Source organism: Pseudomonas sp. NPDC087598, assembly GCF_044743525.1.
Classification (GTDB): Bacteria; Pseudomonadota; Gammaproteobacteria; order Pseudomonadales; family Pseudomonadaceae; genus Aquipseudomonas.
On sequence record NZ_JBIUWQ010000017.1, the window covers coordinates 29907 to 85075 of the forward strand.

The window sequence follows — 55169 nt, forward strand, 5'->3', positions numbered from 1 at the left end:
AAATGGTTTCACCTTCCGCGGTTTAGACGGTTGCACGCCCAATGAAAATGGGAACGAAACAGTCGAAATAACAAGAAAGCAGCGACTTTTTGAAGAATAAAAAACCGATGGCACGGCCCTTGCTCTGAGCATTCAGTGAAGTGAAGTCGCAGTGCCAACTAAAAAAAACCTTGGAGCACCACCTCATGTCCCAGACGTTTTACAAGAAAGGCTTTCTGGCCCTCGCAGTGGCTACTGCGCTGGGTGTTTCTGCGTTTGCTCAGGCTGACATCAAAATCGGCGTAGCGGGTCCAATGACTGGCGCCAACGCGGCATTTGGCGAGCAGTACATGAAGGGTGCACAGGCAGCGGCGGACGCAGTCAACGCGGCGGGCGGCGTCAACGGTGAAAAAATCGTTCTGGTCAAAGGCGATGACGCCTGCGAGCCGAAGCAGGCGGTGACAGTCGCCAAGGACCTGGTCAACCAGAAAGTTGCCGGCGTGGTCGGACACTTCTGTTCCTCTTCCACCATTCCAGCCTCGGAAATCTACGACGAAGCCGGTGTCATCGCGATCACCCCGGGCTCCACCAACCCGCAAGTGACCGAGCGTGGCCTCAGCGCCATGTTCCGTATGTGCGGGCGTGACGACCAGCAAGGCATCGTCGCCGGCGACTACATCGTCGACGTGCTCAAGGGCAAGAAAGTCGCGGTGCTGCACGACAAGGACACTTACGGCCAGGGTCTGGCTGACGCCACCAAGGCTCAGCTGGAAAAACGCGGCGTCAAGCCAGTGCTGTATGAAGGCCTGACCCGTGGCGAGAAAGACTTCAGCGCCGTGGTCACCAAGATCCGCGCGGCCGGTGCCGATGTCGTCTACTTCGGCGGCCTGCACCCGGAAGCCGGTCCACTGGTCAAACAGCTGCGTACCGAAGGCCTGAAAGACGTCAAGTTCATGTCTGATGACGGCATCGTCACCGACGAACTGGTGACCACCGCTGGTGGCCCGCAATACGTCGACGGCGTGCTGATGACCTTCGGCGCCGACCCGCGCCTGCTGCCAGAGAGCAAGACCGTTGTGGATGCTTTCCGCAAGGCCGGCACCGAGCCTGAAGGCTACACCCTGTACGCCTACGCCTCGGTGCAGACCCTGGCTGCCGCGTTCAACGGCGCCAAATCCAACAGTGGCGAGAAAGCTGCCGAGTGGCTGAAAGCCAACCCGGTGAAAACCGTCATGGGCGAGAAGGCGTGGGACAAGAAGGGCGACCTGAAAGTCTCCGACTACGTGGTTTACCAGTGGGACGCGACTGGCAAATACCACCAGCTGGAAAAACAGAAGTAAGGGCTGACGCGATCAGCTGATTCCCACCAATCCAATGTGGGAGCGAGCCTGCTCGCGAAGACGGACTGACAGGCAACACATTCGTTGAATGTTCAACCGCTTTCGCGAGCAGGCTCGCTCCCACAGGGACGGTGTGGGATGAGCTGATCGTGGCTGACATTGCTCCGACGTACATCTGTATTTTCCTGGAAGAGCCGCACACCCACAGGTGTGCAGGTTCTCATTGCGTGAGATTGCGTTATGGATGGTATTTTCCTGCAGCAACTGGTCAACGGCCTGACCCTCGGGTCGGTCTACGGCCTGATCGCCATCGGCTACACAATGGTCTACGGCATCATCGGCATGATTAACTTCGCCCACGGCGAGGTTTACATGATTTCTGCTTACCTGGCGGCAATCAGTCTGGCTCTGCTGGCTTACTTCGGTATTGAATCCTTCCCGCTGTTGATGCTCGGCACACTGGTCTTCACCATCGTCGTTACCGGGGTGTATGGCTGGGTCATCGAACGCATCGCTTACAAACCACTGCGCAACTCCACCCGACTGGCTCCGCTGATCAGCGCCATCGGTATCTCCCTGATCCTGCAAAACTATGCACAGATCAGCCAGGGCGCCCGTCAACAGGGTGTTCCAACGCTGCTCACCGGCGCCTGGCGCGTCGACATCGGCACTGGCTTCGTCCAGCTCACCTACACCAAGATTTTCATTTTGGTGGCTGCCTTCGTCGGCATGGGCCTGCTGACCTATGTCATCAAGTACACCAAGCTCGGCCGCATGTGCCGCGCCACTCAACAAGACCGCAAGATGGCCTCGATCCTGGGGATCAACACCGACCGGGTGATTTCCTATGTGTTCATCATCGGTGCAGCAATGGCGGCTTTGGCCGGCGTACTGATCACCATGAACTACGGCACGTTCGACTTCTACGCAGGCTTCGTCATCGGCATCAAGGCATTCACTGCCGCCGTGCTTGGCGGGATCGGCTCGCTGCCAGGCGCGATGCTGGGCGGGATCATTCTCGGGATCTCCGAGTCGCTGTTCTCCGGTCTGGTCAACGCCGACTACAAAGACGTGTTCAGCTTCTCGCTGCTCGTACTTGTTCTGGTCTTCCGGCCGCAGGGCCTGTTGGGCCGTCCTCTTGTGTCGAAGGTGTAAGCGATGTCTTCAACCACTCAAAAAAACATCGATATCAAAAAAAGCCTGGTTGAGGCGATTCTTGCCGGCCTCATTGCCCTGATCGTGTTCGGCCCGATTGTCGGCGTCGTGCTCGAGGGCTACAGCTTCAATCTTGAGCCGACCCGCGTCGCGTGGATTATCGGCATTGTCATGATTGGCCGGTTTGCCCTCAGCCTGTTCCTGCAGACGCCCAAGGGCCTGAAGATTCTCGATGGATTCGAGAGCACCGGCTCCGGTGTGCATGTGTTGCCTGCCGATCACAAATCCTCGCTGCGCTGGATCATCCCGCTGCTGATTGTGCTGGCCGTGATCGTGCCGTTTGTTTCCAACTCCTATCTGCTGGGCGTGGTCATCCTCGGGTTGATCTACGTGTTGCTGGGGCTTGGGCTGAACATCGTGGTGGGGCTGGCCGGTCTGCTTGACCTCGGTTATGTGGCGTTTTATGCCATCGGTGCCTACGGTCTGGCGCTCGGTTATCAATATCTTGGCCTGGGTTTCTGGACCGTGCTGCCACTGGCGGCGATCACTGCGGGTCTGGCCGGTTGCATCCTCGGTTTCCCGGTGCTGCGCCTGCACGGCGACTATCTGGCAATCGTGACCCTGGGTTTCGGTGAAATCATCCGTCTGATCCTCAACAACTGGCTGTCGCTGACCGGTGGTCCGAACGGCATGCCGGCGCCGCTGCCGACGTTCTTCGGTCTGGAGTTCGGCAAACGCGCTAAGGACGGCGGAGTACCGTTTCACGAGTTCTTCGGCATCGCCTACAACCCGGACGTGAAGTACTACTTCATCTACGCGGTTTTGTTCCTGGTGGTGCTGGCCGTGCTGTACATCAAGCATCGTCTGGTGAAAATGCCGGTCGGCCGCGCCTGGGAAGCCTTGCGTGAAGATGAAATCGCCTGCCGTTCGATGGGCCTCAACCACGTGTTGGTCAAACTCTCGGCGTTCACCATTGGTGCGTCGACGGCCGGTCTGGCCGGGGTGTTTTTTGCCACTTACCAAGGCTTCGTCAACCCGACCTCGTTCACCTTCTTCGAATCGGCGCTGATTCTGGCCATTGTTGTGCTTGGTGGCATGGGCTCGACCATCGGCGTGGTAATTGCCGCATTCGTGCTGACCGTCGCTCCGGAACTGCTGCGCGGCTTCGCTGAATACCGCGTGCTGCTGTTCGGCATCCTGATGGTGTTGATGATGATCTGGCGACCACGCGGGCTGATTCGTATCAGCCGTACCGGGGTCACTCCACGCAAAGGTGCCATTCACTATGAGAGGACTGCGCCATGAGTGAAGTCGTACTCTCTGTTGAAAAACTGATGATGCATTTCGGTGGCATCAAGGCCCTGAGTGACGTCAGCCTGAAGGTCAAACGCAACTCGATTTTCGCGTTGATTGGCCCCAACGGTGCTGGCAAGACTACGGTGTTCAACTGCCTGACCGGGTTCTACAAAGCCTCCGGCGGCAAGATCGAACTCAACGTACGCGGCCAGCAGACCAACGTGATCAAGCTGCTGGGCGAGTCGTTCAAACCGACCGATTTCGTCTCGCCGAAAAACTTCCTCAGCCGTCTGTATTACAAGATGTTCGGCGGCACTCACTTGGTGAACCGCGCAGGCCTGGCCCGGACTTTTCAGAACATTCGCCTGTTCAAGGAAATGTCGGTGCTGGAAAACCTGCTGGTGGCCCAGCACATGTGGGTCAACCGCAACATGCTCGCCGGGATCCTCAACACCAAGGGCTACCGCAAGGCTGAAAGCGATGCGCTGGATTGCGCGTTTTACTGGCTGGAAGTGGTCGATCTGGTGGACTGCGCCAACCGTCTGGCCGGTGAACTCTCGTACGGCCAGCAACGCCGCCTGGAGATCGCCCGGGCCATGTGCACGCGCCCGCAGATCATCTGCCTCGACGAACCGGCCGCCGGCCTCAACCCTCAGGAAACCGAAGCGCTGAGCGCGATGATCCGGCTGCTGCGAGACGAGCACGATCTGACCGTGGTGCTGATCGAACATGACATGGGCATGGTAATGAGCATTTCTGATCACATCGTGGTACTGGACCACGGCATCGTCATCGCCGAAGGCGGACCTGAAGCGATTCGCAACGACCCGAAAGTGATTGCCGCCTACCTGGGCGCCGACGAAGAGGAGTTGGTATGAGTCAACCGATCCTCGAACTCAAAGACCTGGACGTGTTCTACGGGCCGATCCAGGCGCTCAAAGGCGTATCACTGCAGATCAACGAGGGAGAAACCGTCAGCCTGATCGGCTCCAACGGCGCGGGCAAGTCGACGCTGCTGATGTCGATCTTCGGCCAGCCACGGGCGGCGGCCGGGCAGATCCTTTATCAAGGCGTCGACATTACCCACAAGTCATCGCACTACATCGCCTCCAACGGTATTGCGCAGTCGCCGGAAGGACGGCGGGTGTTCCCTGACATGACCGTCGAGGAAAACCTGCTGATGGGCACCATTCCGATTGGCGACAAGTACGCCAAGGAAGACATGCAGCGCATGTTCGAGCTGTTTCCCCGGCTCGAAGAGCGCCGCACCCAGCGGGCGATGACCATGTCCGGCGGCGAGCAGCAAATGCTCGCGATTGCCCGCGCGTTGATGAGCCGGCCAAAGCTGTTGCTGCTTGATGAGCCGAGCCTGGGCCTGGCGCCGATCGTGGTGAAGCAGATCTTCGCGACCCTGCGGGAGCTGGCGAAAACCGGCATGACGATTTTCCTCGTCGAGCAGAACGCCAACCATGCATTGAAGCTGTCTGACCGGGCGTATGTGATGGTCAACGGCGAGATTCGCCTGACCGGTACCGGCAAGGAGTTGCTGGTGAACGAGGAGGTGCGTAACGCTTATCTGGGCGGGCACTGATTCTTTTACGTTATGCACAGCCCCGGCGACGCAAGTCCCGGGGCTTTTTCATGCCTCAAATCCGGCGCAACCCCATGTGGGAGCGAGCCTGCTCGCGAATGCGGTGTATCAGTGGCCTGATTGTCTGGATGTGCCATCGCCTTCGCGAGCAGGCTCGCTCCCACAGTTGAATTGGGTAATTTCCAAAATTGTGGAAAACAAATTCCGCTACCTGCCAAAGCGCGACATATAGACGCTGCAAATGGCTGTTTTTCCACAGTTTTGACTTGTCCCCGTTTGCTGTGGAGCTGGCTGTGAATAACGTGGGAGTAGCTGGCTAAGAGCCTTGTATAACGTGGCTTGTAGCGTTGTGGTTGTTTTTTGATCAGGTGTTTTTACGATAGCGGCAGGCGTCGTTGTCAACCTTTTTATGGTCGGTGCAGAACAGGCAATTTGCTGTGTGCAGTCCTGTGGATAAGTCTGTGATTAAACTCTGGAAAGACGCCGCTAAGCGGCGTAATTGCTGGCCTCGCGCAATCACCGCTATGACCGCTCGGTCGTGCAAAATGCCATGTCCCGCACATCTGTCACTTCAGGGTCAAGCAAAAAACTTTCTATTTCCGCCGCAAAGCCTTGTGTGGCGCGGCTTTGCGCGGTTCCACTTGCCCCCGGAAACTGTGGACGGGACTGTGGATAACGTGCGCGCATATGGCTACAGGCCGCGGTCACTATGGCGTTGGTGCGATTGGTCGTTTTTTGTACAGTGCGTGGGTGTTGCCCGTGAATGCCGGGCCGGGCATGCTGGCTGCTGATTTTCTATTCCAAGGGCTGCTCCGGTGGCCGAAGCAAGGAGAACACGATGTCCAACACCCTGTTTATCACCGGCGCGACGTCCGGTTTTGGTGAAGCCTGCGCCCGTCGTTTTGCCGAGGCTGGCTGGAAACTGGTGCTGACCGGCCGTCGTGAAGAACGCCTCAACGCGCTGTGTGCCGAGTTGTCGAAGCAAACCGAAGTGCATGGCCTGGTCCTGGATGTGCGTGATCGCAAGGCAATGGAAGAGGCGATTGCCAATCTGCCGCCTTCGTTCGCCAAACTGCGTGGCCTGATCAACAACGCCGGTCTGGCGCTGGGCGTGGACCCTGCGCCGAAATGCGATCTGGACGATTGGGACACCATGGTCGACACCAACGTCAAAGGCCTGATGTACGCCACCCGCCTGCTATTGCCGCGCCTGATCGCCCATGGCCGTGGCGCCGGCATCGTCAACCTTGGCTCCATCGCCGGTAACTATCCGTATCCGGGCAGCCACGTATATGGCGCGACCAAGGCATTCGTTAAACAGTTTTCGCTGAACCTGCGTTGCGATTTGCAGGGTACGGGCGTGCGGGTCAGCAACATCGAGCCGGGGCTGTGCGAGAGCGAGTTCTCGCTGGTGCGCTTCGCGGGCGATCAGGAGCGCTACAACGCAACCTACGCTGGTGCCGAGCCGATCCAGCCGCAAGACATCGCCGAGACGATTTTCTGGGTGATGAATGCGCCTGCGCACATCAATATCAACAGCCTGGAATTGATGCCGGTGAGCCAGACCTGGGCTGGGTTTGCGATCGAGCGTAATAAGGCTTAAGACCGGGTTGAGGCCATTCGCGAGCAGGCTCGCTCCCACATTGGAATGCATTGCAAAGTGGGAGCGAGCCTGCTCGCGAAGGGGGCAAATCGGCCAAAACAGGGCAATAAGGTAAACTCCTCTCGCAACAACCCGACCGCACCCCGCGGTTTTCAAGGTTTTTCGAGGAGTTCAAGTGAGTAACCGAGGTGAGCAGTCGCTGCTCAAACAATCGACCATCCTGATGTTCGCGGTGTCGATCGCCGGGATCGTCACCGGTTTTATTTCTGGTTCGCAATCCATCCTGTTCGATGGTTTTTTCTCGCTGATCGCAACCTTCATCAAAGTCCTGATGCTGATTACGGCCAAACTGATCGCCAAGGAAAGCAATCACCGTTTCCAGTTCGGCTTCTGGCATCTGGAGCCGATGGTGCTGCTGATCGAAGGCAGCTTCCTGCTGTTGATTGCGATCTATGCGTTTCTCAACGGTGTGTTCGGCATTATCAATGGCGGTCGCGAGATCGAGTTGGGTCTGGTGATCATCTATGCCGCAGTGTTTACCGTGGTTGAGTTCGCTTACTTCTTCTACGTGCGCCGGCGTAATCGCAAGCTCAAATCCAGCCTGATCCAGTTCGACAACATCAGTTGGCTGGTGGACGCGATGTTATCGGTCGGCCTGTTGATAAGTTTTCTCGCGGCGCTGTTGCTCAAGTCCCAGGGCTATGGCGAGTGGGCGAGGTTTGTCGACCCGCTGATCCTGATCGTACTGGCCCTGACCATGCTGCCGCCGGCGTTCAAGATTCTTGGTCCGGCGCTACGCGACGTGTTGGGTATCGCCCCGGATACGCTGGATGATCAGGTGCGTCAGGTGATGGAAGTGGCGAAAGTCGAGCATGGTTTCGATGATTACGTCTCATACGTGCAGAAGCACGGGCGGGCACGGTTTATCGAGATTCATGTGGTGTTGCCAGCGGATTACGCGTTGAGCAGCGTTGGTCAGCTGGATGCGTTGCGTGAGGAGATCTCGGCGAAGCTGGGCAAACCGGATGCGGCGCGCTGGTTGACTATCAGCTTCACGGGCGACAAGAAGTGGATTGCTTGATTCAGGGCTGCTGAATCTCCTGTGGCGAGCGAGCTTGCTCGCGCTGGGCTGCGTAGCGGCCCCGGGATTTTTTGAGTGCTGCGCACTCAAGCGGGAGCAAGCTCCCTCGCCACAGAATAAGTTCAGTCAGTTAGTTCAGGTATTCAGCCAAACCGTGGTAGCAAGTTGCAAGGTGATACGGCGTAGTAGAAGGCATGTCCTTGCGGCTGACTTCGCCTTGTTCATCACGGCATTCATGCCAACCACCGGCATGCAGAAAACGCTGCTGCAGCGCCTGCAATTGGCGCAACACTGCGGCTTCGCTGTCCGGTCGCAACGTCAGGGCGCGCAGGTATTCAGCCTGGGCCCAGATCCGCTGAGTCGAATCTTTCGGGCGGCCGTCCAGCTCCAGATCAAGCATCGCCCGCACCGCGCCGGACGGCTGTTCGACGCCAAATTGCTCGGTAAAGGCGAAAGCCTTGTCCAGTGCTGCATGCAGTTTCGAGCCCCGCAGCAATGGCGACGATTCGAGCAGGAAATACCATTCGAACTGGTGTCCCGGTTCGTACCAGTTATCCACAGCCCCCAGCGGTTTTTCCATCAACACGCCCTGTTGCGGGTCGACGAAGTGCTTGTGCATGGCTGTGCATAACTCGATCAGCATCTGCTGCGTCGCGGCATCTTCGCGCACGGAAAGGGTGGCAAGAAACGCTTCGGCCAAGTGCATCAGCGGGTTTTGCAAAGGGCCGGTTTGCAGGGTGATCCAGTCGCGTTCAAGGCAGGCTTCGTACAAGCCATCACCGGTGGCAAAACGGCGGCCGATGACTTCCAGCGCAGCGTTCAGCGTCGACTCCACCAGCGGCTCACGGGATTTTGCCCAGTAATGCGCGCAGGCGAACAGGATGAACGCGTGAGTGTAGAGATCCTTGCGCTGATCAAGTGGTTTGCCCTGCGCATCGATGCTGTAGAACCAGCCACCGTGCTCGGCGTCATGGAAGTGCCGTTGCAGGGAACGGAACAGCGCTGCTGCGCGTTCCTCGGCGTTATCCACAACCCCGATCAGGCTGGAAAACAGATACAGCTGCCGTGCGCAGGCCATCGCCCGATAGCGTTGCGGTGGCAGTGGTTGGTGTGCGGCGTCCAGCGCCTCGTAAGGCAATGCCATGTCGGCATTCCAGCCCGGGCCTTGCCACAACGGCACGATCACGTTCACAAAGTGCTGTTGCACATCGCTGAACAGGGCGGTCAATTCAGGCTGGGAGGCGGAGCGGGAAGCATGGGGCATTGGCGGACGTCGTCACGGCTGGGGCGATTGCGCGACATGGTAGCAGAGAGACCGACCTGAGCGATGTGGTGTCTGTCAGACCACTTTCGCGAGCAGGCTCGCTCCCACAGGTTTTGTATCCGCCACAAATCCAGTGTGGGAGTGAGCCTGCTCGCGAAAAGGCCAGCCCAAGCGCTAAAAGATTAACCGGCTAACAACCAGACCCCGGTCGCCGCCGAAGCAGCGCCCGCCAGGCGCACCAGCGGCGCTGCGGCTTGAGGCAACACGCGCACCACGCCATAACCGGCGGCATGCAACACGGCAGTGGCGGCGACGAAACCTGCGGCATACGCCCATGGGCTGCTCATGTCCGGCAATTCAAGGCCATGTGCGACCCCATGGAACAGCGCAAACACCGCCGTCGCCGCCACCGCCATCACCAGCGGCGGACGTACCGCCAGCGCGACGGCCAGGCCCAGCGCCAGGACCGACGCGGCAATCCCGCTTTCCAGTGCCGGCAATTCCAGCCCTTCAAAACCGAGCATGCCGCCGATCAACATGGTGCCGACAAAAGTGCACGGCAGCGCCCAGCGTGCCGCGCCTTGTTGCTGCGCCGCCCACAAGCCGACAGCAACCATCGCCAGCAAATGGTCGAGGCCACCGATCGGGTGGCTGATGCCGGCGATCAAACCGCTGTCGCCATGCCCGGGGTGAGCAAAGGCCAGAGCCGGGGTCAGCAGCAGCGCGACGGCGCCGAGAATACGTTTGAGTGTCATGGATAAGCTTCCTTGTTGAAAAATGAATCAGGCTGCTGTCAGCAAACCCTGGCGTTCGATGAAGGCGATGATCTCTTCCAGGCCCTGGCCGGTTTTCTGGTTACTGAACACGAATGGCTTGCCGTTGCGCATGCGTTTGGTGTCGCTGTCCATCATTTCCAGCGAGGCGCCCACCAGCGGCGCGAGGTCGATCTTGTTGATCACCAGCAGGTCGGACTTGCAGATTCCGGGCCCGCCCTTGCGCGGCAGCTTGTCGCCGGCCGAAACATCGATCACATAGATAGTCAGGTCGGACAGTTCCGGGCTGAACGTCGCCGAGAGGTTGTCGCCGCCGGACTCCACCAGAATCAGGTCCAGCCCGGGAAAGCGTCGGTTCAGTTGATCGACCGCTTCAAGGTTGATCGAGGCGTCTTCACGGATGGCTGTGTGCGGGCAGCCGCCGGTTTCCACACCGATGATGCGCTCCGGTGCCAACGCTTCGTTGCGCACGAGGAAATCGGCGTCTTCACGGGTGTAGATATCGTTGGTGACCACGGCAAGGTTGTAACGCTCACGCAGCGCCAGGCACAGCGCCAGGGTCAACGCGGTTTTGCCGGAACCGACCGGGCCGCCGATGCCGACGCGCAGAGGTTGTGTGTTCATGCTTGTTTCTCCTAAGAGCGGAAGAGGCGGCTGTACTGGCGCTCATGGGCCATGCACGCCAATGACAGGCCGAACGCGGCGCTGCCGATGTGTTGGGGATTGATTCCGGACGCGTCCTGCTGCGCCTGTTGCAGCAGCGGCAGCAGTTCGCTGGTCAGGCGCTGCGCGGCTTGCTGGCCGAGCGGCAAGGTTTTCATCAAGACCGCGAGCTGGTTTTCCAGCCAGCTCCATAGCCAGGCGGCGAGGGCGTCTTGCGGGCTGATACCCCAGGCGCGTGCGGCCAATGCCCAGCCAAGCGCGAGGTGCGGTTCGCTGCACTGCGCGAGAAAGTCACGGGCCGGCGTATCAAGTTCAGGCAAGCCGTTGAGCAACTGCTGCAACGAATAGCCCATTTGCCGGCTCTCCAGATGCAACTCGCGAGTCTCGCGGCTGGCACGGTGGGTCTCGCAGATTTGCAGCAAATCGCTCCAGTGTTCGTCCGCTGCCGCTTGGCAATGGGCGAGCAACAACGGCGCTTCGAAGCGGGCAAGGTTGAGCAGCAACTGATCGCTGATCCAGCGGCGGGCACTGTCCGGGTTGTTCACCCGGCCGTTATCCACCGCCATTTCCAGGCCTTGCGAATAGCTGTAGCCGCCAATCGGCAATTGCGGACTGGCCAGGCGCAGCAGCGCCCAGGCTGGATTCATAAACGAACGCCGAACTGATGCAGTTTCGGCGCGTAGTTGAAGTCCTCGTCGCCGTGGCGCGAATGGTGATGGCCGCCGCCGTAGGCACCGTGTTCCGGCTGGAACGGCGCTTCAATGGCTTCGACCTGTGCGCCAAGCTGTTCGAGCATGGCCTTGAGTACGTAGTCGTCGAGCAAGCGCAGCCAGCCATCGCCGACTTGCAGGGCGACATGGCGGTTACCGAGGTGATAGGCGGCGCGGGTCAGTTCGAAGGCGTTGGCGCAGGTGACGTGCAGCAATTGTTCGGGCCGGGCGCAGACGCGGACGATTCGGCCGTCTTCGGCTTGCAGGCATTCGCCGTCAAACAGCGGCGGCTGACCGCGCTCCAAAAACAACCCGACGTCTTCGTTTTCGGCACTGAAACAGCGCAAACGGCTTTTGCTCCGGGCTTCGAAGGTCAGGTGCAACTCAGCGGCCCAGACGGGTTGAGGGTCGATTCTGCGATGAATCACCAGCATCGGAAAGCTTCCAGCAGTGGACAATACTCAGGCTAGAGCAAGGGGCTTGCCAATCGGACGAGATGTAGGAAATCCCTGTCGGAGCGTAGTGGATGTTTCAAGATGTTGCAGGAATATGGAGTGTTTTGGTGCGTGAAGATTTTTTAATGCACCAAATCAGCGCTGCGACACATGAACCAAATGTGGGAGCGAGCCTGCTCGCGAATGCAGTGTGTCAGCGACAAAATGTTGGCTGACAGGACTTCTTCGCGAGCAGGCTCGCTCCCACAGGGGGATTAGTTGAGGCTGAAAATGAGGGGGTGTTACTCGGTACTGCCCAGCCCTTGCCAATGCTTGAGCCCGATAAAGATAAAGCGCAGTTGCTGGGTAATCTTCGCCTGCGGCGTCAGATGCTCCGGCAGTGCTTCAGCAGGAGGATCGATGATGTCCGGCAGCGTGGCGAACACCGATTTGACGATCAGATCGGCCACCACGCTCAAACCGGCCGCATCCAGATGCTGAAGTTTGGGCATCAGCGTCAGATCCGCCGCGAGGTCGGAGCTGATGTTCTCGCGCAAACGGCCAATGGCCTGACGCACCGGCAACGAGCCGCCGTACTGCTCGCGGGCGAGAAACAGAAATTGCGACCGATTAGCGCTGACCACATCAAGAAAGATCCGCACCGAGGCATCGATAATGCCGCCCATGACGAATTCGTTGTGGCGCACCAGGCGGATGGTTTCGCGGAAGGTCTGACCGACTTCGCTGACCAGCACCAGACCCAGTTCATCCATATCGGCAAAATGCCGGTAGAAACCGGTGGGCACGATGCCGGCGGTCTTGGTCACTTCGCGCAGGCTCAGGCTGCCGAATCCTCGGCCGCTTTCCATCAAGTGGCGGGCAGCGTCCATCAGGGCGTTGCGGGTCTGTTGTTTCTGTTCGGCGCGGGGCAGCATCGCTGGGTGTGTTCTTAGGCAAGACAAGCGGCGCACTCTAGCAAATCGGCTTTGTTGGCGTCGAACGGCAGAGGGGAAATCGCGGGGAGAAAACCAGTTTGATTGTTTGCCGGGGCTGAAAAAGTCAAAAGCCCAATCCGTTGATTGGGCTTTTTTTCCAGGCCGCCATGGGCTTAGCTCAATTTGCTGTTGCGTTCGATCACACGGTCACCACCACCTTCGGCGATAGCTTGACCCAATGGGGTTTTGTCGAAGCCATCTTCAGCCAGAGTCTGACCTTGTGGAGTGCGATCGGAACCGTCGGACGCCAGAGTCTGACCCTGTGGGGTGCGATCGGAGCCATCAGATGCAAGGGTTTGGCCTTGTGGGGTGCGATCAGAACCGTCTTGCACCAGACCTTTCTCTTCCAGACGATCACGGCCACCTTCAGCTACGGTTTGACCTTGTGGCGTTTTGTCGTAGCCATCTTGCACCAGACCTTTTTCTTCCAGGCGGTTGCGGCCGTTTTCAGCCAGAGTCTGGCCTTGTGGAGTGCGGTCGCCGCCATCAGCAGCAACAGTCTGGCTGAACACCGAGTGGCTGGATTTCACTTGCGGGGTAGCCTGATCGGCAGCAGGCAGGGCGAAAGCGGTGCTGGCTAGCATCGACAGGGTAAGGCTGAGCAGTAATTGGCGTTTCATGATGGGTTGCTCCTTGGGAGGGCGATAAAGTGGGTACGAGGGCAATGCTACTCTCGATAAGTCGATATAAAAGTTCATAAACGCAATGGTAATAATCAACAGAATTGATTGTTCCGCCGGGAGGCTCTAGCTCGGGCGTTTCCGGGCGACGGTTTTGCACCGTAGTGGGTATTTTCGACTCACTTGCGCCTCGCAAACGTGCGGGTCGCGGTAACGCTGTTCGACCAATCGGTCAGATTTCGCTCGGCTTTTTTCGCTGGAATCGGTCTTTCAGTTAAACCTGCGAGCCATTTGCCAGTCACAGACTTCATAGGGGCCGCTTTGGCCCGCCGTTTCAGCTGTGCGCCACGATGTCGGCGTGCGGTCGTGATCAGGAGCTTTGTGCATGACGCGCACTGGAAAAATCTTCAGCTGGACCTTCGCCATCCTCGTACTGCTCCTGGCCGTACTGGTGCTGATCATCGTGTTCTTCGACTGGAACCGGATCAAACCGCCGCTCAACGCCAAAGTCTCGGAAGAACTGCATCGACCGTTTGCCATCAACGGCAACCTCGCGGTGATCTGGCAGCGCGAACCGGACGAGGGCGGCTGGCGTGCCTGGGTGCCGTGGCCGCACGTGGTCGCCGAGGATTTGAGCCTGGGTAATCCGGACTGGTCGAAAAAGCCGCAGATGGTCACGCTCAAGCGCGTTGAACTGCGCATTTCGCCGCTGGCGCTGTTGGCGCAGCGCGTAGTCATTCCGCGTATCGACCTGACCGAACCCAACGCCGAGTTGCAGCGTCTGGCCGATGGCCGTGCGAACTGGACGTTCAAGTTCGATCCCAAGGATCCGAATGCTGAACCGTCGAGCTGGGTCGTCGATATCGGCGCGATCAAGTTCGACAAGGGCCATGTCACGCTTGATGACCAGACCCTCAAGACCAATCTGGATGTATTGATCGATCCGCTGGGCAAGCCGATTCCATTCAGCGAAATCGTTGGTGACAAAGCGGCGAAAACCGCGCAGGACAAAGGCGCCGCACCGCAGGACTATGCCTTTGCGGTGAAAGTAAAAGGTCAGTATCACGGTCAGAATCTCACCGGCCAGGGCAAGCTCGGCGGGCTGCTCGCCTTGCAGGACGCGAGCAAACCTTTCCCGCTACAGGCGCAGGCGAAGATCGGCGACACCAGCATCGAACTCGCCGGCACCCTGACCGATCCGCTCAAACTCGGCGCCCTCGACCTGCGTCTGAAACTGGCCGGCGCGAGCCTCGGCAATCTCTATCCGCTGACCGGCGTGACCCTGCCGGACACGCCGCCGTACTCCACCGACGGCCACTTGATCGCCAGGTTGCATGACGCCGCTGGGGCGAATTTCACTTATGAGAAATTCAACGGCAAGATCGGCGGCAGCGACATTCATGGCGACCTCAACTATGTCGCCAGTCAGCCAAGGCCCAAACTCAGCGGGGCGCTGCTGTCCAATCAGTTGCTGTTCGCCGACCTCGCGCCGCTGATTGGCGCCGACTCCAACGACAAACAAAAGGCCCGTGGTGGTGAGAGCAAGCAACCGACGGACAAAGTGCTGCCAGTGGAGGAGTTCAAGACCGACCGCTGGCGCGCAATGGACGCCGACGTCGAGTTCACCGGCAAACGCATCGTCCACAGTGAAAAGCTGCCCTTCACTGACCTCTATACCCATCTGAAACTCAATGATGGCGAGCTCAGCCTTGAACCGCTGCGCTTCGGTGTGGCTGGCGGCAATCTCGATGCACAGATCCGCCTCAACGGCCGCACCGAACCGCTGGAAGGCCGCGCCAAACTGACCGCGCGCGGGTTCAAGCTCAAGCAGCTGTTCCCGACCTTCGAACCGATGAAAACCAGTTTCGGCGAACTCAATGGCGATGCCGATATCAGTGGTCGCGGTAACTCGGTGGCGAAGTTGCTGGGTGGTGCCAACGGCAATCTGAAGATGCTGATCAACGACGGTGCGATCAGCCGAGAGTTGATGGAGCTGGCCGGGCTCAACGTCGGCAATTACGTGGTTGGCAAGATCTTTGGCGACAAGGAAGTGAAGATCAACTGTGCGGCGGCCGACTTCGACATCAAGACGGGCCTTGCGACTACGCGGCTGTTCGTCTTCGATACCGAGAACGCGATCATCTACATCGATGGCACGGCGAATATGGCCACTGAGCAGCTCGATCTGACGGTGACGCCGGAATCCAAGGGCTGGCGTTTGATTTCGTTGCGCTCGCCTTTGTACGTGCGTGGCAAATTCATCAAGCCCGATGCCGGGGTCAAGGCTGTGCCGTTGCTGCTGCGTGGGGCCGGGATGGTTGCGCTGGGTGTGATTGCGGCACCGGCGGCAGGGTTGCTGGCGCTGGTCGCGCCAAGCGGTGGCGAGCCGAATCAGTGTGCGCCGTTGCTGGAGCAGATGAAGGCGGGCAAGGCACCGGTCACTGTCAAACCCACCAAGTAAAGCCAGATCAAAAGATCGCAGCCTGCGGCAGCTCCTACAGGGATTAAAGGAGCTGCCGCAGGCTGCGATCTTTTGCTTCTGACAGGCCTCTTCGCGAGCAGGCTCGCTCCCACATTTGGAATGCATCTCAAATGTGGGAGCGAGCCTGCTCGCGAAGGGGATATTGAAAGAATTACAGGTCTTTCAGGATGTCGGCCATGTCATCGGCATGCTCTTCTTCCTGCGCGAGGATGTCTTCGAAGATGCGCCGGGTGGTCGGGTCCTTTTCGCCGATGTACTGAATGATCTCGCGGTAGCTGTCGATGGCGATCCGCTCGGCCACGAGGTCTTCGTAGACCATTTCCTTCAAGCTGTTCCCGGCGACATATTGCGCGTGGGACATTTTCGACAGCAGGTCAGGGTTGAACTCCGGTTCGCCGCCCAATTGCACGATGCGCTCGGCCAGACGGTCGGCGTGCTCGGCTTCCTGGGTCGCGTGTTCGAGAAATTCGTCGGCGGCGACGTTGGCTTTCAGGCCGTTGGCCATGAAGTAGTGACGCTTGTAGCGCAACACGCAGACCAATTCAGTGGCCAGCGATTCATTGAGCAAGCGCAGCACCTCTTCACGGTTGGCGCTGTAGCTCTCGGTCACCGCGCCGTTTTCCACGTGTTGCCGTGCGCGCTCGCGCAGGGTTTGAACATCAGACAAATGCAGGTCGCTCATTTCAGTCTCCTGGAGGCTAATCCGATTGGCGTCACGTTCTACGGACGTAATCGCCTACCCAGGTTGTGAGTCTCGCGCGCTGCAAAAAGTTTTATCGATTTACGCCCCTATCTTTGCTGGAACTGCCGAAGGCAGCGATCTTGGCGCCAGCCCCGACAAAACCGCCTCCTCCTGCAACCACGCAAAAAAAGCGCGCACTGGCGGATGCCGCTCCCGCCCGGGCACACACAACGCGCTATAGCCCGCGCCATCGACCTGCACATCACCCTTGTACGGCAGCAACAAACCGTTGGCGACGCTCTCCGACACCAGAATATTGCTCGCCAACACCAGCCCTTGCCCGGCGATCGCCGCTTGCAGCGCGTAATGCTCTTCGTCGTATTCGCGGACGGCCGGTTGCTGGTGCAGCCAGTTTTCCCCGGACTTGGCGCACCAGGCTTCCCAGCCGTGGGCATATAGCTTCGAGTTGTGCCAGCGCACACTGATCAGTGCCGGCGTGCGCCGTGCGGCCAGCGCCACTTGCTCGGGCGAGCCGTAGACGCCGAAGGATTCATCGAACAGGCACAAGCCATACAGGTTCGGGTAGTCGTCGAGGCTGTAGCGCAGCACCAGATCAACGCTGGCGTCCTGATGCAGATCGATGACTTCGCAATGGGTATCCAGACGCACATTGATGTTCGGGTGTTTCGCATAGAAGCGGCCGAGGCGCGGCACCAGCCACAGTGCGGCGAACGCGGCGGTGGTCGATAGGGTCAGGCTGCTGGCACTGCGTTGCGGGCGCAGGGTGTCGACGCTTTGCGCCACTTCGAGAAAGGCGCCATGCAGGCTGTGGAACAAGCGTTCGCCACCCTCGGTCAGGCGCACCTGACGCGGCAGACGTTCGAACAGCGCGACACCGAGCCAGTCCTCCAGCGCACGGATCTGATGGGAGATCGCCGTCGGCGTCACCGCGAGTTCTTCGGCGGCAGCCTTGAAACTCAGCAGGCGCGAGGCGGATTCGAACGCGCGCAGGGCGGTCAACGGCAGCGAGGCAAACATTGAAAACTCCATGGATGAAATCAACTCATCCCGACTGATTTTTGCTCATTTGAGACGGAGGAGGGTGCGCTGCAATCTGCAGCCACACAGCAACCCAAGTCTAGTCCCAAGGAGTTTCAGATGAGCAAGATTCTTGTGATCCATGCCAGCCCACGCGGTGACCGTTCGCACTCACGGCGCCTCGCGGAAAGTTTTCTCAGTGCCTGGCAGGCGCGCCATCCGCAGGCACAAGTCACCCGCCGTGAAGTCGGGCGGGCGTTGATCCCGGCGGTCAACGAGGCGTTCGTAGCGGCGGCGTTTCACTCGGAGCCCGAAGCCCGGTCGCTGTCGATGCAAGCCGATCTGGCGCTCAGCGATCAACTGGTCAACGAATTGCTCGACAACGACCTGCTGCTGATTTCCACGCCGATGTACAACTTCAGCCTGCCCAGCGGCCTCAAGGCCTGGGTCGATCAGATCGTGCGGCTGGGCCTGACCTTCGATCACACGCTGGACAATGGTATCGCCCAGTACACGCCGCTGTTGCAGGGCAAGAAAGCCTTGATCGTCACCAGTCGCGGCGGCTTCGGTTTCGGTCCGGGTGGTGAGCTGGAAGCGCTGAACCATGCCGATCCATGGATGCGCACCGCGCTGGGCTTCGTCGGCATCAATGACGTTACGGTGGTCGCGGCCGAGGGCGAAGAGTCTGCCGAGCGCACCTTTGCGGTGTCGGTGGCCGAGGCCGAGCAGCGCTTGCTCGATCTCGCCCGGGAGTTCTAGGTGGCCTGGTTGTTCCTGCTGATCGCTGCGGGGTTCGAGGTGACTTTTGCGATGGGCATGAAATACGCCGAAGGCTTCACTCGGCCGTGGCCTTCGCTGATCACCGTGATCGCGGCAGTCGGCGGGATATGGTTCCTGACCCTGGCCATGCGTGATTTGCCAGTGAGCATCGCTTATCCGATCTGGACCGCCATCGGCTCGCTGGGCACGGTGTTTCTCGGCTTTGCCCTGCTTGGCGAGAGTCTGACGCTGGTCAAACTGCTGTCGGTCGGCCTGATTGTGGCGGGAGTGGTGGGGCTGAAGTAGGCTGCTCATCGAGTTGTCATCATCAGCAAGGATGCTTGGCGGGCGTTTTGCAAGCCTTGCAGCCAATCACTGATCACAAGGATGTCTGCCCATGTCGACGCGTTATCCACTGGTGCTGGTGCCTGGCATGCTCGGGTTTATCCGGCTGTTCCTGTATCCGTACTGGTACGGGATCATCAAGGCCCTGCGTCGTGGCGGCGCGACGGTGATTGCCGTGCAGGTTTCGCCGCTCCATTCGACCGAGGTGCGTGGCGAGCAACTGCTTGACCGAATCAACGAGATTCTGGCTGAAACCGGGGCGAGCAAGGTCAACCTGTTAGGCCACAGCCAAGGCTCATTGACCGCGCGTTATGCGGCGGCGAAACGCCCGGATCTGGTGGCGTCGGTGACCTCGGTGGCCGGCCCCAACCACGGTTCGGAACTGGCCGACTACCTGCAAAAGCACTACCCGGCGGACAGCGCCAGAGGACGTCTCCTTGAGGCGCTGCTGCGCTTTGTCGGCTGGCTGATGGCTATGCTGGAGACGGGTTATCACGGGCCGAAACTGCCGGTGGATATCCACGCCTCGCACCAGTCGCTGACCACTGAGGGCGTGGCGCTGTTCAATCAGCGTTATCCACAGGGCTTGCCGCAAACCTGGGGCGGGCACGGGCCGGAGGAGGTCAACGGCGTACGTTATTACTCATGGTCGGGAACGTTGCAACCGGGCAAGACCGATCGTGGCGGCAACCTGTTTGACGGGACTAATCGCAGCTGTCGCTTGTTCGCGAAAACCTTTGAGCGGGAGCCGGGGCAGTGCGACGGAATGGTCGGGCGCTACAGCTCGCATCTGGGCACGGTGATTGGCGATGACTATCCGCTGGATCATTTCGACATTGTTAACCAGTCGTTGGGGCTGGTCGGCAAGGGGGCTGATCCGGTGCGGCTGTTTGTCGAGCATGCCGCCCGACTCAAAGCAGCCGGGCTGTAGTTGGCTTTTGTGGCGAGGGAGCTTGCTCCCGCTGGACTGCGCAGCAGGCCCCGGCTTTTAAAAACAGGGCCGCTTCGCGCCCCAGCGGGAGCAAGCTCCCTCGCCACAGGACTGGGTCAGGCTACGCTTAACTTGCGGCCCAACACGGTGGTCCAGCGCTCGGAAAGAATCACCCCGCCCAAGGTCAGCAAGCCACCGACCAGGTGATACATCGCCAATTGTTCCTTAAGCACCACCGCCGCAATCAGTGCCGTTATCAACGGCAGCAGATTGAAGAACAGCGTCGTCCGGCTCGGCCCCAGGCGCTGTACCGCCTGCATCCACGCCAGCGGCGCGAGCATCGAGGCCAGCAGACACGCGTAAAGCACCAGCGGAATATTCTGCAGTGTCAGACCGGTTTTCGGTGAGGTGGCGTAGAGCGGAAACAACACCACAATCGCCACCAACACCTGCAAATACAGCAATACCAGCGGAGGTAAGCGCAGCTGCCATTTTTTCAGCAAGGTGCTGTAGATCGCGTAGGCCAGGGTCGCGATCAGCATCATCGCGTCACCCATGTTCACGCCGTGTTGCAGCAACGCACTGAGGCTGCCGGACGACACCACCACCAGCACGCCGGCAAACGACAGCACCGCGCCAAACAAGGCGCCAGCGGTCAGGCGCTGACCGAGGCTGATGATCGCCATGGCCAGCGACATCAACGGCATCAACGAAAGGATGATGCCCATGTTGGTCGCGGTGGTCAGGGTCGCGGCGAAGTAGGCGAGGCTTTGATAGACCGCCATGCCGAGTACGCCGAGGATGAAAATCTTGCCGAGGTTCGGGCGAATCTGCGGCCAGTGCGCAATCACCGCTTTAAGCATGAAGGGGGTGAACAGCAAACCGGCGAGCAGCCAGCGGTAGAAACCGATCTCGGCGGGGAAAATCGCACCGACCGCGAGTTTGTTGATCACGGTGTTGCCGGCCCAGATAAAAATCGCCAGCAGGGGAAAAGCGTATTGCATGCGTTGAAACCAGTACGTTGAAGAAGCGTGATTATCCCTTGTCTGGATGCAGGCCTATACTTCGAACCGGACAACCTGCCTCTGAAACCGGACAGCATGAACAGTAAACACATCGATCTGCTGGATTTCAGCGAACTGCCGTCGGCGGTGTATTTCCGTTACGCCGATTTCAACGCCCACGAATTTGCGGCACCGCACCGTCATCCGTGGGGCACGCTGGAGTACGCCGCCCACGGTGTGCTGCACATGGACGTCGATGGCAGCCGCTTCATGTCGCCGCCGCAATATGCGGTGTGGGTGCCGCCGCAGGTCGAGCACAGTTTCTACAGCCATCAACCAGTCAACTATCGGGCGGTGTGTCTTGATCCGAAGGTCTGCACCGAGTTGCCGGATCGAGCCTGTACGCTGGCGATCAGTGACATCCTCAAGGCAATTCTCAAGGACTTCGCCGCCCGCGACGTGAAAATCCCCGAACTTGATGCCGATCAACGTCTGGCCCAAGTGTTAGTCGACCAACTGCAGCAGGCGCCGGTGCATGAGTGTTATCTGCCCTACGCGAACAGCCCCGGTCTGCTGAAGATCCTCGAAACCTTGCAGGCCGAGCCTGGCAATAATCAACCGCTGGCACATTGGGCGATGCAGGTGCACGTCAGTGAGCGCACGCTGGCACGGCAATTCGTGCGGGAGTTGGGGATGAGTTTCGGCGAGTGGCGCCAGCGTCTGCGTTATCTCGCCGCGATCGAGGCGCTGGAAACTTCACGCAGCGTGCAGGAAATCGCTTTCGACCTTGGCTACAGCAGCGGCTCGGCGTTTATCGCCATGTTTGCCCGTCAGGCCGGATGCACGCCGGAGCAGTACCGCCGCAGCCACCTCGAAGGCAGGAAGATGTAACAAGACTTGGCTACACTCCTGCAGAGGCCGCTTCCATCGATGCGGCGACAAGGAGAAAACTCCATGAAGATGTTGCGTGTCCCTTTGTTGATGATTGGTTTGCTCCTGTGTTCTCAGGGTTTCGCCGCCACGGCGCAACAGAACAAAATGACCACCTGCAATGCTGATGCGACCGCCAAGAGCCTCAAGGGCGATGAGCGCAAAACCTTCATGAGCACCTGCCTGAAAGCGGCGCCAGCGGCCAACGATGCCAAGACCCTGACCCCGCAGCAGCAGAAAATGACCACCTGCAACGCCGATGCGAAAACCAAAGCGCTGACCGGTGATGCGCGCAAGGCGTTCATGAGTGATTGCCTGAAGAAAAAGTAATCAGCGGGGATCTGTGGTGAACGGGCCGGCCTTTTCGCGAGCAGGCTCGCTCCCACATTGAAATGCGTACCCCTGTGGGAGCGAGCCTGCTCGCGATGGGGCCATTGAGTGCACCAACACTCTTCGCCCCCGCATATTTCTAGTGCTCACCCCGGATCGCTGGCAGACTGCCAATCCTTTTACGCCGTTCGTTTTGAGGCTGTATGCCAACGTTTTCTGAGCGTCATGTAGTGTTCTGGGTCAGTTGCATCATCATTTTCGGCGGTTTGCTGCTGGTGCTGCCGTTGCGCTTGTTGCCCAGTCTGTTGGCCGGGTTGTTGGTATTCGAGCTGGTCAACATGCTCACCCCACAACTGCAACGGCTGATCGAAGGGCGTCGCGCGCGTTGGCTGGCGGTGGCGTTGCTGGGCACGCTGGTGGTCAGTGTGCTGGCGCTGATCTTTGCCGGGGCGATCAGTTTCCTCCTGCACGAGGCGGAAAATCCTGGGGCTTCTCTCGACAAATTCATGGGCGTGGTCGATCGCGCGCGCGGTCAGTTGCCGCCGTTCATCGACGCCTATCTGCCGGCCAGCGCTGGTGAGTTTCGTGTAGCAATCGGCGAATGGCTGAGCAAGCATCTCTCCGAGTTGCAACTGGTCGGCAAGGACGCGGCGCACATGTTCGTGACGCTGCTGATCGGCATGGTGCTCGGTGCGATCATCGCCCTGCAGCGCGTGCCGGACGTGACCAAGCGCAAACCGCTGGCGGCGGCGCTGTTCGACCGTCTGCACCTGCTGGTTCAAGCGTTTCGCAATATCGTTTTCGCGCAAATCAAGATTGCCCTGCTCAACACCTTCTTCACCGGAATCTTCCTCGCGGTGATCCTGCCGATGTTCGGGGTCAAGCTGCCGTTGACCAAAACCCTGATCGTCCTGACCTTCCTGCTCGGTCTGCTGCCGGTGATCGGTAATCTGATTTCCAACACGCTGATCACTATCGTCGGGCTTTCGCTATCGATCTGGGTGGCCGTTGCGGCGTTGGGCTATCTGATTGTTATCCACAAGCTCGAATACTTCCTCAACGCGCGCATTGTCGGCGGGCAGATCAGTGCCAAGTCGTGGGAGTTGCTGCTGGCGATGCTGGTGTTCGAGGCCGCGTTCGGCCTGCCGGGGGTGGTGGCGGGGCCGATTTATTACGCGTATCTGAAGAGTGAGTTGAAGCTGGGCGGGATGGTGTAGCTTCCCTGTCTGTCAAGAGAACTATTGTGGCGAGGGAGCTTGCTCCCGCTGGGGCGCGAAGCGGCCCTCGCTTTTCAACTCAAGAGCAAGGGCCTGCTGCGCAGGCCAGCGGGAGCAAGCTCCCTCGCCACAGGATTGGTGATCAGTTCATTGCGCCATAGCGTTTCATCGCCTCGATCGCCAGGCCGCTGCCGATGCTGCCGAAGATATTACCTTCAACATGCCGCGCATTCGGCAGCATCGCCGAGACGCTGTTACGCAGCGCCGGAATCCCGCTCGAACCGCCGGTGAAGAACACCGTATCGACCTGTTCCACCGCGACACCGGCATCGTTCAACAACTGCGTGACGCTGCCGCGCACCCGCTCCAGCAGTGCATCGATTGCCGATTCAAACAGCGCTCGACTCAGTTCCACGCTCAACCCGGGCTCGATGCGATCCAGCGGCACATGACGGCTGTCAGCGTGGGTCAGTTGAATCTTGGTTTCTTCGACTTCCATCGCCAGCCAATGCCCGGCGCGTTGTTCGATCAACTTGAACAGGCGATCGATGCCGCCAGTGTCCTCGATGTCGTAGCGCATGCTGCCCAGCGCCAGGCTGGATTTCTGCGAGTACACCGAGTTGATGGTGTGCCAGGTCGCCAGGTTCATGTGGTGGCTGGTCGGCATGTAGGCGCCGCTCTTCATGCGGCTGCCGTAGCCGAACAGTGGCATCAAGCCTTGCAGGCTCAGTTGCTTGTCGAAGTCGGTCCCGCCGATGTGCACACCGCCGGTGGCGAGGATGTCATCGTGACGGTTGTCGTGCATGCGACGCTCGGGCGACAGGCGCACCAGCGAGAAGTCGGACGTACCACCGCCGATGTCGACGATCAGTACCAGTTCTTCCTTTTCGATGGTCGACTCATAGTCGAAGGCCGCCGCAATCGGTTCGTATTGGAACGAGACTTCCTTGAAACCGATTTTCTTCGCCACATCGACCAAGGTGTCTTCGGCTTCCTGGTCAGCCAGCGGATCGTCGTCGACGAAGAACACCGGGCGACCGAGCACCACTTGCTCGAATTCCCGACCGGCGGCGGTTTCGGCGCGGCTCTTCAACTGGCCGATGAACAGGCCGAGCAAGTCCTTGAACGGCATCGCCGTGCCGAGCACGCTGGTGTCGTGCTTGATCAGCTTGGAACCGAGCAGGCTCTTGAGCGAGCGCATCAGGCGGCCTTCGTAGCCTTCCAGGTACTCGTGCAGCGCCAGGCGACCGTACACCGGACGGCGTTCCTCGATGTTGAAAAAGACCACCGACGGCAGGGTGATCTTGTCGTCTTCCAGCGCGATCATCGTTTCCACGCCGGGGCGCAGCCAGCCGACGGTGGAGTTGGACGTGCCGAAGTCGATGCCGCAGGCACGGGCTGGAGAGGCGTCTTTCATGTCTTTCGGTTCCGGTCAAAAAAACGGCCGCGCAGTGTATGTCAGTGCGCGCCAGATTCGAAGGCCGGTCATCAGCTATTTCGCGACTAGACTGGGTTGAAAGCGCGGACTTTGCCCCAAACTTGCTGGCATGGGCCGGCAGAACTACCGGCGGTCGCAAGAACCGCCGTCCACTGCCGATAAACTTCTGCTGCGCCACCCGGTCACAACCTTGAGATCGGTCAACCTGGCGTGCGCACATTGGCGCATGCTGGCATCGGCGCGAAATCGATAACGGATGGTGATTCCTTCAATGGACTTCAAAGACTATTACAAGATACTCGGCGTGGAGCCGACGGCTGACGACAAGGCGATCAAGGCGGCCTATCGCAAGCTGGCGCGCAAATACCACCCCGATGTCAGCAAGGAAAAAGACGCCGAGGCCAAGTTCAAGGATGCCTCGGAGGCCTATGAAGCGCTGAAGAGCGCCGACAAACGCGCCGAATACGACGAACTGCGCCGCTACGGCCAGCACGGTCAGCCATTCCAGGGTCCACCGGGCTGGCAGAGCCGTGGCGGTTTTGGCGGCGGCGGTGGTGACACCGGCGACTTCTCGGACTTTTTCAGTTCGATCTTCGGCAATCGCGGCCCCGGTTTCGGCGGCGGCGAAGGTCGGCAACAACGCAGTGCAGGGCGCCGAGGGCAAGACGTGGAAATGGAACTGCCAATCTTCCTCGAAGAGACGCTGTCGAACGAGTCGAAGAAAGTCACCTTCCAGGTGCCGCAATACAACGCCAATGGCCAGCACGTCAGCAACACCAGCAAGAGCCTGAACGTGAAAATCCCGGCGGGCGTCACTGACGGCGAGCGCATCCGCCTCAAAGGCCAGGGCGCGCCGGGCGTTGGTGGCGGGGCGAATGGCGATCTGTACCTGACCATTCGTTTTGCGCCGCACCCGAAATTCGACGTTGAGGGCGAGAACCTGATCATCACGCTGCCGCTGGCACCGTGGGAGCTGGCGCTGGGCGCTGAAGTCGCCGTACCGACCCTGACCGGCAAGATCAATCTCAAGGTCCCGGCCGGCAGCCAGAATGGCCAGCGCATGCGCGCCAAGGGTCATGGTCTGAAAAACAAGGCAGGCGAGCGCGGTTACCTGTTCGTGCAACTCAAAGCCGTGATGCCAAAAGCGTCCGACGATGAGGTCAAGGCGCTGTGGCAGGAACTGGCAAAGAAAGCCGCGTTCAATCCGCGAGAGAACTTCTGAACCCGACGACGGAGTAGCCCATCATGAGCAGCCCCCTGATCGTTCAACTGGACATGGCAGAATTCTGTGAGGCAGCCGATTTATCGGACGTCTACGTGATCGAAATCGTCGAACACGGCATCCTCGAACCTCAGGGCAAGCAGCCCCGGGAATGGCGTTTCACCGATTACGAACTGGCCCTGGCCAAACGCGCCGCCAAGCTGCGGCGCGATCTGGATCTGGAGTGGGAAGGCGTCGCCCTGGCGCTGGATTTGCTGGAAGAGGTGCGTGAGTTACGCGCTGAAAACCGCATGTTGCGCCAGCGATTGGGGCGGCTGGTGGTTGAGTAGTCCGTCTGGTGTTTTCCGGTTGTCTGGTCCGGCCTCTTCGCGAGCAGGCTCGCTCCCACATTTGATCTGAATGCACAGGCCCTATGTGGGAGCGAGCCTGCTCGCGATGAACGATGACGCGGTATAGCAGACAGAAATGCAAAAAGGCCCCGAAGGGCCTTTTTTGTTGTCAGAACAAAAAGTACCGCTGTGCCATCGGCAACACCTCTGCCGGCTCACACCACAGCAACACGCCATCGGCTTTCACCTGATAGGTCTGCGGATCGACATCGATATTCGGCAGGTAATCGTTGTGGATCAGGTCGGTTTTCTGCACCTCGCGGCAACCTTTGACCACGGCGATTTTCTTCTTCAGCCCCAGTGCTTCCGGCAGGCCCGCTTCCTGCGCCGCCTGGCTGATGAAGGTCAGGCTGGTGGCATGCAGCGAGCCACCGTAGCTGGCGAACATCGGGCGGTAATGCACCGGCTGCGGCGTTGGAATCGAGGCATTGGCATCCCCCATCAGGCTCGCGGCAATGGCGCCGCCCTTGAGAATCAACGTCGGTTTGACGCCGAAAAACGCCGGGCGCCACAACACCAGATCGGCCCATTTTCCTACTTCGATCGAACCGACTTCGTGGCTGATGCCGTGGGTGATTGCCGGGTTGATCGTGTATTTGGCGATGTAGCGTTTGGCGCGGAAGTTGTCGTTGCCTTCGCCGTCCTGCGGCAGCGGGCCGCGCTGTTTTTTCATCTTGTCGGCGGTCTGCCAGGTGCGCGTGATGACTTCGCCGACGCGGCCCATGGCCTGGCTGTCGGAGCTGATCATCGAGAACGCGCCGAGGTCGTGAAGGATGTCTTCGGCGGCAATCGTTTCGCGACGGATGCGGCTTTCGGCGAACGCGACGTCTTCGGCGATGCTCGGGTCGAGGTGATGGCAGACCATCAGCATGTCGAGGTGTTCGTCGATGGTGTTGCGGGTGAACGGCCGGGTCGGGTTGGTCGAACTCGGCAAAACGTTGGGGAAACCACAGGCCTTGATGATGTCCGGCGCATGACCGCCGCCAGCGCCTTCGGTGTGATAGGTGTGGATGGTGCGGCCCTTGAACGCGCCGAGGGTGGTCTCGACAAAGCCCGATTCGTTGAGAGTGTCGGTGTGGATCGCCACCTGCACGTCGTACTGGTCGGCGACACTCAGGCAGTTGTCGATGCTCGCCGGGGTGGTGCCCCAGTCTTCGTGGAGCTTGAGGCCAATGGCGCCGGCCTTGACCTGCTCGATCAACGGCTCCGGCAGGCTGGCATTGCCCTTGCCGGTGAGGCCGATGTTCATCGGGAAGGCATCGGCGGCCTGGAGCATGCGCGCCAGATGCCACGGGCCGGACGTGCACGTCGTCGCGTTGGTGCCGGTGGCAGGCCCGGTGCCGCCGCCGATCATGGTGGTGACGCCGCTCATCAGCGCTTCTTCGATCTGCTGCGGGCAGATGAAGTGGATGTGTGTGTCGATGCCGCCGGCAGTGAGGATCATGCCTTCACCGGCGATCACTTCGGTGCTGGCGCCGATGGCGATGGTCACGCCGGGTTGCACGTCCGGATTACCGGCCTTGCCGATGGCGGCGATGCGCCCGTCCTTGAGACCGACGTCGGCTTTGACGATGCCCCAGTGGTCGATGATCAGTGCGTTGGTGATCAGTGTGTCGACGACTTCGGCGGCCAGTAACTGGCTCTGGCCCTGACCGTCGCGGATCACTTTACCGCCGCCGAATTTCACTTCTTCGCCGTAGGTGGTGAAGTCTTGTTCGACCTCGATCCACAGTTCGGTGTCGGCCAGGCGCACCTTGTCGCCGACGGTAGGGCCGAACATGTCGGCGTAGGCCTGTCTTGAGATTTTCATGTGCTTGCCTTGGGATTCAATTGGATTTGAGACCGCTCGCATAGCTCGCTTTCGCGAGCAGGCTCGCTCCTACAGGGGATTGAGGTCTTATGTAGGAGTGAGCCTGCTCGCGATGGCTTTCTTGCAGTCACCCGATGACTTAGAGATCACCCATCACTCGCCCGGCAAAGCCGAACACCCGTCGGTGCCCGGCGTAATCAACCAGTTCAACCTCGCGGCTCTGTCCCGGTTCAAAGCGCACCGCCGTGCCCGCCGGAATGTTCAGGCGCATGCCGCGACTGGCTGCGCGATCAAAGGTCAGTGCGTCGTTGGTTTCGAAAAAGTGATAGTGCGACCCCACCTGAATCGGCCGGTCGCCGCTGTTGGCGACTTTCAGGCTGACGGTGCGGCGGCCGACGTTGAGCTCGATGTCGCCGGGCTGGATCTGGTACTCGCCAGGAATCATCACTGGGCTCCTTGCAGAATCTTGTAATAGAGGGCGGTCGGTCGATACGTGCCAGTTGGATCGCAGGCGTAGTCGGGGATTTCACCGGCGCGGGTGTAACCCAGGGCCTTGTAGAAATCTTCGGCAGGCGAGCCTGCTTCGGTGTCGAGGTAGAGCATGCCGCGCTTGTGTTTGGGGGCCTCCTGCTCCAGCGCCTGCATCAGTTGCTGACCGAGACCGCGACGCCGGGCGTGTTCGCGCACCAGCAGTTTTTGCACCTCGGCGCGATTGAGGCCGTTGGACTTCTGGCACAGGCCCAGTTGCACACTGGCCAGTACCTGTTCGTCCTTGACCACCACCCAGAGCAACACGCTGCCCTTGTTCACTTGCTGTTGCACGTCATCGAAATAGGCACGGGCCTGAGCGGCATCGAGGTCGGCCATGAAGCCGACGCTGGCGCCATATCCCACTGCGTCGAGCAGCAGGTCGATCAGGCCCTGACGATAGTGCGCAAAACTTTCGGCGTTGACGCGGCGCAATTGGGCGGCGTTCATCGGTGTCACTCCTTGTTGGCGTCAGGCGGCTCCGCGCCAGGGTTGAGGGTCAGTTGCATGAAGGTCAGGTCAAGCCAGCGGCCGAATTTGGTGCCGACTTGCGGCATCTGCCCGGTGATGACGAATTCGGCGCGTTCATGCAGCCGAATCGAGGCGGCATTGCCGCTTTCGATGGCGGCGACCATGACGTGTTTGCCGCCAGTCTTCGCCCGTTCGATCAGTGCTGTCATCAGTTGCGGGCCGAGGCCATTGCCGCGCTGATCGCTACGGACGTAGACCGAATGCTCGACGGTGTGGCGGAAGCCGTCGAATGGCCGCCAGTCACCGTAGGAAGCGTAGCCGAGCACGCTGTTGTCGCTGTCGACGATCACCAGGATCGGATAGGCCTGCGACTGGCGGGCACTGAACCACGCCTGACGATTGCCGAGGTCGACGGCAGACTCGTTCCAGATCGCCGTGGTATTGAGCACGGCATCGTTGTAGATGTCGCGGATCGCCGGCAGGTCGGCGTGGACGGCATCGCGAATGGAGTAAGTCATGGCGCGGCCTCAGACGATCGGTTGGTGGACGGTGACCAGTTTGGTGCCGTCGGGGAACGTCGCTTCGACCTGGATCTCCGGGATCATTTCCGGGATGCCTTCCATCACTTGCTCGCGACTCAGCAGGGTGGTGCCGAAGTGCATCAGCTCGGCCACGGTCTGGCCGTCACGGGCGCCTTCAAGCAGCGCGGCGGAGATATAGGCCATGGCTTCCGGGTAGTTGAGCTTCACGCCACGGGCCAGGCGCCGTTCGGCGACGAGGCCGGCGGTGAAGATCAGCAGTTTGTCTTTTTCGCGTGGGGTCAGGTCCATTGTGGATTTCCATCAGGGCAGATTGAAAAGAGTCGGGACTGTTGACACAGATCCCTGTGGGAGCGAGCCTGCTCGCGAATACGGACTCATATTCAGCGAATTTGTTGGCTGACATGACGCTTTCGCGAGCAGGCTCGCTCCCACATTGGAATGCATTTCAGGTGTTCCAGATTCGTGGTGGCTGAGCCTCGCGGCCGAGCAGGGCCGGGCGCAGCAGGCGCCACAGGTCGATCAACCAGGCGCGGGCCAACAGCGCTTCACTGGCCAGGCAGCGGGCGACCAGCAACCCCGGCAACTGGGTCAGATCCCCGCGCACTTCGTGATTCAGCGAGCGGCAGCGCTCCAGCAGTTCAGCATCAATTTCACCAGTCACCAGCAGCGTCGCAAACACCGGATAACCATCCAGACCAATCGGCGAGTCAAGCAAACCGTCGTTCCCGACAATGCGCTGGCGTTCATGCCAGAGCAATCGACAGTCGCGGCGAATATCCAGATGCGTCTGGAAATGCCCGAGGTCGAACCGTTCGCCACTGGCCGGGCGACCCAGCGCCACGACGTCCCAGTAGAACAGCCGGGCGTCACCTTCCAGATCAATCGAGGTGCTCAGTTCGGCCTGGGCGGCGCTGTAGACGATGGTCTCTTGCGGCAGCCATTCCAGTGTCGCGCCGGCAGCGATGCGCAAGTCGAGTTTCTGATAAGCAGGCCCTGCGGCGCGATACCACTTGGCTGCGCCGGGGCCGGTGATCTGCGCCCAAGCGTCCTGCTCTACACGCGCGCTGATGTCCAGTCGGTCGCCGCCGGCAATCCCGCCCGGTGGGTGGACGATGATGTGTTGGCAGACTTCGGGGCCTTCGGCGTACAGATGCTTCTGCACCCGCAGCGGGCCGCGGTGCCGGCGCATGACCGGGCGCGTGCAATCACCGAAACGGGCGTAGGCCAGTTCCAGCTCGGCGTGCCAGCTCGGGGTAAACAGGGCAGGTGAAACAGTCGAATTCATGGTTTGTAATTATCGTTAGGAAGCTACAGATTAGTTCGTTGTACTAGATCGTTACCAGCCCGCGCACACCTTCGGCCTCCATATTTTCACCGCGCCCCTGCTGCACGATCTCGCCCCGGGACATCACCAGGTACTGATCAGCGAGTTCCGCTGCGAAATCGTAGAACTGCTCGACCAACAGAATCGCCATGTCGCCGCGTGCGGCGAGCTGCTTGATCACCGCGCCGATCTCCTTGATCACCGAGGGTTGAATGCCTTCGGTAGGCTCATCGAGGATCAGCAAGCGCGGACGGCTGGCCAGTGCGCGGCCAATCGCCAGTTGCTGTTGTTGACCTCCGGACAGATCGCCGCCACGGCGCTGCTTCATTTGTAGCAGTACCGGGAACAGTTCGTAGATGAAACTTGGCACCTCTTTCGCTTCGCTACCGGGAAAGCGTGACAAACCCATCAGCAGATTTTCTTCCACGGTCAGCCGACCGAAAATCTCCCGGCCCTGCGGCACGTAAGCGATCCCGGCGTGCACGCGCTGATGCGGCTTGAACGTGGTGATCGGTTTGCCTTCCCAATTCACCGCACCTTCCTTGGCCGGCAACAGCCCCATCAGGCATTTGAGCAGGGTGGTCTTGCCGACGCCGTTACGGCCGAGCAGGCAAGTGACTTCGCCGACCTTCACCTCAAAGCTGAGGCCGCGCAGGATGTGGCTACCGCCGTAATACTGATGCAGCTTGTCGACTTGCAGCATGTCCAAATTCCTTCTGTTACACACAGAACCCTGTGGGAGCTGGCTTGCCAGCGATTGCGGAGGATCAGTCGGCATCAATGCTGGATGTGCCGGCCTCATCGCTGGCAAGCCAGCTCCCACAGTTTTGATAAGTTTTGCAGTTCAGCGGCCGAGATAGACCTCGATCACCCGCTCGTTTTCCTGCACCTGTTCCAGCGAACCTTCGGCCAGCACGCTGCCTTGGTGCAGCACGGTGACGTGGTCGGCAATCGAGCCGACAAAACCCATGTCATGTTCCACCACCATCAGCGAATGTTTGCCGGCCAGGCTTTTGAACAGTTCAGCAGTGAACTCGGTTTCGGCGTCAGTCATGCCGGCCACCGGTTCGTCGAGCAGCAATAGTTGCGGGTCCTGCATCAGCAACATGCCGATCTCCAGAAACTGCTTTTGACCGTGGGACAACAGGCCCGCCGCACGATTGACCGACGTTGTCAGGCGAATCGTCTCCAACACTTCGCTGATACGGTCTCGCTGCTCGCCGCTCAGGCGCGCACGCAAACTGGCCCAGACCGATTTGTCGGTCTTCTGCGCCAGTTCGAGATTTTCAAACACGCTCAGGGCTTCGAACACGGTGGGTTTCTGGAACTTGCGACCGATACCGGCCTGGGCGATCTGCACTTCGCTCATCTGCGTCAGGTCCAGCGTTTCGCCGAACCAGGCCTTGCCGTGACTCGGACGAGTCTTGCCGGTGATCACGTCCATCAACGTGGTTTTGCCTGCGCCGTTGGGGCCGATGATGCAGCGCAGTTCGCCGACGCCGATGTACAGATTGAGGTTGTTCAAGGCGCGGAAGCCGTCGAAGCTGACGCTGATGTCCTCCAGGGTCAGGATCGTGCCGTGGCGGGTGTCGAGCCCCGGACCGGCGCTTTGGCCGAGACCAATGGAGTCGCGACTGGTGCCGGCATCCTTGTTCGGTTCGACGGGGAAGAAGGCTGGCTCCAGCATGAATTCAGCGCTCGCTGTGACTCTCATTGCTCACCTCGTTTCTTCAGCAGGCCAATCACGCCTTTGGGCAGGTACAGCGTCACGACAATGAACAGCGCGCCAAGGAGAAACAGCCAGTATTCCGGGAAAGCCACGGTGAACCAGCTCTTCATGCCGTTGACCACACCGGCGCCGAGCAACGGCCCGATCAAGGTGCCGCGACCGCCGAGGGCCACCCACACAGCGGCTTCGATGGAGTTGGTCGGTGACATTTCACTCGGGTTGATGATCCCGACCTGTGGCACGTACAGCGCTCCGGCCAAACCGCACAGCACCGCGCTCAAGACCCAGACGAACAGCTTGAAGCCGCGTGGATCGTAGCCGCAGAACATCAAGCGGTTTTCCGCATCGCGCAGGGCCGTCAGCACTCGTCCGAACTTGCTCCGCGCCAGACGCCAGCCGATGAACAGGCTGGCTACCAATAGCAACACGGTCGCCAGAAACAACACCGCGCGGGTGCCCGGTTCGGTGATGCCGAAACCAAGGATCGTGCGGAAATTGGTGAAGCCATTGTTGCCGCCAAACCCGGTCTCGTTGCGGAAAAACAGCAGCATCCCGGCGAAGGTCAAAGCCTGGGTCATGATCGAGAAATACACGCCTTTGATCCGCGAACGGAAGGCGAAGAAACCGAACACCAGCGCGAGCAACCCCGGCGCCAACACCACCAGACACATGGCCCAGACGAAGCTGCTGGTGCCGGTCCAGTACCACGGCAATTCGCTCCACGACAGGAAGGTCATGAACGCCGGCAAGCCGTCACCGGCGGCCTGACGCATCAGGTACATGCCCATCGCATACCCGCCGAGCGCGAAGAACAAGCCGTGGCCGAGGGACAGCAGACCGGCGTATCCCCAAACCAGATCCAGCGCGAGGGCGACGATGGCGTAGCAGAGGATTTTGCCGACCAGCGTCAAGGTGTAGGCCGAGACATGTAGGGCACTTTCTGCCGGTAATAACGACAGCAACGGCAGGGCAATCAGCAGGGCGAGAATCACCCCACCCACGGCCATCGTGACTTTCGGTCCGGCCTTTTGCGTGGTCGTGACTAACAGGGGCTGGTTCATCAGTCGATCACCCGTCCTTTCAGTGCGAAGAGGCCTTGCGGACGTTTCTGGATAAACAGAATGATCAGCGCGAGGATCAGGATCTTGCCGAGCACCGCACCGATCTGCGGTTCGAGAATCTTGTTGGCGATACCGAGGCCGAACGCAGCGAGCACGCTGCCGGCCAGTTGACCTACGCCGCCGAGCACCACCACCAGGAACGAGTCGATGATGTAGCTCTGACCGAGGTCCGGGCCGACGTTGCCGATCTGACTCAGCGCCACGCCACCGAGGCCGGCGATGCCTGAGCCGAGGCCGAACGCGAGCATGTCGACGCGCCCGGTGGGTACGCCGCAGCAGGCGGCCATGTTGCGGTTCTGGGTGACCGCGCGAACGTTAAGGCCGAGGCGAGTCTTGTTCAGCAGCAGCCAGGTCAGCACCACCACAAACAAGGCGAAAGCGATGATGACGATGCGGTTGTACGGCAGCACCAGGTTCGGCAAAACCTGAATCCCGCCGGACAGCCACGCCGGGTTCGCCACTTCGACGTTCTGCGCGCCGAACAACAAACGGACAAGCTGAATCAGCATCAGGCTGATGCCCCAGGTGGCGAGCAGGGTTTCCAGTGGGCGGCCGTAGAGATGACGAATCACCGTGCGCTCCAGCGCCATGCCGATTACCGCAGTGACGAAAAACGCTACCGGCAACGCGATCAGCGGATAGAACTCGATGGCCTGCGGCGCATAGCGCTGGAACATCAACTGCACAACGTAGGTCGAGTAGGCGCCGAGCATCAGCATCTCGCCGTGGGCCATGTTGATCACGCCGAGCAAGCCGAAGGTGATCGCCAGACCGAGCGCCGCGAGCAGCAGAATCGAACCGAGCGACATGCCGCTGAAGGCTTGGCCGAGGATCTCGCCGATCAGCAGTTTGCGTTTGACTTGGGCGAGGCTGGTTTCGGCGGCGGTGCGCACATTGGCATCGGTTTCGACGCCGGGTTCGAGCAAACCTTCGAGGCGCGTACGTGCCAGTGGATCGCCGGTTTCGCCAAGCAGACGCACGGCGGCGAGGCGCACCGATGGGTCGCTGTCGACCAGTTGCAGATTGGCCAGAGCGAGGCTCAGGGCGGCGTGTACGCTTTGATCTTTTTCGCCAGCCAGTTGCTGGTCGAGGAATTTCAGCTGCGCGGGTTTCGCGCTTTTCTGCAATTGTTGCGCAGCGCTCAGACGGATTTTGGCGTCGGCGGCGAGCAATTGGTGGCTGGCCATGGCGGTGTCGATCAGACCCCGCAGGCGGTTGTTCAGACGCAGGGTTTTGGGTTGGCCGTCGACGGTCAATTCGCCTTGTTGCAGGGCATTGATCAGTTCGATGCGCGCCGGATCGGGCTGCGCGGCCCAGGCTTCGAGCAGTTTTGCCTGCTGCACGGGATTGGCCGCGACGAAGTCTTCGGCATCCCCGGCGTGGGCGAGTATCGGCAACAACAGTGCAATGGCGAGAAGCAAACGGTAGATGGCAGTGGGCATATGTAGGGCCTTGCGCGGACTTTATGTGAAGGCTGGTTTTTGTGGCGAGGGAGCTTGCTCCCGCTCGGCTGCGTAGCAGTCGTTAAACCATTGCACGTGGTGTACCTGATACACCGCAGTCAGCGGTTTTTGGGGTTGCTTCGCAACCCAGCGGGAGCAAGCTCCCTCGCCACAGAAAACCATCTCTACAGGGAGTTTTTTCGGGCCTGAACAAATGTCAGGCCCAATGCCTCAGTTGCTCTTCACCGCATAATCCGGCTTCTTGTCGTTGCCATCGATAAACGGGCTCCACGGCTGCGCACGGATCGGTCCTTCGGTCTGCCACACCACGTTGAACTGACCATCGGCCTGGATCTCGCCGATCATCACCGGTTTGTGCAGGTGGTGATTGGTCTTGTCCATGGTCAGCGTGTAGCCCGACGGTGCGGCAAAGGTCTGGCCGGCGAGGGCTTCGCGGACTTTATCGACGTCGGTGGATTTGGCTTTCTCCACCGCTTGCGCCCACATGTGGATGCCGACATACGTGGCTTCCATCGGGTCATTGGTCACTGCTTTGTCAGCGCCCGGCAGGTTGTGTTTCTTCGCGTAGGCTTTCCAGTCAGCGACGAATTTCTTGTTCTGCGGGTTCTCCACCGACTCGAAGTAGTTCCACGCCGCGAGGTTGCCCACCAGCGGTTTGGTGTCGATGCCGCGCAGTTCTTCTTCACCCACCGAGAACGCCACGACTGGAACGTCAGTGGCTTTCAGGCCCTGGTTGGCCAGCTCTTTATAGAACGGCACGTTGGAGTCGCCGTTGACGGTGGAAATAACGGCTGTCTTGCCGCCAGCCGAAAATTTCTTGATGTTGGCGACGATGGTTTGATAGTCGCTATGGCCGAACGGGGTGTAGACCTCTTCGATATCCTTGTCGGCCACGCCTTTGGAATGCAGGAAGGAGCGCAGAATCTTGTTGGTGGTGCGCGGGTAGACGTAGTCGGTGCCGAGCAGGAAGTAGCGCTTGGCGCTGCCGCCTTCTTCGCTCATCAGGTATTCAACCGCCGGGATCGCTTGCTGGTTCGGCGCGGCGCCGGTGTAGAAGACGTTCGGCGACATCTCTTCGCCTTCGTACTGCACCGGGTAGAACAGCAGACCGTTGAGCTCTTCGAACACCGGCAACACCGATTTACGCGACACCGACGTCCAGCAGCCGAACACCACGGCGACCTTGTCCTGGGTCAACAACTGCCGGCCCTTTTCCGCGAACAGCGGCCAGTTCGACGCCGGGTCGACTACCACCGGTTCGAGCATCTTGCCGTTGACGCCACCCTTGGCGTTGATCTCGTCGATGGTCATCAGCGCCATGTCTTTGAGCGACGTTTCAGAGATCGCCATGGTGCCGGACAACGAATGCAGGATACCGACCTTGATGGTCTCGGCGGCCTGGACAGTCCAGGTCATGCCCATCGCGGCAATGGATGCCGTGAGTGTGAAAGCCTTGATCAAACTGCGACGCTTCATTGTGCGATCTCCATGAACGTTAAAGTTTTTTATGGTTGGCAGATGCGGACGACTGAAGCTGTGTTTTGCAAGGGCTGTGCCCGGTCGGGGATGGGCAGGAAAACGTCGGTTTAGAGCGGTTGTGCGCGGTCGCGATGCACCATGAAGGAACGCTCGTGGAGCGTTGGTGCAGGTGGCCGCGCCAGATTGGGGCGCGATTTTACGCTCACTACAAATCAAATGTGGGAGCGAGCCTGCTCGCGAATAGATCGTGTCAGTCAACATCACTGGTGAATGACACACCGTATTCGCGAGCAGGCTCGCTCCCACATTTTTGATCTGTGTTGGTTCAGCGGCGGCGCATCAGGCCGATGAAAAACAGACCACCGATGGCGGCGGTGGCGACGCCGATAGGCAGGTCTTCGGGGGCGATCATCGTGCGGGCGGCGACGTCGACCCAGATCAGAAACACACTGCCCAGCAACACGCACGCCGGCAGCAATCGCCGATGCTCGGCCCCCACCAGACGCCGCGCGATGTGCGGCACCATCAGCCCGACAAAACCGATCGAGCCGCTGATCGATACCAGCACACCGGTCATCAGCGAGGCGATGACAAAGACCCGCAAGCGCACCGAGCGAGCATTCAGACCGAGGGTGACGGCGGTCTGTTCGCCGGCCATCAACGCGTTCAACGGGCGGGCCATGCCCAGCAGCAAGAGCAACCCGAGCAGCACGCTCGCTGCCGGCACCGCGAGCAATTCCCAGCGTGCCAGACCGAGGCCGCCGAGCATCCAGAACATCACCGCTGAACTGGCGCGATGGTCGCCCATGAACAACAGCAGATTGGCGATCGCCATCATCACGAACGACACCGCCACACCGCACAACAACAGGCGGTCACTGTCGAGCCGGCCATGCCGACTGGCAATCGCCAGCACCACCAGCATGCTCAGCAGGGCGCCGATGAATGCAGCGATCGGCAAGGTCAGCAGGCCGATGATTTCGCCGACATGCAGCACCACGATCACCGCGCCCAATGTCGCCCCTGACGTAACGCCAAGCAGATGAGGATCGGCCAGAGGATTGCGCGTCACCGCTTGCAACACCGCGCCGATCAGCGCCAGTCCGGCGCCCACCAGCGCGCCAAGCAACATGCGCGGCACGCGGATCAGCCAGACGATGTGTTCCTGCCCGGCGCTCCAGTCGACCTCGCCGATGCCAAAAGCCTTGTGCAGCAAAATCCGCCACACCACGTCCACCGGCACCCGCGCAGGGCCGAAGCCGAGCGACACCACGCACGACACCAGCAACACGGCGCCGAGGGCGATCAGCAACAGGGCGTAGCGACGGTTGATCATTCGCCGTGGAAACCTTTGGCCAGGGTTTCCACCGCCAGTACGTTGTCGATCCCCGGTGTGGCTTGCACATACTGAATGACGATGAAGCGCTGGTTCTTGATCGCGTCCACCGATTGCAGGGCTTTGTTCTTCAGCAGAAATTCAATTTTCTGTTCGGCAGTGATTTCGCTGTAGTCGACGATGACGATGACCTGCGGATTATGCTCGACCACGGTCTCCCAGTTGACCCGCGTCCAGCTCGCGTCGACGTCGTCGAGAATATTGCGCCCACCCGCCGCGTCGATCAGCGCCTGCGGCATGCCGAGGCGGCCCGAGGTCATGGCGCGGTCTTCGCCGCTGTCGTAGAGGAAAACCCGCGGCTTTTCGGCGGGCAGGTCTTTGCGCACGTCGGCGACTTGCGCCTGCATCTGGGCGATCAGCGCATTGGCGCGGTCCTGCACGTCGAAGATTTTGCCGAGGTTGCGCAGATCGTTGTAGGTATCGTCCAGCGTCGCCGCCGGGCGCTTCATCACGAACGCGCAGGACTCGGTCAACTCATAGACGTTGATGCCCAGCGGTTGCAGGGTTTGCGGAGTGAGATCGCCGCCGACGCGCATGCCGTAATCCCAACCGGCGAAGAAGAAGTCGACGTTGGCATTGAGCAGGGTTTCCACCGACGGATATTTCGCTGCCAGCTCCGGCAGACCGTCGAGCAGCGATTGCATTTCGGGTGTCACCGACTTCCAGCCACTGACGCCGCTGTAACCGGCCATTCGCGACTTGAGGCCGAGGGCGAGCATCATCTGGGTCATGTTGATGTCGTGGCTGACTGCGTGCTTCGGCGCTTCCTTGAAGGTCACTTCGCGGTTGCAGCTTTGAATGGTCAGCGGGTACTTCGTGGCCTCGGCCAATGCCTGAGCACTGCACAACAAAAGAGCGACGCAAAGCAGGGAACGCACAGTCATGGTCGGGTTATCCAGGTGATTCGCGGGTAGCCGTGAATGGGGTGGGAGTCGATCAATGCTTCGACGCCGAAAACGTCGCGCAGCAGTTCGCTGGTGAGGACTTCCTGAGGTGTGCCGCTGGCGACGATACGACCGTGGTTTATCACATAAAGTCGGTCGCAGAAGGCGGCTGCGAGGTTCAGGTCGTGAATGCTGGCCAGCGTGCCGATCTGCAGGCGTTTGACCAGTTGCAGGAGTTCGAGCTGATAGCGCGGGTCGAGGTGGTTGGTCGGCTCGTCGAGGATCAGCAGTTGCGGTTGCTGGGTCAGGGCGCGGGCAAGAATCACACGCTGTTTTTCGCCGCCGGAAAGGGTCGCGAAGGCGTGGTCTTCGAAGCCTTCTAGGCCTACCGATTTGAGCGCCTGGGTGGCGATGTTGCGGTCCTCGAGGGTTTCGCCATCGAACAGACCTTTGTGCGGCGTGCGGCCCATGGCGACGACTTCTTCGACGGTCAGGCCAAAGGCATCGGGGAACTCCTGCAAGACCACGGCGATGCGTTGCGCACACCAACGCGATGACTGTTTCCACACGTTGTAGTGATCGAGACTGACCTCACCATGCTCGGGCTGGCTGAAGCGGTAGGCGCAGCGCAACAGGCTGGTCTTGCCGCTGCCGTTGGGACCGATCAGCCCGACGAATTCACCGGCAGCCACATGCAAGGAAGCGTCACGCAGCTGGAACTGGTGATGGCAGTGGCTGTGGCCCAAGGGCGTCCAGGCGAGGTTGGCGAGGGTCAGTGAGGTCATTACTTTCCTGAGTTCAGTAAACCATTTGTGGCGAGGGGATTTATCCCCGATCAGCGTCGAAGCCGTCGTAAATCGATGAATACGGTCTTCTGATAAACCGTGATTACAGGTTTGGGACCGCTGCGCGGTCCATCGGGGATAAATCCCCTCGCCACAAGAGTGTTTCCGCTTTTAAAAGGTGTAATCAGCGGTGACGAAGAACGATCTCGGCTCGCCGAGTATCCACTGCTGGCCCTCATTGTATTGGCTTTGTGCGTACTGGCGGTCAAACAGATTGTTCACCTGCAAGCCCAGCGTGGTGTTGCGCAGGGCTTTCCACGACAGGGTTGCATCGACCACGGTGTAACTCGGCAGCTCATTGCGGTTGGCCATGTCGGCGTAACGCGCATCGACATAACGCACACCCGCGCCGGCCTTCAAGTCATCGCTGATGTTTTTGTTCAGCCACAGATTCGCGGTCCGACGCGGAACATCCACCGGGCGGTTGCCGTTGTACGACAGGGTCTGACCGTTCACTACCTCGAAGAAATCGTCGTACCTGGCTTTGACAATCGCCGCGTTGGCTTGCAGTTGCCAGGCGTGTGGCAGTCGCAGATCGAGGCTGGCTTCCAGGCCGTTGGACGACTGCTGGCCGACCTGCTGCTTGAGCGTCGGGTTGCCCGGATCGTCCGTCAGCAGTTTCTTTTTGACGATGCGATAGGCCGCCAGCGTGAACTCGCCGCGCTGATCCCAGAACAATTGTTTGAGGCCGATCTCTGTCTGCCGGGCCGTCGACAAATCGTACTGCTGCTGATTCGGACTCAGGGAAATCAAGCCACCGATGCCATCGGTGCTGGTCGCCATCTGGCCGTAGAACGACGTCTGTGGCGTCAGCGCGAATACCAGACCGGCCTTCCAGTTATTCCCGGTCAGGGTCTTGTCGCTCTGGCGGCCATCGGTCAGGTCATTGCGGTCCACGTGCATGTAATCACGGCGCACGCCGGTTACCAACGACCAGCGTTCACTGAGTTGCGTGCGGTTTTCGGCAAACACCGACATCTGTTTGGTGGTGCTGTCGAACTGGTCGCGGTACGGATTGCTGCTCTCGAAATAACCCTGTTGCGGCTGATGCAGATCCAGCGGTTGGCCATTCGGCAACACGTCGTTGAACGGTGAATTGCTGTCGAGCTGGAAACGAATGCGGTTGTAATCGACACCGGTCACGGTCTGGCTGTCGAGGCCGAACAGAGAGTGCTTGAAGGTGAATGTCTGGCGATCGCCGACCTGCTCCTGTTTGTGGCCGATGCCGAAGTAACCGCTGCGGCTCAGCTGTTGCGTGTCGGCATTGAAGTTGTAGTTCTCGGCGTTCTGCCAACGGCGCTGGGCCTTGAGGTAGTACAGCTCATTGCTGGCGCTGACCGAATCGTTGATCTGCCAATCGCTGGTCAGGCGTGTCCACTGATCGTTGTAGTGCTGCTTGTCGTCGCGCACGTTGTAGTTCTTGTTGCGCAGACTGTCCTTGAGTTGGCCATTGATCAGCGGTGTACCGAAGTAATTCTGCGGACGCTGGTCGCCATAGTCATGGGCGAGGGTGAAGGCCAGATCATCAGTGGCCTGCCAGCGCAGCGCGGCACTGATGAAGTCGCTGGAGGAATCGCCGCGATCAATCCAGCCGTTGCTGCGCAGGCGATTGAGGTTGAGGCGATAGCTCAGGGTATCGGTCAGCGAGCCACCGCTGTCGAAGGCCTGCTGTTGACGGTCGTATGAGCCGTAACCGACGCGCACATGGTTTTCGATCTCACCTGCGAACGGCTTCTTCGGGATCACGTTGACCACTGCGCCGGTCGCGCCTTCGCCGTACAGCACCGAGGCCGGGCCGCGCAGCACATCGACGCGCTCCACTGACCAGGTGTCGACCGGGAAGGTGACCGTGCCCATGCCGGTGTACATCCGGTTGCCGTCATACAACTGCATCACCGAGCTCTGTCCGGTAAACCCCCGTGCCTGCAACGATGTGCCGCCATCGCCCGGCGTACCGGTGCGGCTGATGCCGGTGCTGCGCGATACGGCGTCCTGCACGCTTTGATCGCCACGGGCACGGACTTGCTCGCCGCTCAGGCTTTCGACGCTGGCCGGGGTTTCCATGGCTGTCAGGTTCAGGCGCGACCCGGCGCTGGTCGGCGTCGTCAGGCTGACGGTTTCCTCGTCAACGGCCGGCGCAGTGATGTTGCCGGTGGGCAGGGTCAGCGATTGGCTATCGGCATTGGCGCTGTTCATCACGAACAGGCAGAGGCTGGACAAGAGGTACTTGTTCATCGGGGCGGTGAATCACTTCTGCAAAAGAAAGCCCGCAGCTTTTGGCCGCGGGCAGAAGGGCAAATAAGAGTTATACAGTAACACTAAAAAATGCCGAATTATAAGCCTCGGTATTCTATAGCGCTGTCTAAAACACGCATCTCGCCTGATTCATGATGAAGGTGAGGCGGATTCAGCTTGTCGGCCAAAACGCGACAGCAGCAGCCGATCCAGCAACCACACCACCACCAGCGAGGCCCCCACCAGCGGGAAAATCACCGCCAGTGCCAGCATGATCACCACGCCGGTTTTCCACTTCGGCAAATCATGCCGCAGCGGTGGCACGCCGAATTTGCCCTGTGGCCGGCGCTTCCACCAGATCACCATGCCGCTGACGGCGCTGAGCAGAATCATCAGGCAGATCAGCAGCACGACGATCTGGTTGAAGGTGCCGAACATCTTGCCTTCATGCAGCATCACGCCGATTTCCGTGGCGCGGGCCACCGTGCCGTACTGCTCGAAACGCACGTCGGCGAGGACTTTGCCGGTGTACTGATCAATATGCAGGGTCGCGTCATTGCGCGGATCATCGGCAAACACAGCGATGGTGAAGACACCGGTGGCGGTGGTCGGCAGAGTGATGCTGTAACCCGGCTCGACCTTGCGCTGCGTGGCGATGTTCTGCACATCTTGCAGGCTGATGGCGGGTGCGGCGGGACCGTGTTGCATGCCGCTGTGGGCCATGTGTTCGGCGTGGTCGCCGGACATTGGCATCGGCGTGTTCTCCATCGCCCACGGCACGGTCTGGCGGGTCGCGCTGTTGAGGCTGCGGGCTTCAATGTCGGAGGTCGGCACGTTGTCCCACATCGCTGCCGGGAACACGTTCCACACCTGGGCGTATTGCTTGCCCCAGAATCCGGTCCAGGTCATGCCACTGAGCAGCATCACCAGCAGCAACGTCGCGCCCCAGAATCCAGTGACGGCGTGCAGATCCCGCCATAGCACACGGCCGCGACTGTTCAGGCGTGGCCAGAGAATTCCTGCGGCCTGGCCGCGTGGCCACCAGAGGAACAGACCCGATACGACCAGCACCACGCCCCAGCCAGCGGCCATTTCGATCAATCGGTCACCGACGGTGCCGATCATCAATTCGCCATGGATGGCGCGGGCGATGGCTTGCAGATTCTGCTTGGCATCCTGCTCGCCGAGGATGTCGCCGTGGTACGGATCGACGAACACGTTGAGTTCGCGACCGGCGTTGGTTACGACAAATTGCGCGCTGCGTTCGGCGTTCGCTGGCGGCAGATATTGCTTCACCTGGCCTTGTGGATAAGCGCTTTTCACCCGTTGCAACAAGTCATCGGCCGGAACGGTGTGATGGCCGGCCGGGACGTTGAGCAGGCTGCTGTACATCAGCGAATCGAGTTGTGGTTTGAACAGGTAAATGATGCCGGTCAGGGCCAGCATCACCATGAACGGGGCGACGAAGAGACCGGCGTAAAAATGCCAACGCCAGGCCAGGTTGTAGAAATTCGGTTTGGGCTGTTTCATCACGTTTGCTCCGCTTGGCTTGGATCTTCTAGTTGTTCACTCAGGTTGCTACACCGCATTCCCTGTGGGAGCGAGCCCGCTCGCGAAGGGGACGGCACATCCAACATTGATGTCGTCTGGCACGGCGCTTTCGCGAGCAGGCTCGCTCCCACATGGGTGGGTGTTAGAAACTCATGTCGACCTTGGTCCAGAGCGTGCGCCCCGGTTCATTGATCGCTTGCGGGTCATTGGCCGGGTAGCCGAAACCGGCGTTGCCCGCCAGGTTCAGGTGTTCGGCGTAAGCCTTGCCGAACAGGTTGTCGACGCCGCTGCTGACCTTCCAGTTCTTGTTGATCCGATAGGCACCGTTGAACGAGAACACGCCGAAGCCCGAACTCTTGTCGTAGTCCTTGCCGACCACGTTGCCCTTGTTCTGGTCGATACGGTTTTGCGCGGCAACCACCCTCCACAGTGCACCGGCGCTCCAGTTGTCTTCGCTGTAAGTCAGACCGAAACGCGCATCCAGCGGCGGCATCTGCGGCAGTGCCTTGCCGTCGCTGCTGTTCTTGCCCCAGGCGTAGGCCAGGGTCGCATCGGCTTTCCAGTTGTCGGTGAGGTTGTAAGCGGCACCGAGTTCACCGCCCATGATCCGCGCGTCGATGTTTTCCGCGCGCGAAGTGCTCATGCCCATCATCGTCGGCGTGTAGTCGAACAGGATGTAGTCACGCACCACGCCGATGTAACCCGAAGCCCAGGCTTCGAGATCGGCGCTCTTGTAGTTCACGCCGAAGTCGAGCTGAGTGGTCTTTTCCGGTTTGATCGAATCGAAGGCGTTGACCGAACCCGCCGGGCCGGATTTCGGCGAGAACAGCTCCCAGTAATCCGGAAAACGTTGCGCGTGACCGAGCCCGGCGTAGAGCGTGGTCGGGCTGTCGGCCAGGTCGTGCTCGTAACGCACGAAGCCGCTTGGCAGGGTGTCGGCGCGGGTTTCATCGGCGGTTGGATTCGGTCGGGACATCATTCCGGAACCGCTGGTCTGCCGATAATCCTTGGCCGAAGCGCGATCAACCCGTGCGCCAGTGATCAGGCGATCACGGTCGGCGGCGTACCAGGTCATTTCGCTGAACACGCCGTAGTTATGGAAGTCGGCGTCCTTGGTGTAGGGCTGATCCTTGTAGGTATCGATGCCCATGCCGCTGCGCTGGCGGTGTTCGTTGGTCTGCGCGTCGAGGCCGGTGATCAACTGGATATCAGCCCAGCGCCAGGTGGCTTTGATCCGTGCGCCGAGGGTGCGGCGGTCGACGTTCGATGCCATCGGCCCGGCCATCATGCCGGTGCCGGATGGCTTGCGCAGGGTGTAGTTGTCCATCACATGGTCGGCGTAGTTGTAGTAGACCTGCGCTTCGAGTTTCTCCAATACGTCGGTGATGTTGGATTTCTCCAGGCGCAGACCGAGGCTTTCGCGCAGGAACTGCGAGCCGTCCATACCCCGTCCGGCATAGCGGGCCTCGCCGTCACCCTTGCCGGCGGTCAGTTCGATCAGGGTGTCGGCGTCCGGCGTCCAGCCGAGCGCGACGTCGCCATTCCACTTGTCATAACGCGAGCCGACGATGTCGTTGTTGCCGTCGCGATAGTCGTCGGAATGCGCGGTGTTGCCGATCACCCGCACGTAACCCAATGGCCCACCGGCAGCGGCGTCGACGACTTTGTCGAAGCGTCCGTGGGAGCCGGCCAGAATGCTCGCGTTCACTCGGGTGCCGAGTTCGCCGAAGCTCTCCGGTTCACGGTCAAACAGCACGGTACCCGCCGATGCGCCGGGGCCGTAGAGCACGGTTTGCGGGCCTTTGATCACCGTGAGTTTGTCGTAGGTTTCCGGCGAGATGTACGAGGTCGGCGCGTCCATCCGGCCCGGGCAGGCGCCGAGCATCACGCCGCCGTTGGTGAGGATGTTCAGGCGTGAACCGAACATGCCGCGCAGCACCGGATCGCCGTTGGTGCCGCCATTGCGCACCAGCGCAAAGCCCGGAATGGTTTTCAGGTAATCACCGCCATCGCTGGCCGGCACCGGTTGGCGCGGATCCTTGGGGTTGGTGACGATGGTCAGTGGCGAGCTCGGCGCAATGGCGGTAATCACCGTCGGGCTCATCTCTTCAGCGTGGCCGGCATGCTCATCGGCCAGCACCAGCGGGGAAAGCAATACGCCGCAAAGGACGGCGATGGCGTGCGAGAAACGAATCCGCGATTCGTTCATGGCAAAGGACGCCTGGGCAGCGCCCGAGCGTGGAACAGCAGAAAGCCTGGACATGACAATTTCCATCAAACAGTCGTAAACGACACGGCCGGCAGCCTGAAGCTGTCTTCTCAACCGTGTGCAATCAGTGGTGGGTGATTACGCTGCGATGGGCGGGGCGCGGGTGCGGGCGCCGGGGAAGAAGGTTTGCCGGGCATGCCCCAGGCGCGGGGAGGGCGGGGTGAACGTGTTGACGTGGGCGATGCTGAACGTGGCGAAGGTGCCGCCGCCGGTCAGCGCCGGGCAGTTGAACAGCAGGCTGCAATAGCCGCACTTTTCCCACAGCACATGGTGTGAGGATTGCGGCGGGCAGTGTTCAGCGACGGTTTTTGCACCGTGCCCGGAGTGATCCATGCCGGGCATGTCCATCGACATGTCCATGCTCATTGGCATCGACGTCGAGGCGTGCTGATCCATCGGCATCGACTGAGAAATCAGTGGGCCGATGAAGATCATCAACATGGCGAACAGGGCAATCCAGCTGCCGCGGGTCAGGTGTTCAGTCTGACGGCGTTGCCGGGTTGGCCTGGCGCTCAGCGGGCGCATGGGCGAAGTCTGCCGAAAGGCTTACTGAGCGTGCGCGTGAGCCTGCGAGGTTTGTGGCGGCTTCTTCTGCACGGCGACTTCGACGGTGACGTTACCGGCCTTTTCGAAATGCATGGTCAGCGGGAAGCGCTTGCCGTCGGTCAGCAGACTGCGGTCGGTCGGATTCATCAGCATCACGTGGTACGCCATCGGCGCAAAGGTCACGTTGCCGCCGGCCGGAATCTCGACGCTGGGCACCTGCTGCATTTTCATCAGGTCGCCCTGCATCACATGCTCGTGCAATTCCGCCAGGGGGGCGATTGGCGAATCGACGCTGAGCAAGCGATCGGCGGTTTTGCCGACGTTGTGGATGACGAAATAAGCGGCAACGGTTGGCGCGTTGGGCGGCAGTTCCTGCGACCACGGGTGAGCGATTTCCAGCTCGCCGGCCTTGTATTCATGAGCATTGGCGAAGCACGCAGGCACCAGCAGCGCGGCGATGACGATAAGTTTGTTCAACATGGCAGTTCTCCAGAACGATTTGAAACGCAGGTCAATTGCGCGAACAAATCAAACCAGAGGGGAAGCGCGGGGATTGAGACTTGGCCATTGCTGGCGCGGCGTGGGTGTTTGCAGTAAGGCCGGCGCGACGCTGCGATTGCTGTCATAGCGGGCGAAATACAGCTGTGGCGAATGCCCCGGCAGCGCCACCAATGGCGCCGAGCCCGAGCAACACCAGCAATGCTGCATGTTGGAATGGGTGTCGTTGGGCGGGGCTTGCTGATCGATGGTGCCGATGTTGATCGCGACCATCTTCGTCCCGCTGCCGGTGCAGAAACTGCTCCAGAGCAATTGTTCGGCCGGTGAATTGGCCGCCTGCGCCATCGCTCCCGTCATCGGCATGGCGAGCATGTTGAACAGCACTGCAAAGCAGGCGATCCAGGCAATTGCTAGCCGGTGTCGGTTCATGGGACAGATCCGTTGGGTGGGCGATCAGGCGCGGCTATTTAGCCTGATCAGGGCCGATAAGTAAAAAAGCGTCGTGCGGTTTGGTGTCGCAGCGCTTTTATAGCGTTACGGCATGCAATCTCAAACCCAATGCCTTCATGACTTTCATGATAGTTGCGAATTCGGGATTGCCAGTGCTGCTCAACGCCTTGTAAAGACTTTCGCGGCCCAAACCTGCGTCCCGTGCTACTTGAGTCATGCCCTGGGCCCGGGCGATGTCATTGAGCGCAGCACGGATCAGAACGCCATCGCCTTCGTCGTCGTCAAAACAGGCGTCCAGATATGCCGCCATGTCCTCGGGAGTTTTGAGGTATTCGGCGGCGTCAAAACGGGCGAATTCTTCGGTCATGATTTACTCCTCATTTCCGATGTTATGTGCCATCTGCACGGCGCGTTTGATGTCTCTCTTTTGTGTCGATTTGTCGCCTCCAATCAGCAGCAGATAAATCACTTCACCTCGACGTGTGAAATACATCCTGTAACCGGGGCCGTAATGAACACGCATTTCATAAACGGTATCACCGACGAACCCGCAGTCGCCGAAGTTGCCATATTCGGCTGCCTTAAGCCTGGAGATGATTCGACCTTTACCGGTGATGTCTTTCAGGGAGTCGAGCCATTCGGAAAATAGGCGGGATCGTTCAATGGCGATCATGTCGGGATCGTATTCCTTGGGATACAAGCTGACAAGCTGCTTTTCCTGGCTGTCTACTTGTCTGGATTAAAGGAACCGAAGTATTGGAGTGAGGGGGAGTGAAGAACAGTCGGCTGCGTCCTCAAATTTCGCAGGCAAATTCGCAGATAAATTTGAAGTCAGGAAAAGTCTGACGACGTCAGGGCTTTAAGGACTTCAGACGTAGATGCAAACCCCCGATCAACCCCCGCCAACCCCGGCCGCTTCAACACAAGCACCGGCACCCCACGCTCCCGCGCCACTTCGAGCTTCGGCTCGGTGGCGGTGCTGCCGCTGTTCTTGCTGATCAGCACATCGATCTGCCGCCGCTCGAACAGCGCCCGCTCATCCTCGAGCAGAAACGGCCCGCGGGCGCCGATCACTTCGCAACGCTCGTTACCCGGATAAACATCCAGTGCGCGCAAGGTCCAGAACTGGTCCTCTGGGATTTCGTCGAGATGTTGCAGCGGTTCGCGACCCAAGGTGAACAACGGGCGGTGAAACGGTTTGAGTGCGGTGATCAGTTCGGCCCAATCGCTGACTTCGCGCCAGTCATCGCCCGGTTGCGGCTGCCAGGCAGGGCGACGCAAGGCCCAGCATGGGATGCCGGTCAGTTGCGCGGCGGTCGCGGCGTTGTGGCTGATTTGTGCGGCGTACGGGTGGGTGGCGTCGAGCAGCAGATCAATGCCTTGGTCACGAATGAATTGCGCTAGACCTTCAGCGCCGCCATAACCACCGACGCGCACCTGGCAAGTCAGATCAGTCGGCACTCGGCCGACCCCGGCCAGGCTGTAAATGTGTTCCGGCCCCAGCGTGCGGGCGATGGCCAGCGCTTCAGTCACACCGCCCAGCAGCAGAATCCGCTTCATTGAAAACCTCCGGCATGGCCGACAATTCCACCCTGTCGATCAATCGCAAACACTTCGACCTGAACCTGCGCCGGCACGACGCTGCGAGCGAAATTCAACGCGTGGCGGCAGACTTCATCGCCCAGTGCGATCCCCGCTGCACTGGCCATCGCCAATGCCTGCTGGCTGGTGTTCGCCTCACGAATACCTTGCTGCAAAACCTCATCAGCGCCAATCGCCGCCGCCCACTGCGCCAGTTGCGGCAGGTCGATGCTCGAATGTCTTGAGTGCAGATCCATATGCCCGGCCGCCAGTTTGCTGATCTTGCCGAAACCACCGCACAGGCTGAGTTTATCCACAGGTACTTTGCGCAAATGCTTGAGCACTGCGCCGACGAAATCGCCCATTTCGATCAGAGCGATTTCCGGCAGGTCGTAGACCCGCCGCATGGTGTCTTCGCTGGCATTGCCGGTGCACGCGGCAATGTGCAGATAGCCGTTGGTCCTGGCGACATCAATGCCTTGATGGATCGAGGCGATGTAAGCCGCGCAGGAAAATGGCCGGACGATACCGCTGGTGCCGAGGATCGACAGACCGCCGAGAATGCCCAGGCGCGGGTTCATGGTTTTCAGCGCCAGCGCTTCACCGCCCTCGACGTTGACCGTGACGTCGAAGCCGCCGGCATAACCGGTTTCGGCGGCGAGCAGGCTCAGGTGATCGCTGATCATTTTGCGCGGCACCGGATTGATCGCTGGCTCACCGACACCCAGCACCAGCCCGGGACGGGTCACGGTGCCGACGCCAAGACCTGCATTGAAGCGAATTCCCGGCTCGTCTTTCAGTTGCACACACGAATAAAGCAACGCGCCGTGGGTCACGTCCGGGTCGTCCCCGGCATCCTTGATCGTCCCGGCTTCGGCGCCGTCAGCGGTCAGGCGACAGAACTCCAGACGCATCTGCACCTGCTTGCCCTTGGGCAACACGATCTGCACCGCATCGGCCGAGATCCCGCCGAGCAACAGGCGAGCGGCAGCGAGGCTGGTGGCGGTGGCGCAACTGCCGGTGGTCAGGCCACTGCGCAGCGGTGCGGGTTGTTCGGCGGTTTCGTCACGCATCGAGAGGTTTGACCAGATCGAGCAGGGTAATCGGCAGAGCCTGGCGCCAGGTGTCGAACTCGCCGAGTGGTTGCGCCTGAGCGACATGGATGCGCGTCAGTTCGCCGCCGAAGCGTTCGCGCCAGTTCATCAGGGTGACTTCACTTTGCAGGGTCACGGCGTTGGCGACTAGTCGGCCGCCGGGTTTGAGTTGTTCCCAGCAGGTCTCGAACACACCGTCGCGGGTCACGCCGCCGCCAATGAAAACAGCGTTCGGTCGCTCCAGCCCGGCGAGTGCCTGCGGCGCACGGCCGCGTATCAATTGCAGGCCGGGCACGCCCAAGGCGTCGCGATTGTGTTCGATCAATGACTGGCGACCGTCGTCGGCTTCGACGGCCACTGCGCGGCAGCTGGGGTGAGCGCGCATCCATTCGATGCCAATCGAGCCGCTGCCGGCGCCGACGTCCCACAGCAGTTCGCCGGGGGTCGGCGCGAGGCGGGCGAGGGTGATGGCGCGTACGTCGCGTTTGGTCAGTTGGCCGTCATGCCGGAACGCCGAGTCGGGCAGGCCGGCCAGGCGCGACAGGCGCGGGGTGTTCGCGTCGACGAGGCATTCGATGGCGATGACGTTGAGGTCGGCCAGCGGCGAGTCGCTCCAGGCATTGGCGCTGCCGTCGATCCGCCGCTCGGCACTGCCGCCCAGATGTTCCAGAACGCTCATCCGGCTCGAACCAAACCCGCGTTCGCGCAACAACTGCGCGACGGCGGCCGGACTCTGCCCATCATTGCTCAGCAACAACAGGCGCACACCGCTGAACAGTTGCGCGTTTAGCGCTGCCAGCGGTCGGGCGACCAATGACAAAGTTACAACGTCCTGCAATGGCCAGCCGAGGCGGGCGGCGGCCAAAGAGCAGGAGGACGGCGCCGGCAGGATCAGCATCTCGTCGCTCGGCACCTGACGCGAAAGGCTGGCGCCGACGCCATAGAACATCGGATCACCGCTGGCCAATACGCAGACGGCTTCGCCTCGCGGCTCCAATACTGGCGCAAGTGAAAACGGACTCGGCCATAACTGCCGCTCGCCGCGAATGTACACCGGCAGCAGGTCCAGTTGACGCTGGCCGCCGACGATCCGCGAGGCGCCCATCAGGGCTCGCCGGGCGTTTTTGCCCAGGCCCTTGAAGCCGTCTTCACCGATTCCCACAACCGTCAGCCAGGGTGACATCTATATTCCTCTAAACATGCCATTCCGATGGGCAGACTTTTCATGCCGCCGGACAAAGCAGGCATAATACCGCGCCTTCGCCCGCGAAGCGCCTTTCCCACGCAGCCGGTCAGCCCCTTGAACGAACGCCCGATGTCCACCGCCATACGCCCCTCGGCTTGCCCGGGGTTGCTGCGTATCGTCCAGGCATTGGACGGTGGCATCTGCCGGATCAAGCTTAACGGTGGCTCGATCAGCGCCGACCAGGCGGATGCGGTGGCCAATGCCGCCGAGCAATTCGCCGGCGGTGTGATCGAGGCGACCAACCGCGCCAATCTGCAAATTCGCGGTATCGGCGAGCAAAGCAGTGCGCTGATCGACAGCCTGCTCGCCGCCGGGCTCGGGCCACGCAACGCAGCGGGCGACGATGTGCGCAACCTGATGCTCAGCCCGACCGCCGGGATTGACCGGCAAATGCGCTTCGACACCCGCGCACTCGCCGAACAGATTCTCGACACGCTGCAAAGCCATCCACGTTTCCCCGAGTTGAGCGCCAAGTTCGCTGTGCAACTGGATGGCGGTGAAGCGTTGGCGATGCTCGAACATCCGCATGATCTGTGGTTGTCGGCTTTCGAGCGCGACGGCGAAACGTTGCTGGCGTTCGGTCTGGCCGGCTGCCCGACGGATCGTGCGGTCGGCGCGGTGACGCTGGAAAACGCTCATGCTCATGCGCTAGTGGTGGCGGTGCTGGAGCTGTTCCTGGATCTGGCTCGACCCGAGCAGACGCGAATGCGTCATTTGCTTGATGAGTTGCCGATGCTGGCGTTTCTTGAACAGCTCAGGGCACGCCTGCCGATCAAAGCGATCAGCGGTTGGCAGCGCACTCCGGTAACGGTCGATCTGCATATCGGCGCTCACCGTCAAAACACGGAAAACCTTGTTTACGTTGGCGCGGTGCCGCCACTCGGTCGCCTCGACCCGAGCATGCTGCGCGGTGCCGCCCAACTGGCCCGCCAGTCTGGCGACGGCAGTCTGCGCTTCACGCCGTGGCAGAGCCTGTTGCTGCCGAACGTGGCAGCGGCTGATGCAACGCAGGTGATCGAAGGCCTCAAACTATTGAATCTGTTGGCCGAGGCCGCTGAGCCTCTGTCGAGAATGATCGCCTGCACCGGTTCCGCTGGCTGTGGCAAAGGTCTGGCCGACACCAAGCGCGATGCCCGGTTGCTGGCGACGCTGTTGCCCCAGGCGCAGAGCGTGCACCTATCCGGTTGCACGCGCTCCTGCGCTGCCGCTCACTGTGCCCCGGCGACGTTGCTGGCCGTCAGTGCCGGTCACTACGACCTCTATTTTCACGATGCAACGCAGCCGGGTTTCGGCGCGTTGCACGCACGCAATCTTACTATTGAAGCGGTCGCGACCCTGCTCGACGCCCGCTCCCGGAGCCCCCTAGATGCTTGATTACATCCGCGACGGTCAGGAGATCTATCGCAACTCCTTCGCGATCATTCGCAGCGAGGCCAATCTGGCGCGCATCCCGGCCGATCTGGAAAAGCTCGCGGTGCGGGTGATCCACGCCTGCGGCATGGTCGAGGCGGTCGACGGTCTGCAATTCTCTGAAGGGGCGGGCAAGGCCGGGCGCGATGCGCTGGCCGCCGGTGCACCGATCCTCTGTGATGCGCGAATGGTCTCCGAAGGCGTCACCCGTGCACGTCTGCCGGCGAACAACCAAGTGATCTGCACCTTGCGTGACGACAGCGTGCCGGAGTTGGCCCGCGAGTTGGGCAACACCCGCTCGGCTGCCGCACTGGAACTGTGGCGCCCGCATCTGGCAGGCAGCGTCGTGGTGATCGGCAACGCGCCGACCGCGCTGTTCTATCTGCTGGAAATGCTCGACGCCGGCGCACCGAAACCGGCGCTGATCCTCGGCTTTCCGGTGGGCTTCGTTGGCGCCGCCGAATCGAAAGCAGCGCTGGCGGCTGACAGTCGCGGCGTACCGTTTGTGATCATGCAAGGTCGGCTCGGCGGCAGCGCCATGGCCGCCGCAGCGGTCAATGCGCTCGCCACGGAGATCGAATGATGCAGGCAAAAGGACGTTTGATTGGCCTGGGCGTCGGCCCCGGGGATCCGGAACTGATTACCGTCAAGGCTCTGCGCCTGCTGCGAGAATCACCGGTGGTGGCGTACTTCGTCGCCAAGGGTAAAAAGGGCAACGCCTTCGGCATCATCGAAGCACACCTGCAGGACGCGCAAAATCTGCTGCCGCTGGTGTACCCGGTGACCACCGAAGTTTTGCCGGCACCACTTTCCTATGAGCAGGTCATCAGCGATTTCTACGACGAAGCCGCCGAGACCGTGGCCGCGCATCTGGATGCCGGTCGTGACGTCGCGGTGATCTGTGAGGGTGATCCGTTCTTCTACGGCTCCTACATGTATCTGCATGATCGCCTGGCCACCCGCTACGAAGCGCAAGTGGTACCGGGTGTGTGCTCAATGCTCGGTGGCGCTTCGGTGCTGGGCGCGCCGCTGGTGTATCGCAATCAGAGCCTGTCGGTGCTCTCCGGTGTGTTGCCCCACGAAGAATTGAAACGTCGTCTGGCCGATGCCGACGCCGCGGTGATCATGAAGCTGGGGCGCAATTTTCCCAAGGTCCGTCAGGTGCTGGAAGAACTCGGTCTGGCCGAGCGTGCGCTGTACGTCGAGCGCGCGACCATGGCCAATCAGAAGATCGTGCCGATGGATCAGGTCGAGCCGATGTCCTCGCCGTACTTCTCGCTGATCATCGTGCCCGGCGAACGGTGGCAAGGCTGATGACTCCAACCACCCCCGCCATCGTCATTCTCGGTCAGGGCAGCCTGGCCACGGCCCGCCGCATTCAGCAGGTGTATCCGGCCGCGCAGATCCACGGCCTCGCCGGACGGGTTGAAGGCGCCGACTGCACTTTTCAGGAGTTCGGCGCGACCCTGCGGGAGCTGTATCAGCAGGACACGCCGATCATTGCCCTGTGTGCTGCCGGGATTGTCATTCGGACACTGGCGCCGCTGCTGCTGGAGAAGGGCGCCGAACCGCCGGTGCTGGCCGTTGCCGAAGATGGCAGCGCCGTGGTGCCACTGCTCGGTGGCCTCGGTGGCGTGAATGTCATGGCCAGGGAAATCGCGACCAGGCTGCAAGTCGCTGCGGCGATCACCACCAGTGGCGAATTGCGTTTTGGCACCTGTCTGCTCAATCCACCGAGCGGCTACGCACTGGCGGATCTGGAACTGGGCAAGCGCTTTGTTTCCGATCTGCTGGCCGGGCACAGCGTACGTATCGAAGGTGCGGCGCCGTGGCTGGAGCAAGCGCAATTGCCGGAAGATCCGCAGGCGCAGCGCTCGATTCATGTCGGCACTGTCGAGCGAGCAGCGAGTGCCAATGAGTTGTTGATCTATCCGCGCAGTGTCGCGGTGGCGGTGAGCAGCACAGTGGCGGACCTGCCGAATGCCGTTCGCGCAGCGTTGCAGCAAGCGAAACTCGCAGTGCCGGCGCTGGCCTGTCTGGTGGCGGCCGATACTGAAATGGCTGCGGCGAATCTGCGTGAAGCAGCCCTCGAACTGGCTGTGCCGTTACGCTTTGTCGCGGCACAAGAAGGCATTGAGGCACTGGCGATTGCTGCGGTGCCAGAGGCGAAAGTCGTGCCGGTCAATGCCCTGGCAATCGCGATCACTGAACAGCCACTGGACGTCGAGAAAGTCGGTCGGCCACGCGGTCGTCTCGCTGTGATCGGCCTCGGCCCCGGCGCGGCCGAATTGATGGTGCCGGCGGTGAAAGCCGAACTGGCCCGCGCCACCGATGTGCTCGGCTACGAAACCTACGTGCGCATGGCCGGCCCGTTTCGCGATGATCAAGTGCAGCACTGCACCGACAACCGCGAAGAAATGCAGCGC

General features: G+C 60.5%; 56 protein-coding genes (1 of these 56 only partly in view). 20 read left to right on the forward strand and 36 right to left on the reverse strand.

From position 1 onward, the window contains the following. The first annotated feature begins 185 nt into the window (after nt 1-185). From ACIOWE_RS12045 to ACIOWE_RS12075, 7 genes are all read left to right on the forward strand, one after another. The gene (locus tag ACIOWE_RS12045; RefSeq protein ID WP_201235739.1) at nt 186-1319 is read left to right on the forward strand and encodes an ABC transporter substrate-binding protein; all 1134 of its coding nucleotides are present in this window, start codon (nt 186-188) and stop codon (nt 1317-1319) included. 240 nt (nt 1320-1559) lie between these two features. Continuing rightward, entirely contained in the window at nt 1560-2474 is a 915-nt protein-coding gene (locus ACIOWE_RS12050; protein WP_401391331.1) for a branched-chain amino acid ABC transporter permease LivH, read from the forward strand. Between the two features lie 3 nt (nt 2475-2477). Next, nucleotides 2478-3779, forward strand: coding sequence for a high-affinity branched-chain amino acid ABC transporter permease LivM (livM, locus tag ACIOWE_RS12055; protein WP_103304689.1), 1302 nt, complete (start codon nt 2478-2480; stop codon nt 3777-3779). After that, the gene (locus tag ACIOWE_RS12060; protein WP_103304690.1) at nt 3776-4648 is read left to right on the forward strand and encodes an ABC transporter ATP-binding protein; all 873 of its coding nucleotides are present in this window, start codon (nt 3776-3778) and stop codon (nt 4646-4648) included. Before livM ends, ACIOWE_RS12060 begins: the two co-directional genes overlap by 4 nt. Continuing rightward, on the forward strand, nt 4645-5361 hold the full coding sequence (locus tag ACIOWE_RS12065; RefSeq protein ID WP_201235737.1) for an ABC transporter ATP-binding protein: 717 nt from the start codon (nt 4645-4647) through the stop codon (nt 5359-5361). Before ACIOWE_RS12060 ends, ACIOWE_RS12065 begins: the two co-directional genes overlap by 4 nt. An 838-nt stretch (nt 5362-6199) precedes the next feature. Then, complete coding sequence (locus ACIOWE_RS12070; RefSeq protein WP_007915905.1) at nt 6200-6964, forward strand: SDR family oxidoreductase; 765 nt, start codon at nt 6200-6202, stop codon at nt 6962-6964. A 175-nt stretch (nt 6965-7139) separates the two neighbouring features. Then, the gene (locus ACIOWE_RS12075) at nt 7140-8045 is read left to right on the forward strand and encodes a cation diffusion facilitator family transporter (RefSeq protein WP_401391335.1); all 906 of its coding nucleotides are present in this window, start codon (nt 7140-7142) and stop codon (nt 8043-8045) included. Nucleotides 8046-8175: 130 nt separating this feature from the next. On the opposite strand, the gene ACIOWE_RS12080 is transcribed toward ACIOWE_RS12075, so the two are convergent. The 7 genes from ACIOWE_RS12080 to ACIOWE_RS12110 all read right to left on the reverse strand — a co-directional run bounded on the left by ACIOWE_RS12080 (nt 8176) and on the right by ACIOWE_RS12110 (nt 13504). Continuing rightward, a complete protein-coding gene (locus ACIOWE_RS12080; RefSeq protein WP_401391338.1) occupies nt 8176-9309 on the reverse strand; it encodes an AGE family epimerase/isomerase in 1134 nt (377 codons plus the stop codon). Between the two features lie 182 nt (nt 9310-9491). Beyond that, on the reverse strand, nt 9492-10064 hold the full coding sequence (locus ACIOWE_RS12085) for a HupE/UreJ family protein (RefSeq protein WP_401391341.1): 573 nt from the start codon (nt 10062-10064) through the stop codon (nt 9492-9494). 27 nt (nt 10065-10091) lie between these two features. Beyond that, on the reverse strand, nt 10092-10706 hold the full coding sequence (gene ureG, locus ACIOWE_RS12090) for an urease accessory protein UreG (RefSeq protein WP_071174254.1): 615 nt from the start codon (nt 10704-10706) through the stop codon (nt 10092-10094). Nucleotides 10707-10717: 11 nt separating this feature from the next. Next, on the reverse strand, nt 10718-11392 hold the full coding sequence (locus ACIOWE_RS12095) for an urease accessory protein UreF (RefSeq protein WP_401391344.1): 675 nt from the start codon (nt 11390-11392) through the stop codon (nt 10718-10720). After that, nucleotides 11389-11889, reverse strand: coding sequence for an urease accessory protein UreE (gene ureE / locus ACIOWE_RS12100; protein ID WP_401391347.1), 501 nt, complete (start codon nt 11887-11889; stop codon nt 11389-11391). The genes ACIOWE_RS12095 and ureE overlap by 4 nt, the downstream gene beginning before the upstream one ends. Nucleotides 11890-12191: 302 nt before the next feature. Next, complete coding sequence (locus tag ACIOWE_RS12105; RefSeq protein WP_201235732.1) at nt 12192-12824, reverse strand: TetR family transcriptional regulator; 633 nt, start codon at nt 12822-12824, stop codon at nt 12192-12194. A gap of 173 nt (nt 12825-12997) precedes the next feature. Continuing rightward, nucleotides 12998-13504 (reverse strand): hypothetical protein, encoded by a 507-nt coding sequence (locus ACIOWE_RS12110; protein WP_201235731.1) that lies wholly within the window; start codon nt 13502-13504, stop codon nt 12998-13000. Between the two features lie 385 nt (nt 13505-13889). Between ACIOWE_RS12110 and ACIOWE_RS12115 the strand changes: the two genes are divergently transcribed. After that, nucleotides 13890-15965 carry an AsmA family protein gene (locus ACIOWE_RS12115; protein ID WP_401391351.1) on the forward strand — a complete coding sequence of 692 codons (2076 nt, stop codon included), beginning with the start codon at nt 13890-13892 and terminating at the stop codon, nt 15963-15965. 172 nt (nt 15966-16137) lie between these two features. Here ACIOWE_RS12115 and ACIOWE_RS12120 read toward each other — a convergent pair whose 3' ends face one another. Then, nucleotides 16138-16668 carry a bacterioferritin gene (locus ACIOWE_RS12120; protein ID WP_201235729.1) on the reverse strand — a complete coding sequence of 177 codons (531 nt, stop codon included), beginning with the start codon at nt 16666-16668 and terminating at the stop codon, nt 16138-16140. Between the two features lie 99 nt (nt 16669-16767). Further along, complete coding sequence (locus tag ACIOWE_RS12125) at nt 16768-17718, reverse strand: LysR substrate-binding domain-containing protein (protein ID WP_401391354.1); 951 nt, start codon at nt 17716-17718, stop codon at nt 16768-16770. A 108-nt stretch (nt 17719-17826) separates the two neighbouring features. Between ACIOWE_RS12125 and ACIOWE_RS12130 the strand changes: the two genes are divergently transcribed. The 3 genes from ACIOWE_RS12130 (at nt 17827) to ACIOWE_RS12140 (ending at nt 19741) form a co-directional block, all read left to right on the forward strand. Continuing rightward, on the forward strand, nt 17827-18465 hold the full coding sequence (locus tag ACIOWE_RS12130) for an FMN-dependent NADH-azoreductase (protein ID WP_401391357.1): 639 nt from the start codon (nt 17827-17829) through the stop codon (nt 18463-18465). After that, on the forward strand, nt 18466-18771 hold the full coding sequence (locus tag ACIOWE_RS12135) for a multidrug efflux SMR transporter (RefSeq protein ID WP_201232146.1): 306 nt from the start codon (nt 18466-18468) through the stop codon (nt 18769-18771). 91 nt (nt 18772-18862) lie between these two features. Then, complete coding sequence (locus ACIOWE_RS12140; RefSeq protein WP_401391360.1) at nt 18863-19741, forward strand: alpha/beta fold hydrolase; 879 nt, start codon at nt 18863-18865, stop codon at nt 19739-19741. A 116-nt stretch (nt 19742-19857) separates the two neighbouring features. Here ACIOWE_RS12140 and ACIOWE_RS12145 read toward each other — a convergent pair whose 3' ends face one another. Next, nucleotides 19858-20745: a DMT family transporter gene (locus ACIOWE_RS12145; RefSeq protein ID WP_401391363.1), complete on the reverse strand. Its 888-nt coding sequence runs from the start codon at nt 20743-20745 to the stop codon at nt 19858-19860. Nucleotides 20746-20841: 96 nt separating this feature from the next. Here ACIOWE_RS12145 and ACIOWE_RS12150 point away from each other — a divergent pair, with 96 nt between their 5' ends. From ACIOWE_RS12150 to ACIOWE_RS12160, 3 genes are all read left to right on the forward strand, one after another. Continuing rightward, the gene (locus ACIOWE_RS12150) at nt 20842-21636 is read left to right on the forward strand and encodes an AraC family transcriptional regulator (protein ID WP_401391366.1); all 795 of its coding nucleotides are present in this window, start codon (nt 20842-20844) and stop codon (nt 21634-21636) included. 63 nt (nt 21637-21699) lie between these two features. Next, nucleotides 21700-22005, forward strand: coding sequence for a PsiF family protein (locus ACIOWE_RS12155; RefSeq protein WP_201235724.1), 306 nt, complete (start codon nt 21700-21702; stop codon nt 22003-22005). A 203-nt stretch (nt 22006-22208) separates the two neighbouring features. Next, nucleotides 22209-23222, forward strand: a complete 1014-nt coding sequence (locus tag ACIOWE_RS12160; RefSeq protein ID WP_201230346.1) for an AI-2E family transporter — start codon at nt 22209-22211, stop codon at nt 23220-23222. 142 nt (nt 23223-23364) lie between these two features. On the opposite strand, the gene ACIOWE_RS12165 is transcribed toward ACIOWE_RS12160, so the two are convergent. Next, entirely contained in the window at nt 23365-24639 is a 1275-nt protein-coding gene (locus ACIOWE_RS12165) for an Hsp70 family protein (protein ID WP_401391370.1), read from the reverse strand. Between the two features lie 292 nt (nt 24640-24931). Between ACIOWE_RS12165 and ACIOWE_RS12170 the strand changes: the two genes are divergently transcribed. Together ACIOWE_RS12170 and ACIOWE_RS12175 are read left to right on the forward strand one after the other, a co-directional pair. Next, a complete protein-coding gene (locus ACIOWE_RS12170; RefSeq protein WP_038360467.1) occupies nt 24932-25882 on the forward strand; it encodes a DnaJ C-terminal domain-containing protein in 951 nt (316 codons plus the stop codon). A 23-nt stretch (nt 25883-25905) separates the two neighbouring features. Next, a complete protein-coding gene (locus ACIOWE_RS12175; RefSeq protein WP_401391374.1) occupies nt 25906-26211 on the forward strand; it encodes a chaperone modulator CbpM in 306 nt (101 codons plus the stop codon). Nucleotides 26212-26380: 169 nt separating this feature from the next. On the opposite strand, the gene ureC is transcribed toward ACIOWE_RS12175, so the two are convergent. The 25 genes from ureC to cbiE form a co-directional block, all read right to left on the reverse strand. Continuing rightward, nucleotides 26381-28081, reverse strand: coding sequence for an urease subunit alpha (ureC, locus tag ACIOWE_RS12180; protein ID WP_401391377.1), 1701 nt, complete (start codon nt 28079-28081; stop codon nt 26381-26383). Between the two features lie 139 nt (nt 28082-28220). Further along, the gene (locus ACIOWE_RS12185; RefSeq protein ID WP_007915947.1) at nt 28221-28526 is read right to left on the reverse strand and encodes an urease subunit beta; all 306 of its coding nucleotides are present in this window, start codon (nt 28524-28526) and stop codon (nt 28221-28223) included. Beyond that, the gene (locus tag ACIOWE_RS12190) at nt 28526-29059 is read right to left on the reverse strand and encodes a GNAT family N-acetyltransferase (protein ID WP_201235718.1); all 534 of its coding nucleotides are present in this window, start codon (nt 29057-29059) and stop codon (nt 28526-28528) included. The genes ACIOWE_RS12185 and ACIOWE_RS12190 overlap by 1 nt, the downstream gene beginning before the upstream one ends. A 5-nt stretch (nt 29060-29064) precedes the next feature. Continuing rightward, nucleotides 29065-29598, reverse strand: coding sequence for a GNAT family N-acetyltransferase (locus tag ACIOWE_RS12195; RefSeq protein WP_401391381.1), 534 nt, complete (start codon nt 29596-29598; stop codon nt 29065-29067). Nucleotides 29599-29607: 9 nt separating this feature from the next. Beyond that, nucleotides 29608-29910 carry an urease subunit gamma gene (ureA, locus tag ACIOWE_RS12200; RefSeq protein WP_007915951.1) on the reverse strand — a complete coding sequence of 101 codons (303 nt, stop codon included), beginning with the start codon at nt 29908-29910 and terminating at the stop codon, nt 29608-29610. A 157-nt stretch (nt 29911-30067) separates the two neighbouring features. After that, nucleotides 30068-30907 carry an urease accessory protein UreD gene (locus ACIOWE_RS12205; RefSeq protein WP_401391384.1) on the reverse strand — a complete coding sequence of 280 codons (840 nt, stop codon included), beginning with the start codon at nt 30905-30907 and terminating at the stop codon, nt 30068-30070. Between the two features lie 43 nt (nt 30908-30950). Next, complete coding sequence (gene urtE / locus ACIOWE_RS12210) at nt 30951-31649, reverse strand: urea ABC transporter ATP-binding subunit UrtE (protein WP_401391386.1); 699 nt, start codon at nt 31647-31649, stop codon at nt 30951-30953. Between the two features lie 141 nt (nt 31650-31790). Further along, nucleotides 31791-32660, reverse strand: coding sequence for an urea ABC transporter ATP-binding protein UrtD (gene urtD, locus ACIOWE_RS12215; protein WP_401391389.1), 870 nt, complete (start codon nt 32658-32660; stop codon nt 31791-31793). Further along, complete coding sequence (gene urtC / locus ACIOWE_RS12220; RefSeq protein WP_401391391.1) at nt 32657-33736, reverse strand: urea ABC transporter permease subunit UrtC; 1080 nt, start codon at nt 33734-33736, stop codon at nt 32657-32659. Before urtC ends, urtD begins: the two co-directional genes overlap by 4 nt. After that, nucleotides 33736-35238, reverse strand: a complete 1503-nt coding sequence (gene urtB / locus ACIOWE_RS12225) for an urea ABC transporter permease subunit UrtB (RefSeq protein WP_401391394.1) — start codon at nt 35236-35238, stop codon at nt 33736-33738. The genes urtC and urtB overlap by 1 nt, the downstream gene beginning before the upstream one ends. Nucleotides 35239-35469: 231 nt before the next feature. Further along, nucleotides 35470-36735: an urea ABC transporter substrate-binding protein gene (urtA, locus tag ACIOWE_RS12230; RefSeq protein ID WP_201230385.1), complete on the reverse strand. Its 1266-nt coding sequence runs from the start codon at nt 36733-36735 to the stop codon at nt 35470-35472. Nucleotides 36736-37063: 328 nt separating this feature from the next. Next, the gene (locus tag ACIOWE_RS12235; RefSeq protein ID WP_201235711.1) at nt 37064-38074 is read right to left on the reverse strand and encodes an iron ABC transporter permease; all 1011 of its coding nucleotides are present in this window, start codon (nt 38072-38074) and stop codon (nt 37064-37066) included. Then, complete coding sequence (locus ACIOWE_RS12240; RefSeq protein WP_401391399.1) at nt 38071-39018, reverse strand: ABC transporter substrate-binding protein; 948 nt, start codon at nt 39016-39018, stop codon at nt 38071-38073. The genes ACIOWE_RS12235 and ACIOWE_RS12240 overlap by 4 nt, the downstream gene beginning before the upstream one ends. Beyond that, on the reverse strand, nt 39015-39803 hold the full coding sequence (locus ACIOWE_RS12245) for an ABC transporter ATP-binding protein (protein ID WP_401391401.1): 789 nt from the start codon (nt 39801-39803) through the stop codon (nt 39015-39017). Before ACIOWE_RS12245 ends, ACIOWE_RS12240 begins: the two co-directional genes overlap by 4 nt. 171 nt (nt 39804-39974) lie before the next feature. Further along, a complete protein-coding gene (locus ACIOWE_RS12250; protein ID WP_401391404.1) occupies nt 39975-42098 on the reverse strand; it encodes a TonB-dependent receptor in 2124 nt (707 codons plus the stop codon). A gap of 150 nt (nt 42099-42248) precedes the next feature. Next, entirely contained in the window at nt 42249-43628 is a 1380-nt protein-coding gene (locus tag ACIOWE_RS12255) for a PepSY-associated TM helix domain-containing protein (RefSeq protein WP_401391407.1), read from the reverse strand. Between the two features lie 163 nt (nt 43629-43791). Then, nucleotides 43792-45912 carry a TonB-dependent copper receptor gene (locus tag ACIOWE_RS12260; protein WP_401391410.1) on the reverse strand — a complete coding sequence of 707 codons (2121 nt, stop codon included), beginning with the start codon at nt 45910-45912 and terminating at the stop codon, nt 43792-43794. Between the two features lie 84 nt (nt 45913-45996). Further along, the gene (locus ACIOWE_RS12265; RefSeq protein ID WP_401391413.1) at nt 45997-46443 is read right to left on the reverse strand and encodes a DUF2946 domain-containing protein; all 447 of its coding nucleotides are present in this window, start codon (nt 46441-46443) and stop codon (nt 45997-45999) included. A 21-nt stretch (nt 46444-46464) separates the two neighbouring features. Beyond that, entirely contained in the window at nt 46465-46944 is a 480-nt protein-coding gene (locus tag ACIOWE_RS12270) for a copper chaperone PCu(A)C (protein WP_401391416.1), read from the reverse strand. Nucleotides 46945-46992: 48 nt separating this feature from the next. Then, nucleotides 46993-47391: a DUF2946 domain-containing protein gene (locus ACIOWE_RS12275; protein ID WP_401391419.1), complete on the reverse strand. Its 399-nt coding sequence runs from the start codon at nt 47389-47391 to the stop codon at nt 46993-46995. A 97-nt stretch (nt 47392-47488) separates the two neighbouring features. Then, on the reverse strand, nt 47489-47779 hold the full coding sequence (locus tag ACIOWE_RS12280) for an addiction module antidote protein (protein ID WP_007914567.1): 291 nt from the start codon (nt 47777-47779) through the stop codon (nt 47489-47491). Nucleotides 47780-47782: 3 nt separating this feature from the next. After that, nucleotides 47783-48085 (reverse strand): type II toxin-antitoxin system RelE/ParE family toxin, encoded by a 303-nt coding sequence (locus ACIOWE_RS12285; RefSeq protein ID WP_201235702.1) that lies wholly within the window; start codon nt 48083-48085, stop codon nt 47783-47785. 158 nt (nt 48086-48243) lie between these two features. Next, on the reverse strand, nt 48244-48972 hold the full coding sequence (locus tag ACIOWE_RS12290; protein ID WP_401391423.1) for a cobalt-precorrin-6A reductase: 729 nt from the start codon (nt 48970-48972) through the stop codon (nt 48244-48246). Next, the gene (locus ACIOWE_RS12295) at nt 48969-50066 is read right to left on the reverse strand and encodes a cobalt-precorrin-5B (C(1))-methyltransferase (RefSeq protein WP_401391426.1); all 1098 of its coding nucleotides are present in this window, start codon (nt 50064-50066) and stop codon (nt 48969-48971) included. Before ACIOWE_RS12295 ends, ACIOWE_RS12290 begins: the two co-directional genes overlap by 4 nt. Then, nucleotides 50059-51270: a precorrin-6y C5,15-methyltransferase (decarboxylating) subunit CbiE gene (gene cbiE, locus ACIOWE_RS12300; RefSeq protein WP_401391429.1), complete on the reverse strand. Its 1212-nt coding sequence runs from the start codon at nt 51268-51270 to the stop codon at nt 50059-50061. The genes ACIOWE_RS12295 and cbiE overlap by 8 nt, the downstream gene beginning before the upstream one ends. Nucleotides 51271-51402: 132 nt before the next feature. Between cbiE and cobG the strand changes: the two genes are divergently transcribed. The 4 genes in view from cobG to cobJ are tightly spaced (each overlapping or abutting the next) and all read left to right on the forward strand, a layout consistent with a single transcriptional unit that may run on beyond the window. Next, a complete protein-coding gene (gene cobG, locus ACIOWE_RS12305) occupies nt 51403-52707 on the forward strand; it encodes a precorrin-3B synthase (protein ID WP_401391432.1) in 1305 nt (434 codons plus the stop codon). After that, nucleotides 52700-53326: a precorrin-8X methylmutase gene (locus ACIOWE_RS12310; protein ID WP_401300269.1), complete on the forward strand. Its 627-nt coding sequence runs from the start codon at nt 52700-52702 to the stop codon at nt 53324-53326. Before cobG ends, ACIOWE_RS12310 begins: the two co-directional genes overlap by 8 nt. After that, on the forward strand, nt 53323-54057 hold the full coding sequence (locus ACIOWE_RS12315; protein WP_371925612.1) for a precorrin-2 C(20)-methyltransferase: 735 nt from the start codon (nt 53323-53325) through the stop codon (nt 54055-54057). The genes ACIOWE_RS12310 and ACIOWE_RS12315 overlap by 4 nt, the downstream gene beginning before the upstream one ends. Beyond that, a protein-coding gene (gene cobJ / locus ACIOWE_RS12320) for a precorrin-3B C(17)-methyltransferase (protein ID WP_401391435.1) crosses the window boundary here: on the forward strand, nt 54057-55169 show its 5' portion. The gene runs 588 nt beyond the window's last position; only the first 1113 of its 1701 coding nucleotides appear in the window; the start codon lies at nt 54057-54059; the stop codon falls past the right edge of the window. The genes ACIOWE_RS12315 and cobJ overlap by 1 nt, the downstream gene beginning before the upstream one ends.

What these genes read in the sequence shown, in the direction of transcription:
- ACIOWE_RS12045 (WP_201235739.1), top strand. Translation starts at nt 186, where the DNA reads ATGTCCCAGACGTTTTACAAGAAAGGCTTTCTGGCCCTCGCAGTGGCT.
- ACIOWE_RS12050 (WP_401391331.1), top strand. Translation starts at nt 1,560, where the DNA reads ATGGATGGTATTTTCCTGCAGCAACTGGTCAACGGCCTGACCCTCGGG.
- livM (WP_103304689.1), top strand. Translation starts at nt 2,478, where the DNA reads ATGTCTTCAACCACTCAAAAAAACATCGATATCAAAAAAAGCCTGGTT.
- ACIOWE_RS12060 (WP_103304690.1), top strand. Translation starts at nt 3,776, where the DNA reads ATGAGTGAAGTCGTACTCTCTGTTGAAAAACTGATGATGCATTTCGGT.
- ACIOWE_RS12065 (WP_201235737.1), top strand. Translation starts at nt 4,645, where the DNA reads ATGAGTCAACCGATCCTCGAACTCAAAGACCTGGACGTGTTCTACGGG.
- ACIOWE_RS12070 (WP_007915905.1), top strand. Translation starts at nt 6,200, where the DNA reads ATGTCCAACACCCTGTTTATCACCGGCGCGACGTCCGGTTTTGGTGAA.
- ACIOWE_RS12080 (WP_401391338.1), bottom strand. Translation starts at nt 9,309, where the DNA reads ATGCCCCATGCTTCCCGCTCCGCCTCCCAGCCTGAATTGACCGCCCTG.
- ACIOWE_RS12085 (WP_401391341.1), bottom strand. Translation starts at nt 10,064, where the DNA reads ATGACACTCAAACGTATTCTCGGCGCCGTCGCGCTGCTGCTGACCCCG.
- ureG (WP_071174254.1), bottom strand. Translation starts at nt 10,706, where the DNA reads ATGAACACACAACCTCTGCGCGTCGGCATCGGCGGCCCGGTCGGTTCC.
- ACIOWE_RS12095 (WP_401391344.1), bottom strand. Translation starts at nt 11,392, where the DNA reads ATGAATCCAGCCTGGGCGCTGCTGCGCCTGGCCAGTCCGCAATTGCCG.
- ureE (WP_401391347.1), bottom strand. Translation starts at nt 11,889, where the DNA reads ATGCTGGTGATTCATCGCAGAATCGACCCTCAACCCGTCTGGGCCGCT.
- ACIOWE_RS12105 (WP_201235732.1), bottom strand. Translation starts at nt 12,824, where the DNA reads ATGCTGCCCCGCGCCGAACAGAAACAACAGACCCGCAACGCCCTGATG.
- ACIOWE_RS12110 (WP_201235731.1), bottom strand. Translation starts at nt 13,504, where the DNA reads ATGAAACGCCAATTACTGCTCAGCCTTACCCTGTCGATGCTAGCCAGC.
- ACIOWE_RS12115 (WP_401391351.1), top strand. Translation starts at nt 13,890, where the DNA reads ATGACGCGCACTGGAAAAATCTTCAGCTGGACCTTCGCCATCCTCGTA.
- ACIOWE_RS12120 (WP_201235729.1), bottom strand. Translation starts at nt 16,668, where the DNA reads ATGAGCGACCTGCATTTGTCTGATGTTCAAACCCTGCGCGAGCGCGCA.
- ACIOWE_RS12125 (WP_401391354.1), bottom strand. Translation starts at nt 17,718, where the DNA reads ATGGAGTTTTCAATGTTTGCCTCGCTGCCGTTGACCGCCCTGCGCGCG.
- ACIOWE_RS12130 (WP_401391357.1), top strand. Translation starts at nt 17,827, where the DNA reads ATGAGCAAGATTCTTGTGATCCATGCCAGCCCACGCGGTGACCGTTCG.
- ACIOWE_RS12140 (WP_401391360.1), top strand. Translation starts at nt 18,863, where the DNA reads ATGTCGACGCGTTATCCACTGGTGCTGGTGCCTGGCATGCTCGGGTTT.
- ACIOWE_RS12145 (WP_401391363.1), bottom strand. Translation starts at nt 20,745, where the DNA reads ATGCAATACGCTTTTCCCCTGCTGGCGATTTTTATCTGGGCCGGCAAC.
- ACIOWE_RS12150 (WP_401391366.1), top strand. Translation starts at nt 20,842, where the DNA reads ATGAACAGTAAACACATCGATCTGCTGGATTTCAGCGAACTGCCGTCG.
- ACIOWE_RS12155 (WP_201235724.1), top strand. Translation starts at nt 21,700, where the DNA reads ATGAAGATGTTGCGTGTCCCTTTGTTGATGATTGGTTTGCTCCTGTGT.
- ACIOWE_RS12160 (WP_201230346.1), top strand. Translation starts at nt 22,209, where the DNA reads ATGCCAACGTTTTCTGAGCGTCATGTAGTGTTCTGGGTCAGTTGCATC.
- ACIOWE_RS12165 (WP_401391370.1), bottom strand. Translation starts at nt 24,639, where the DNA reads ATGAAAGACGCCTCTCCAGCCCGTGCCTGCGGCATCGACTTCGGCACG.
- ACIOWE_RS12170 (WP_038360467.1), top strand. Translation starts at nt 24,932, where the DNA reads ATGGACTTCAAAGACTATTACAAGATACTCGGCGTGGAGCCGACGGCT.
- ACIOWE_RS12175 (WP_401391374.1), top strand. Translation starts at nt 25,906, where the DNA reads ATGAGCAGCCCCCTGATCGTTCAACTGGACATGGCAGAATTCTGTGAG.
- ureC (WP_401391377.1), bottom strand. Translation starts at nt 28,081, where the DNA reads ATGAAAATCTCAAGACAGGCCTACGCCGACATGTTCGGCCCTACCGTC.
- ACIOWE_RS12185 (WP_007915947.1), bottom strand. Translation starts at nt 28,526, where the DNA reads ATGATTCCTGGCGAGTACCAGATCCAGCCCGGCGACATCGAGCTCAAC.
- ACIOWE_RS12190 (WP_201235718.1), bottom strand. Translation starts at nt 29,059, where the DNA reads ATGAACGCCGCCCAATTGCGCCGCGTCAACGCCGAAAGTTTTGCGCAC.
- ACIOWE_RS12195 (WP_401391381.1), bottom strand. Translation starts at nt 29,598, where the DNA reads ATGACTTACTCCATTCGCGATGCCGTCCACGCCGACCTGCCGGCGATC.
- ureA (WP_007915951.1), bottom strand. Translation starts at nt 29,910, where the DNA reads ATGGACCTGACCCCACGCGAAAAAGACAAACTGCTGATCTTCACCGCC.
- ACIOWE_RS12205 (WP_401391384.1), bottom strand. Translation starts at nt 30,907, where the DNA reads ATGAATTCGACTGTTTCACCTGCCCTGTTTACCCCGAGCTGGCACGCC.
- urtE (WP_401391386.1), bottom strand. Translation starts at nt 31,649, where the DNA reads ATGCTGCAAGTCGACAAGCTGCATCAGTATTACGGCGGTAGCCACATC.
- urtD (WP_401391389.1), bottom strand. Translation starts at nt 32,660, where the DNA reads ATGAGAGTCACAGCGAGCGCTGAATTCATGCTGGAGCCAGCCTTCTTC.
- urtC (WP_401391391.1), bottom strand. Translation starts at nt 33,736, where the DNA reads ATGAACCAGCCCCTGTTAGTCACGACCACGCAAAAGGCCGGACCGAAA.
- urtB (WP_401391394.1), bottom strand. Translation starts at nt 35,238, where the DNA reads ATGCCCACTGCCATCTACCGTTTGCTTCTCGCCATTGCACTGTTGTTG.
- urtA (WP_201230385.1), bottom strand. Translation starts at nt 36,735, where the DNA reads ATGAAGCGTCGCAGTTTGATCAAGGCTTTCACACTCACGGCATCCATT.
- ACIOWE_RS12235 (WP_201235711.1), bottom strand. Translation starts at nt 38,074, where the DNA reads ATGATCAACCGTCGCTACGCCCTGTTGCTGATCGCCCTCGGCGCCGTG.
- ACIOWE_RS12240 (WP_401391399.1), bottom strand. Translation starts at nt 39,018, where the DNA reads ATGACTGTGCGTTCCCTGCTTTGCGTCGCTCTTTTGTTGTGCAGTGCT.
- ACIOWE_RS12245 (WP_401391401.1), bottom strand. Translation starts at nt 39,803, where the DNA reads ATGACCTCACTGACCCTCGCCAACCTCGCCTGGACGCCCTTGGGCCAC.
- ACIOWE_RS12250 (WP_401391404.1), bottom strand. Translation starts at nt 42,098, where the DNA reads ATGAACAAGTACCTCTTGTCCAGCCTCTGCCTGTTCGTGATGAACAGC.
- ACIOWE_RS12255 (WP_401391407.1), bottom strand. Translation starts at nt 43,628, where the DNA reads ATGAAACAGCCCAAACCGAATTTCTACAACCTGGCCTGGCGTTGGCAT.
- ACIOWE_RS12260 (WP_401391410.1), bottom strand. Translation starts at nt 45,912, where the DNA reads ATGTCCAGGCTTTCTGCTGTTCCACGCTCGGGCGCTGCCCAGGCGTCC.
- ACIOWE_RS12265 (WP_401391413.1), bottom strand. Translation starts at nt 46,443, where the DNA reads ATGCGCCCGCTGAGCGCCAGGCCAACCCGGCAACGCCGTCAGACTGAA.
- ACIOWE_RS12270 (WP_401391416.1), bottom strand. Translation starts at nt 46,944, where the DNA reads ATGTTGAACAAACTTATCGTCATCGCCGCGCTGCTGGTGCCTGCGTGC.
- ACIOWE_RS12275 (WP_401391419.1), bottom strand. Translation starts at nt 47,391, where the DNA reads ATGAACCGACACCGGCTAGCAATTGCCTGGATCGCCTGCTTTGCAGTG.
- ACIOWE_RS12280 (WP_007914567.1), bottom strand. Translation starts at nt 47,779, where the DNA reads ATGACCGAAGAATTCGCCCGTTTTGACGCCGCCGAATACCTCAAAACT.
- ACIOWE_RS12285 (WP_201235702.1), bottom strand. Translation starts at nt 48,085, where the DNA reads ATGATCGCCATTGAACGATCCCGCCTATTTTCCGAATGGCTCGACTCC.
- ACIOWE_RS12290 (WP_401391423.1), bottom strand. Translation starts at nt 48,972, where the DNA reads ATGAAGCGGATTCTGCTGCTGGGCGGTGTGACTGAAGCGCTGGCCATC.
- ACIOWE_RS12295 (WP_401391426.1), bottom strand. Translation starts at nt 50,066, where the DNA reads ATGCGTGACGAAACCGCCGAACAACCCGCACCGCTGCGCAGTGGCCTG.
- cbiE (WP_401391429.1), bottom strand. Translation starts at nt 51,270, where the DNA reads ATGTCACCCTGGCTGACGGTTGTGGGAATCGGTGAAGACGGCTTCAAG.
- cobG (WP_401391432.1), top strand. Translation starts at nt 51,403, where the DNA reads ATGTCCACCGCCATACGCCCCTCGGCTTGCCCGGGGTTGCTGCGTATC.
- ACIOWE_RS12310 (WP_401300269.1), top strand. Translation starts at nt 52,700, where the DNA reads ATGCTTGATTACATCCGCGACGGTCAGGAGATCTATCGCAACTCCTTC.
- ACIOWE_RS12315 (WP_371925612.1), top strand. Translation starts at nt 53,323, where the DNA reads ATGATGCAGGCAAAAGGACGTTTGATTGGCCTGGGCGTCGGCCCCGGG.